Genomic DNA, 57,671 nt, shown 5'->3' with positions numbered 1-57,671 from the left:
AAACATTAAAAGCAAAACCAATATTGCCGTAAAATTCTTCTTCATATTAAACCGTGATAAGCGTTTTCCCTTTCTTATTCAATACAACATTCATGCCTTTTATACCTTGCAAACCGCCTGTATGAATCATTAAAATTTTTGATTTTGGTTTGAAATAACCCTGCTCTAACAGTTCCATAACGCCATAAACCAACTTTCCTGTATAAATAGGGTCTAGCGAAATATTCATTTTTAATTTGAATTGATTTATAAAATCCACCAAACCATCCGAAACTCTCGCATAACCACCAAAGTGAAAATCGGTGTTTAAATGCCATTTATTTTTCGATGCGAATTTACGAATATCTTCCCTTAAAAAATCGCCTTTTAAGGCTGAAAATCCGATGACTGTTTGATGGTCTAAACTTGCATTGATGATACCAGAAATTGTTCCTGCCGTCCCCACCGAACAGCAGATATAATCGAAATCAGCGTCGCCAGCATTCAGTAGTTCCGAACAGCCTTTAACAGCCAGGTGATTTGTGCCACCTTCGGGAATGAGATAAAAGTTTCCGAATTTTAATTTTAGAGTTTTAATAAAACCTTGCTCTTCCTTCTTCCGATAGTCCTCACGCGAGACAAAATGAAATTGCATTCCACAATCTTGAGCAAATCTCAACGTAGGATTGGATTCTATTTTAGTTTGAAGTTCCTCTCCACGAATGACTCCAATAGTTTTGAAGCCCTGTTCTTTTCCGGCAAAAGCAACGGCTGAAATGTGGTTTGAAAATGCACCGCCAAACGTCAATAAGGTATCATGGTTTTCGCGCTTGGCTTGGATAAGATTATACTTTAACTTTCGGTATTTGTTACCCGAGATAAATGGATGGATTTCGTCTTCGCGCTTAATGAAAAGTCGCGCATCGGTATCCAATCCATGATGGATTTCTTCAATCCGAGAAATAATCTGTTCATCCATATGCGCTTCAAAAATAATGGATAAAATTCCAAAATGGCCGACGCTTTAAATAGTCGAGATTATTGTCATTACTGTAGGCTTCGCGTTCAAACGAAATGGCACGATACGCCAAATGCCAGTTCTTCAATTTTATAAGTCGAATCAAAAATTCTATACCATAAATGAGGTAAAATGGAGCGATGAGCAATTCAAGCTGTTGTCTAAGGTGGATGCGTTCGTGATTTATAAATCGTTTATCGGTCTTCAAACGCCGTTCCTTCAAAAGAATAAAAGGAAAAAGCGTCAGCCCGGAATAGCCTTTGGGCACTAAATATTTTGAAACTAAAATCACAAATTCATCGCTTAAACTATCATTGCAAATTACATTATCTTTGCTATTATCACGAATTGTTTTTATTCAAATCAATGATAAAAGATAATTCTTAATAGAAGAAAAAACGTGTTCTCTTTCCTTCGGAAAGGGCTAGGGAAAGGAATGAAAAAATATGTCCCCATTGAAGACGGCGATTATTATTTAACGCCGGAAGGCTACCGCTGTTTTACCGAGCAATACCACTTAAAACGTGGCTATTGTTGTGAGAGTGGTTGCAGACATTGCCCCTATGGATACGATAAAAAGACCAATACAGTTAAAAAATAATATGGCCGTTGCACTACTCGATTTTAAAACAGAAATAGCTCAAGGCATTCCAGATGTTTTACCACAAATAAAGTCTTACGACCATTCGGTAAACCATGCACCTAAACGAAAGGCCATACTCAATACAGAGGAGCAAAAACTCGCACTAAGAAATGCGTTACGGTATTTTGATAAAAAGCATCATGAAACCTTATTGCCAGAATTTAAGGCTGAGTTAGAAACCTACGGTCGTATCTACATGTATCGCTTTCGACCTGAATACGAGATGTACGCCAGACCCATTGACGAGTATCCTGCAAAAACTAAACAAGCTTCGGGGATAATGTTGATGATTCAGAATAATCTGGACCCTGCAGTGGCACAACACCCACATGAGTTGATTACATACGGTGGTAATGGGGCCGTGTTTCAAAATTGGGCGCAGTATCTGCTAACCATGCAATATCTCAGCGAAATGACTGAAGAGCAAACCCTGGTGATGTATTCTGGCCATCCAATGGGGCTATTCCCTTCTCACAAAAATGCCCCGCGAGTCGTAGTGACCAATGGTATGATGATTCCCAACTATTCACAACCCGATGATTGGGAGAAATTTAATGCGCTAGGCGTGACACAATATGGGCAGATGACGGCAGGAAGCTATATGTATATTGGCCCCCAAGGTATCGTTCATGGCACAACTATTACGGTATTAAATGGTTTTCGAAAAATTAAGAAATCACCAAAAGGCGGGCTATTTGTGACTTCTGGCTTGGGTGGTATGAGTGGCGCTCAACCCAAAGCAGGAAATATTGCTGGTTGTATAACGGTTTGTGCGGAAGTCAATCCTAAGATTACCCAAATACGTCTGGACCAAGGCTGGATTAACGAAAAGATTTCAGATTTAGATACATTGGTGACTCGTGTTAAAAAGGCACAATCAAACTCCGAAACCGTTTCCATTGCCTATTTAGGAAACGTGGTTGATGTCTGGGAAAAGTTTGATGAGGCCAATATTCATATCGATTTAGGCAGTGACCAGACGTCGCTTCACAATCCTTGGGCAGGTGGCTATTATCCTGTTGGATTGTCGTTTGAAGAAAGCAACGAACTCATGAGTTCTAATCCTGAAGCCTTCAAAAAAGAAGTTCAGAAAACACTGAGACGACATGCGGAAGCTATCAATAACCATACGGCGAAAGGCACCTACTTTTTTGATTACGGCAATGCTTTTCTACTAGAGGCTTCACGAGCAGGAGCAAACATCATGGCGGACAACGGTGTCGATTTTAAGTATGCGAGTTACGTCCAGGATATTATGGGCCCTATGTGTTTTGATTACGGATTTGGACCTTTCCGATGGGTTTGTGCTTCAGGGAAAACTGAAGATTTAGAAAAAACCGACCAGATAGCTTGTGACGTTCTTGAAGATATGATGCAACATGCACCAGAAGAGATTCAGCAACAAATGGCGGATAACATTCAATGGATTAAAGGTGCTCGAGAGAACAAACTTGTTGTTGGTTCTCAAGCCAGAATTCTCTACGCTGATGCGGAAGGACGCCTAAAAATTGCAAAAGCGTTCAACGATGCTATCAAAAATGGCGATATTGGACATGTGATATTAGGTCGGGACCATCACGATGTTTCCGGTACCGATTCACCTTACCGAGAAACTAGTAATATTTACGACGGTTCACGTTTTACAGCAGATATGGCCATCCATAACGTGATTGGAGACAGTTTTAGAGGAGCAACCTGGGTTAGTATTCATAATGGTGGTGGCGTCGGTTGGGGCGAAGTGATTAATGGTGGTTTCGGCATGATTCTTGATGGTACTATTGAAGCAGAAAAGCGCTTAAAATCAATGCTTTTTTGGGATGTCAACAACGGAATTTCTAGACGTAGTTGGGCGAGAAACGAAGGTGCTGTTTTTGCCATAAAACGCGCCATGGAAGCAGAGCCAAACTTAAAAGTAACATTACCGAATTTAGTTGACGATAAATTATTGGACTAACTTTATAAATAATACGCTATGAAAAGAATTTTAAACTATCTACCGATTGCATTGGTTTTGGTGACTTTAGTGTCTTGTAGCTCTGTTCGCGTTGCGTCCGACTATGACAAAGAAACCAACTTCAATGAATACAAAACATTTGCCTTCTTTAAACCAGGCATTGACAAAGCAGAAATTAACGACATCGATAAACGTCGTATCCTAAGAGCTATAGAATCTGAAATGATGGCTAAAGGCTTTACAAAATCTGAAAATCCAGATATGCTCGTAAGCATTTTCACCAAGTCTAATCAGCGTGTAGATATCTACAACAACGCTTGGGGCGTTGGCGGTTGGGGCTGGGGTGGTTTCGGTCCTTGGGGCTGGGGCGGTTTTGGACCAGGCTGGGGTGGTGGAAATCAAGTCTCCACAAGAACAGAAGGCGTTTTATTCATCGATTTAATCGATGCCAAGAAGAAAGAATTGATTTGGCAAGGTAGTGGTACTGGTTACTTGGTGACTAGAAACATGGAAAAGAAAGAAGCTCGAATTAATGAATTTGTTTCTGAAATGATGACGCAATATCCGCCAGAAGTGACAAAATAAGTTCTGTTTATAACATAAAAAAAAGACATCCTAAGTGATGTCTTTTTTTTATGAGCAGTATTTAAAAGCCTTAACTGTAAAAGTTTATCTTTGCCGCCTTTTAAAGCCATAGACTCATGATATTAGGACAAACGACTAGAAAAAACTTTACACAGAATCCAAAAAACGACATCCTTTCAGGATTAACCGTTGCGTTGGCTTTAGTTCCTGAGGCTGTTGCCTTTGCTTTTGTTGCGGGGATTGACCCGCTGGTTGGTCTTTACGGTGCGTTTATGATGGGTATCATCACTGCGCTTTTTGGTGGTCGACCTGGAATGATTTCTGGAGCAACCGGTGCAATGGCTGTAGTCATGGTGCATTTAATTAGCAAGGGAAATGAAGTCGGTGCAACATTAGATGCTCCTATTGAAAATTTAGGCTTACAATGGTTATTTATTACGCTTTTGTTTGTTGGTGGTATCCAGATATTAGCTGGCGTTTTTAAACTGGGAAAATTCGTCCGATTGATCCCTCATCCAGTAATGATGGGCTTTGTCAATGGTTTAGCGATTGTAATTTTCTTATCTCAACTAGGTCTTTTTAAGGAAAACGTCAATGGTGAAAATGTGTACATGACAGGCACTGCACTTTGGACGATGCTAGGACTAATCGGACTAACCATGGCCATTATGTTTGGACTCCCAAAATTGACCAAGAAAATCCCAGCGGCACTAACGGCAATTATTGTTGTTGCGGCCATTACTATACTCGGAAAATTAGACGTGAGCACCGTCGGTTCTTTTATTAAAGATGGTGGTGGCGAAGGACTGCAAGGTAGCCTCCCTACATTTCAAGATCAGATCTTTGGGTTGTTTGGAACGCTCCAAGGCCATTGGGACACCATTCTTTCTACAGCGTTCATTTTAGCGGCGGTAGGTCTTATTGAATCCTTGATGACCCTCAACCTTGTAGACGAAATTACCGAAACCAGAGGTAACGGAAACCGTGAATGCATCGCCCAAGGTGGCGCAAATATTGTCAACGGTCTTTTCGGCGGTATGGGTGGGTGTGCCATGATTGGTCAATCCATCATCAACGTCGATTCTGGCGGTCGTGGTCGTTTGTCTGGCGCAGTAGCAGCAATTGCTTTACTATGTTTTGTATTATTTGGTGCGCCCTTAATTGAACAAATCCCAATTGCGGCCTTAGTCGGCGTGATGTTTATGGTAGTTATAGGGACGTTCGCCTGGTCTAGTTTCAGGATTATTAGAAAGATTCCATTATCAGACGCGATCGTTTTAATTGCCGTTTCTGCCATTACCGTTTGGAAGGATTTAGCAGTTGCAGTAATAGCTGGCGTGATTATTTCCGCTTTAGTATTCGCTTGGAAGAATGCTACTATGATTCGCGCTAGAAAACGCATTCAACTAGACGGAACTAAAACTTACGAAATTTGGGGGCCATTGTTCTTTGGCTCTATTCAGAATTTCAATTCGAAATTTGATGTAAAGAATGATCCGGATAAGGTTGAAATCGACTTTGTGGAATCTCGTGTCAGTGATCATTCTGCCCTTGAAGCTATATTTAATTTGGTGAATAAGTACGAAGAAGCTGGAAAATCCATCAAATTAAAACACCTTAGCACAGACTGCAAAATTTTACTGAGAAAAGCAAGTCCGAAGTTTGAAGAAGTCATTGTTGAAGATATCGATGACCCTCGCTATCATTTAGCGGCAAATCCTGAAAAGTTTACCAAACCACTTTCTGAGTATACACTCGATTAGGATAATTTACATCTGTACGTGTTTCTCTTCAGGAAACTGGCTCGGAATAATAGATTCATCTTCATCCAGCATTTGACGCATATCAATTTCTATACCTCTCGAAATGGTTGAGATAGGAACATCATTAGAGGTGCCCTCAAACGGATTCTCTCCTACTCTGGCCATTCGCTCCATGGTATGAAATGCCCAAGACACAACCGCACAAAAAGGCACGGCCACCCAAATAAAATACTTTCCAATAAGGAAAAAGCTATCCGTCATCGATTGACCAATATCCGCAAATTCTGGAATAAGGCCGAAGGGCAACAACAACGCAAATACACGCGTGAGGTACAAACTCAAACTGGCGTATTGTCTAGGATAGGGGAAATTCTTAATACGTTCTGATTTTCCTTGGTGTGTAAACAGTTCTTCAAGCACATTTTCAAGTTCCAAAAACGCAAATTCCCAGATTAAACCAACGTCTTTTAGTTTTCTTATATGTGCAGATTGTAAGTACAACAAAGCGGTTTGTTTGTTAGGTTTGCTCATAACGTAGTGGCGTTCTTCATCCGATAAATACAGTTTAAGATTGTCGTCTAGACTAGATACTTCTTCAGGTATATGAATCATATCTCTCCATTCCCTGTTAGTTTGCGACGTATGTTGGGTTTCCCAGGATTTTCTCGTCCGCATGGCATAGCGCAAAGCGGTCATCCAAGCCACATGGCGATAGACTAAAATTCGTTTTTCTTCTTTTATAACGGATTCACTGACTGGATTCGGCGCATGGGCATTGGAAACCATATCCTGCACTTTCATGCCCCAAGTCCTTGAGGTATTTACAATGGCGCCCCAGATCTTTCGCGCTTCCCAAATACGTCCATAAGCCGAGTTATTCTGAAACCCAATCATAAAGGCCACAGCTGTACCAATTAATGCTACAGGTGTCCATGGTACATTTAAAAAGGTAAAGCCGAATACTTTATACAAGACGGTAATTACTCCCGCATAAAAGAGGTAGAAAAAAGTTTCTTTTCTCGTCCAAAGTACCATGTCCTTGACCGAGTAGCGTTTTTTTGTAAGCATTTAGTTGGTATTTCTGATTTCTAATATACGTAAAATCAAAAGGGTTACCATATCTTAAATCTTGGGCATAAAAAAACAGCATCCTTAAGTTAAGAATGCTGTCTAAATTTTTGTGAAATTGGAAAATCTTAGTTGTCCGTTTCGGTTTTGATATTCGTCTCACCGTCTTCGGTTTTGATTTTAACTTCTTTATCCTCTGTTTCCATCTTTATTTTGGTCTCGTCACCATCTCGCTTCACTTTTACTTCAGCTCCTGCTGCTTCCATTTCTTCGATTGTTTTTTCGGTTTCCGTTTTTTCCTGATCTCTACATGAGGTTACAGAGAATGAAATAGCCAGCGCTAAAAACGATACAAATAAAACTTTTTTCATGATTGTTGATTTTTAATTATGCTCACAAAATAACAATCAAGTATGCTTGGAGTTTATCCCGTTTCCCGCATTTATTAACTCACTTCAGAAGAAAATCAGTAGCCCAACAACTCTTCAATTTTAACTTTCACCTTTTCAGCGGAAGGAATCATAGTCTGCTCCAAGGTGGAATTTAATGGAATGGCCGGCATGTTTTCACTTCCAATAGTCATCACTGGAGCATCTAAATATTTAAAACAATCTTCCTGAATTTTTCCAGCTAAAGCCCTCGCAAAACTATTGTTTGAAGGTTCTTCGGTCACCACCAAGCACTTTCCTGTTTTCTTAACAGAGTTCATGATAGTGTCTTCATCTAGCGGATACAATGTACGTAAATCGATAATTTCAATCTGGTTACGCATATCTAGTTCACCCGACGCATTATAGGCCCAATGAACGCCCATACCATAGGTCACAATTGTTAAGGTTTCCACAGCCTCTTGCTTCCAAATTTCCTGAAGTACCCAAGCTTTCCCGAAAGGTAATATATAATCTTCGCTTGGTTCTACCGAAGTGGCGCCTTGCGTCCCAGGCACCTTAGACCAGTATAACCCTTTATGCTCTAAAATCACAACCGGATTAGGGTCATGGTATGCTGCCTTCATTAAGCCTTTAAGGTCGGCTCCGTTACTTGGGTAGGCAATTTTAATACCGCGGATGTTGGTTACGATACTCTCAACAGAAGAAGAATGATATGGCCCTCCACTCCCGTAAGCTCCAATTGGTACTCTAAGTATCATACTCACTGGCCATTTACCGTTAGAGAGGTAACAACTACGACTCACTTCGGTAAATAGTTGATTCAGTCCTGGCCAGATGTAATCGGCAAATTGCACCTCAACGATAGGCTTAAGACCAACAGCTGACATACCAACAGTCGACCCAACAATAAATGCTTCCTGGATTGGTGTATTGAACACACGGTCGTCTCCAAATTTTTGAGCCAAGGTTGCTGCTTCTCTAAACACGCCACCTAATCGCCCGCCAACATCTTGTCCGTATAACAGGCACTCTTTATGCTCTCGCATTAATTCTTCAACAGCAAACAGAGCACAGTCTACCATTACCACTTTTTCTGCACCTTCGGGCGCGCGTGTGCCTTTTTCTTCGGTTATTGGGGTTGGTGCAAAGTCATGGGTAAATAAATCTTCAGGCTTAGGGTCTTCCTCTTTTAACGCGCGTTGAAAATCAGACGCAACTTTGTTTTTAACATCGTTTTCAATTTTTTCGATTTCGTTTGAAGAAATTCCAGCGTCAGCTAATTGCTGTTTCAATACGGGATATGGATCTCGACTTCTAGCTTCTTCCAAATCATCTCTATACCATTCCATCCGAACACCAGATGTATGGTGATTCAGTAAAGGCACTTTAGCGTGAACCAAAAATGGTCGACGCTCAGCTCTTATCGTTGCAATAACCTTTTCTAAAGTCTCGTAACTCTCTGTAAAGTTTGCACCATCAATTGAAACGGCCTCTAATCCATGGAATCCTTGTGCGTATTCATAAGCATTTTGGGCCCTTGTTTCTGCTTCATTGGCTGAAATATCCCAACCGTTGTCTTGTACCAAATACAAAATAGGCATTTGCTTCAGCGCAGCCATTTGAAAAGCTTCTGCGATTTCACCTTCGGTGACTGAGGCGTCGCCTAAAGAACAGACTGAAATCCCCCTAGCCCCCAGAGGGGGAACATCAAATGCGGGATTCTTTCCTTCGGAAAGTAATTCTTTGTATTTCAAGCCCATCGCAACTCCGGTTGCGGGTATGGCTTGCATACCTGTGGCCGAGGATTGATGTGGGATTTTAGGCTTATCGTCATCCTTAAGACTTGGATGCGAATAGTATGTTCTTCCGCCCGAAAACGGATCGGATTTTTTGGCTAAGAGTTGTAACATTAAGTCATAGGGCTCTAAACCAAAAGACAATAACATAGCATCATCCCTGTAGTATGGAAATGCGTAGTCTTGAGGCAGCAACTGCAATCCTAATGCCACTTGAATCGCTTCATGGCCGCGCGATGTGGCATGAACGTATTTTGAAACTTGTTTGAAATTTTCCTCGTACAGCTCCGTCATCGCTTTGGCCGTACACAATTTTGAAAATCCCTTTTTTAGTATGTCTTTGTTCATTATGCTAATTCTCGTTCTACACGCGTCATCCAATTAAACTGGTCTTCTAACTGGCCGGTTTTAATGGCATTCAATGTATCGTTGACTTCCAATCCTACCGGGGACTCGTCGGACACATGTATGGTTTCTTCTTCCAAACCTATCTCTTTAATATAAGCTATACCAACAGCTGTTCCTGTTCCAAATGCTTCTTCTAAAGTTCCGTTTTCTGAGGCTTCTTTAATTTCATCAATAGTAATTTTTCGTTCTGTAACTATATAATTCATAGCTCCAAGCATTTGAATAACGCTTGCCCTTGTAATACCATGAAGCACCGAGCCATCCAATTCTGGGGTAATAAATTCCCCATTAATTTTGAAGAAAATATTCATCGTGCCAACTTCTTGAATATACTTATGTTCTGCTGCATCTAACCACAACACCTGATCGTAGCCTTTGGCTTTTGCCAGTTCCGTAGGACGAATTGCCGCCGCGTAATTCCCCGCGGCTTTTGCTTCTCCAGTACCGCCTTCGGCCGCTCTAATGAATTGCTTCTCCGCCCATAATTTAATGCGCTTGCTAAAAAATGGACCAGCCGGAGACGCCATGATGATAAACTTATAGTGCGTTGCAGCGCGCATACCTATAAAAGGTTCATCAGCATACATAAAAGGTCTTAGATACAAAGCACTGCCTTGTTGTGGTGGAATCCAGTTTTGTTCTAACGCCACTAATTCTTTTAAACCTTCTACAAACAAATCTTCAGGAACATGAGGCATACCCATTCTATCTGCACTCTTATTTAGGCGCTTGGCGTTTTCTTCAGGACGAAATAACATTGGCGTGCTATCCATATCCTTGTAGGCTTTCATGCCTTCAAAAATTGCCTGGCCGTAGTGTAATGCCATTGATGCAGGATGTGTTGGTATAGGCGTTAATGGTTCAATTCTAGGATTTGTCCATTTGCCGTTTTCATAATCGCAGATAAACATGTGGTCCGTGAATGTGGTTCCCAATGGGATATTATTGAAGTCCAAATCTTTGACTTTAGACTCTTTTACTTTTGAAATCTGAATCGTATAACTCATAGCTTAATATTTTTTGTCATTGCGAGCATCCCGAAGTTTCGGGAGACGTGGCAATCTCATCTAAAAGATTCCCACACTTCGTTCGTAATGACTTATCATTTTACACTTCTTTAAGTTCGAATACACGCTCCTAAAGCCTCCGTAAGGGGACAATTTTTATTTTTAAATCTCCCGGTCTTTATCAAACTGCTCAAAATAGTCAGCGACGCGACGCACAAAACTGCCTCCTAAAAAACCATCTACGACGCGATGGTCAAAAGACAGCGACAAGTACATCATACTTCGGATGGCAATTTCATCACCAGTTTCTGTTTCTATAACCTCAGCACGTTTCTTGATAATTCCTAAGGCGAGGATAGCGACTTCGGGTTGATTGATGATTGGTGTGCCCATAACACTTCCAAACGTTCCAACATTAGAAATGGTGAATGTACTTCCTTTAATGTCATCACCGTCTAATTTGTTTTCTCTCGCCTTTGCGGCTAAGGCATTAACATCAGAAGCTAATGTGTTCAAATCTTTAGTATCCGCGTTTTTCACAACAGGAACAATGAGATTTCCACTAGGTAATGCGGTCGCCATTCCTATGTTAATATCTTCTTTTATGATGATGTTATTGCCGTCAACAGAGGCATTGATATTTGGAAAATCCTTAACGGCTTTTGCCACGGCTTCGACAAATAAGGGTGTAAACGTTAAGCGCTCACCATATTTTTCCTGAAACGCTTTTTTATTGGCGTTTCTCCAGTTCACCATATTGGTCATATCGGCTTCAACATAAGCAGTAACGTGTGGCGAGGTATGCTTGGAATAGACCATATGGTCTGCAATCATTTGACGCATACGGTCCATCTCCACGATTTTCCCCTTGCCTTTATCAAACGTTAATTGTGGAATTCTATAGGCTGTTGGGTCTTGCTGAACGGGTTGCGCGAATTTGTAAGGTCGACCATCTTCTATATATTGAAAAAGGTCACTTTTGCGCAATCGACCTTCGTTTCCGGTAGCTGGAATTCGAGCTAATTCTTCAAAACTGATGTGGTGTTTTTTAGCTATTTCGACGACCAATGGTGAAAAGAATAAAGCCCCATCTGACTTCCCCAAGGGGGAAGAAACACTGGGCACTGTAAAAGTTCCTGTAGGCTTCTTGATTTGTGGCTTCCTTTTTGACGCTTCTCTTTTAGCGAATTCTTTTGAAGCTGAAGATTGATTTGATGCGCCCCCTGTTGTCTTATCAGAAATCTTTTCTTCTGAAACCTCTAAAATGGCCAAAACTTCTCCAACAGGTACGACATCCTTAGCTTGAAAAAACGTCTTTACCAATTTTCCCGATGCTGGAGCTGGTACTTCATTATCTACCTTGTCGGTAGCTACTTCCAAAATAATATCACCTTCATCAAACGAATCACCTTCATTCACCAACCAATTGATGATGGTGCCTTCGGTGATACTCTCTCCCATTTTGGGCATTTTTAATTCAAACTGGTTCAATTTCAAATCATTTAATCGACAAATACAAAAATAAACTATAAGTCCACTTTTTATTGTTAAAGCCTTCTTATTAATTATAATTAAGAATATTATTCTTTAAAATATTTATTATAAAGTTTTTTATACTTTTGAAGAGGAAGAAATTCTTTTAATAGCAACTAATTTTCTGATGGCCGTACAATTAGATCAAATCGACACTAAAATTCTCAGTATTCTTCAAACCGATAGTAGCAGGACTACAAAGAGCATTGCCGAGGAACTTGGCATGACGACTTCGCCTGTTTTTGAGCGTATAAAGAAGCTGGAAAAGGAAGGCTATATCAAAAAATATGTCGCCATTCTAGATAACAAAAAGATAGGACTAAAACTGACGGTGTTCATTGGCATCACACTTCAAGGGCATACCAGAAGTTACCTTGAAAAATTTGTGAAGGAAATCAATAATTTCCCTGAAATTGTTGAGTGTCATCGTGTGAGTGGCAACTTTGACTATCTACTAAAGCTGGTTGTAGAAGATATTGAAGCCTACGAGACGTTTATTATTTCAAAATTGACACTGCTTCCGTACTTAGGGAATGTTCAGAGTTTGATAACGCTTTCAACAGGAAAACAGACGAATGAGTTGGATTTGAGTAGGATATAGGTTGGCTGCTGGCTGTTGGCTGTTGGCTGTTGGCTATAACCTTAATTTTTAAAAGTTTCTCTTAATGTTTTATAGGCTTCTTCTTGCGTTGGTAAATCTTCCGGCACCTCTCGAAGTGGCTCTACTTCTTTAAGTGTTTTATGGCAATCTGCTGGGAGTTGTTGATAGAGTTCCGTGCCTTTAGTTTTCCAAGCGATCATTTCATCAGATACTTGTTTTATGATTTTAGCAGGATTACCGACGACCAAGCTTCGCTTTGGAATGATGGTTTCGGCTTTTACAAATGCCATTGCGCCAACGATACATTCATCACCTATTTCAGCATCGTCCATGATGACTGTATTCATTCCAATCAGACAGTTACGTCCCAAATTAGCACCATGAATTATGGCACCATGCCCCACATGAGCACTTTCTTTTAGGGTAATGGACTTTCCCGGAAACATGTGAACCGTACAATTTTCTTGTACGTTGACACCATCTTCCAAAATGATCTGCCCCCAATCTCCCCGTATTGCGGCGCCGGGCCCAATGTAACAGTTTCTTCCAATAATGACATTGCCGGTTACGGCTGCCAATGGATGGACGAAACTACTTTCGTGAACGACTGGTATAAAGCCTTGGAATTCGTATATCATATTTTCATTGTCGTTGCGAGGACGAAGGACGTGGCAATCTTATGAAGAGATTCCCACGCTGCGCTCGGAATGACATATTTATTTATAAGTCTTCAACTTCTCCTTAGTAAACTCACTCAAAACCAATCGACCACTCGTCTGCGCACGTTCTGCTAAAAGCTCATCCCAATCGTCTGTCCCTTTCCAGAATATTTTCTTCATTTCGAGCATTGCTTCGACGTTGTACGTACATAAATGTTCGGCTGTAGATTTAACAGCATCATCTAACTCTTCTGTAGTTTCAAACACCTTAGTATATAAGCCTTTTTGTTTTGCCCAATCAGCTGGATAAAATGAATTGGCATCAATAGCAATTTGAGACATCGCACTCAAACCCATTTTTCGTTCTATAACTGGTCCTACAACAAAAGGTCCAATACCAATATTAAGTTCACTCAACTTTATAGCTGCAAACTTTGTAGCCATGCAGTAATCTGTTGAAGCTGCTAAACCAACGCCACCGCCAACAGTTTTTCCTTGAATACGACCAATGATGAATTTAGGACACTTTCGCATAGCGTTAATCACATTGGCAAAGCCAGAAAAAAAGACTTTCCCAGTCGCAGCATCATTGATATTTATCAGTTCGGTAAAACTTGCTCCTGCGCAAAATGTACGTTCACCACCACTTTTTAAAACGATGACTTTAATAGCCTCGTTGGTTCCTGCTTTGGTAATGGTGTTCGCTAGTTTTGCCAACAAATCTCCTGGCAATGAATTGTGAGCTGGATGGAAAAATTCTATGTAGCCAACTTCGTTTTCTATGGTTTGTTTTACGTATGGGTCTGACATTTATTATTTATTTACTTTTCTGCGCAAGCAGGAAATTTTTAATTATTTATCATATCTGAGATTCCTGCTTTCGCAGGAATGACATATTTATATTAGTCCGAATTGCTCAAAATGGTGATTCAAATGTTTTCTTTCCAACAAATACCATTCATATCGGTTCAATTCCCCAAATACCATGTTTTGTAATGTAGCATCAGGGTGTTCTTTAAAATAGTCTAGATATTTTGCGCGTTGTTCTTTGAATTTAAAAATTGCCGTAGCTAAATCTTCGTGTTTCAACTTATCCAACGTATCCTTTTCTAATAGCGGAAACTGAGAGTTCCTTGGGAATTTATTATAATTCCAAAGGCTATTTTTTACTTTTTCCAAAATCTTTTCAGGGGTTGAAATTTCAAAATCCTGAATCTCACCCGATGCAATTTTATAAGTGTATTCCAGATGTTCAATCATGTGTTGCGGTGTCATGATGCCCCATTTGGGTTTCATATCTTCAGAAAGCTTGGACAAAAGTTCATCGATTTTTTCATCAGTCATCTCCACAAACGTTTCCTGCTTTTTCTCAACCATCGTTAAAATGGTCGCCACTGCAACTAGAGGTGAATCTTTCTCGGTTTTTTGGTTTTCTGGACGGTTTTCAAAATTGGCATCAAAAACCTCAACATGCCATTTAACAATACCGCTTGGATGCTCTGCCGATGCCACATCTCTATCCACTTTCTCCTTGCACGTCAATCTCACATAAATGGTATCGTTATGGTACAACGGCCGTAAAAATCGGATACTATCCAATCCGTAATTGGCCGCAACAGGCCCTTTATTTGGATACACAAACAATCCCGCTGCCGCTGAAATGATAAAATAGCCGTGGGCGGTTCGTTTTTCAAAAATACTACCATCTAAGGATGTAATGTCTGTATGGGCATAAAAGTGATCCCAGGTAAGATTGGCGAAATTCTGTATGTCGGTATCTGTAATCGTGCGATTATGCGTCTTAAGAGACATGCCTGGTTGAATGTCTTCCCAATGGTATTTAAATGGATGATTTTCGGCTTCGGTATATTTTGCGTTTTGCTGATAAATACCCGTAATCGCTGTAATTGTTGTTGGCGAACCTTGAATCGCAGTGCGTTGTAAATAGTGTTTTATGCCACGCATGCCGCCCATTTCTTCACCACCTCCTGCACGTCCAGGACCACCGTGAACCAAATACGGCAACGGAGAACCATGTCCCGTACTTTGCTTAGCGCTTTCTCTATTTAAGACTAAAATGCGACCGTGATGACTAGCTGCGTTTATCACATAATCTTTAGCGATATTATCATCATTTGTTGCTATAGAAGACACCAAAGACCCTTTACCCATTTGCGCCAAGGTAATGGCTTCATCTAGATTTTTATAAGCCATAATAGTACTTACAGGACCAAAAGCCTCACGCTCATGAATAACTGCATTTTGAAACGGATGGTCTGCTCTCAATACAATTGGACTAATAAACGCACCTTTTTCAGGATCGGCTCCAATGGTTTCAATTTTGTCTAAATCTCCATAAACAATCTGTGCTTCTTTGGCCAAGTCTTTTACCGAATCTCTCACAGCTTCTACTTGTTGTTTACTAACAAGTGACCCCATACGCACTTCTTTCAGTCGCGGATCACCGATAGTCATTTTATCCAAAGCTTTTCCTAATTGAATTTGGACATCTTCGACCAAGTTTTCAGGGACAATGATTCGACGGATTGCCGTACATTTTTGTCCAGCTTTCACCGTCATCTCCTTTCGGACTTCTTTGATAAACAAGTCGAATTCTGGCGTTCCCGGCACAGCATCTTCACCTAAAATAGAAGCGTTTAAAGAATCAGCCTCCATGGTAAAAGGCACGGATTCTTGAATTAGTCTAGGATGTGCTTTTAATAATCGTCCGGTTTGCGCTGAGCCAGTAAAGGTCACCACATCTTGGGATTCCACAGTATCTAAAATCGTTTTTACAGTACCGTTTATGATTTGAAGAGCCCCTTCTGGTAAAATACCTGAATGGATAATACTTCTAGCCACAGCTTCCGCTAGATAGGATGACGATGGCGCTGGTAAAACAACAGCCGGAACACCTGCCATCCAATTCACTGCACATTTTTCTAACATGCCCCAAACCGGAAAATTAAAAGCATTGATATGAACCGCTACACCTTTTTTCGGCACCATGATATGATGTGCCATAAAACGCCCTCCACGTGACAAATCGATGGCATCACCTTCAACATGGTAAGGTTGGTTTGGAAATAACTTACGTAGCGATGCGTTGGCAAATAAGTTTCCGAAGCCTCCTTCAATATCTATCCAACTATCGACTCTGGTTGCGCCTGTTCTATAACTTAAATCGTAAAAATCTTCTTTTCTCTTAGTGAGATATAATGCCAATTTTTTGAGCATGTTCCCGCGCTCTTGAAAGGTCATTTTTCGAAGTTGTTCACCACCTTTAGTTCTTCCATATTGAAGAATTTCAGGAATATCCAATCCTTCTATGGCAACGCTAGTAAAGACTTCACCTGTCACAGCGTCTAAGATTGGTGTGCCTTCTTCTTTACCAGTTGTCCATTCTCCTTGGACGTAGTGTTGAATTTTGTTCATAATTAATGCCTGCGCAGGCAGGTATCTTATTGTTTACTATTACTTAATCTCCTCGCATCTAAATTCCAATTGATACTCAAATCAGACCAACTTGGATTCATTTCTTCTATCAATCTAATTTTCCACTCTCGCTTCCATTTTTTAAATTGTCTTTCTCTTTTTGAAGCTTCCTTTCCGCTTTCAAACTCTTCAAAATAAACAAGAGTTTCGCAATTATATTTCGCGGTAAATGACTTTGGATAAACCTTCATTTTATGCTCTTTTACTCTTTCATCAATGTTATCTGTTGCGCCAATATAAATTACTCCATTAGGTTTATTTGCCATTATATAGACGTACCAATAGTTCATAATTATTTATTATGAGATTCCTGCCTACGCAGGAATTCTTTCTATTATCGCCGCATACCCTTGACCCACACCTACACACATAGTAATAAGTGCATAACGTTTCTTCTGTTCTTGTAATTCTAAAGCTGCGGAATATGCAATTCGTACTCCAGTAACGCCCAATGGATGACCAATAGCAATTGAACCACCGTTTGGATTTAACCTAGGATCGTCGTCAGCTAGACCCCACTCTCTTGTGCATGCCAAGGCTTGTGCCGCAAACGCTTCATTCAATTCGATGACATCCATATCGTCCATTGTTAACCCAGCTTTTTCAAGTGCTTTATTAGAGGCTTGAACAGGACCAATACCCATTATCCTTGGCTCTACGCCAACTACGGCTGAGCTTACGATTCTAGCCAAAGGTTTCAGATTATATTTTTTGACAGCATCTTCTGAAGCTATAATGGTTGTCGCCGCGCCATCATTTAATCCTGATGCATTTCCGGCTGTAACACTACCTCCTTCTTTTTTGAATGCTGGTCTTAATTTAGCCAAGACGTCTAAGGATGTATTAGGCTTTACAAATTCATCTTTTGAAAATTGTATAGTGTCTTTTTTACGTTGTGGAATTGTAACAGTTACAATTTCTTTGGCAAGTCTTCCATTTTCTTGCGCTTTTGAGGCTTTCATTTGACTCCAGTATGCGAATTTATCTTGATCTTCCCGAGAAATATGATACTTGGCTACTAAATTTTCGGCAGTTACACCCATACCGTCTGTGCCGTACATCTCGTGCATTTTTGGGTTAACAAATCTCCATCCGAATGTAGAATCATATAGTTGAGAATCTCCTCCGTAAGCTGAAGACGGTTTTGACATCACGTAAGGCCCGCGTGTCATGTTCTCCACACCACCTGAAATAAACACATCGCCATCTCCTGCTTTTATAGCACGATTGGCATGAATGATTGCCGATAATCCTGAGCTACACAAACGGTTTACAGTTTCGCCAGGGACTGTAAATGGTAATCCAGCTAACAACGAAGACATACGTGCAACATTTCTATTGTCTTCACCTGCTTGATTGGCGCAACCCATAATCACATCGTCGTAAGCTTCTTTTGGAATACTTGGATTTCGTTTTACGATTTCTTTGATGACGATGGCTCCTAAATCATCTGTTCTGACGGCAGATAAAGTGCCTTTATAGTTTCCTATTGGTGTGCGGATTCCGTCTATGATGTATGCTTCTTTCATGTTACTGCCCACGAAAGTGGGTATCTGTTTTATTTTACTTTATTCTTTATTGTGGATTCCTGCCTTCGCAGGAAGTAGTTAGTTCAACAAAGCAGAAAACGTATCGCCCTGACGCATGTCGCCCGTTCTATAACCTTTCATAAACCATTGCATACGTTGCTCTGAGCTACCATGCGTAAAACTGTCTGAGTTTACCCTACCACGTGTTCTTTTTTGAATGGCATCATCACCGACAGCATTGGCGGCGCTGAGTGCTTCTTCAATATCGCCCTCTTCTAGATACTTTCTATTATGATGTGCCCATACCCCAGCGTAGAAATCCGCCTGTAGTTCTTGAGCCACAGATAAACGATTAGCCTCGGTTTTGCTGGCACGACTTTGTAATTGTCGTACTTTACTAGATGTACCGAGAATAGTTTGTATATGATGCCCAACTTCATGTGCCGTGACATAAGCGATTGCAAAGTCGCCACCTTTGGCGCCAAAGCGGGTTTTTAATTCGTTAAAAAATCGAAGATCCATGTAAATCTTTTGGTCGCCCGGACAATAAAACGGTCCTGAAGCTGTAGTAGCGTTTCCACAACGTGTAGACACGGCATCAGTAAAGAGGACCATATTGGGTTCTTTATAATCGCCTAGATTGTTTTCTCGGAATAATCTGTTCCAGATATCTTCGGTATCAGCCAAAACTGTACCCATAAAATCACCCATGGCTTTTTCTTGTTGGGTCAATTCCCGTTGTTCGACTTGCTGTGTGTTTTGCGCTCCGCCGACTTGTTCTAAAATGGGTGCTAATTGTTGACCAGTCTCACCACCAAATAGTTGAAGTAAAATTACGACTACAGCTATAGCACCACCGCCCGCTGCTACTTTTCCGCCACGGCTCATCCCGCGTCGGTCTTCGAGATTCCCACTTTTACGTCTACCTTGCCATTTCATGATATAATTAATTTTGGTTAGTTATTTTTCCATTGCTTTTGTGTTCTATACACAACGCCTTTAAACAAAGCTACTAATTCTTCGCCTCGTTTTACCTCTACAATATTAAAACCTAGTTTGTTATTAACTTTTTCGATAACGGATTCCGCTGTGATGTAATCACCTTCTTCCAACGCCTCAATATGGTTTATACTCGTTTCAATCGATACGGCATAGCGTCCATGAGAATTCGCAGCAAAGCCAAATGCTGTATCTGCCAATGCATAGCTTATGCCTCCGTGGGCTTTGTTCATACTGTTAAGCATGTCTTTCCGAATCGTCAACCCTACTTTACAACGTCCGATTGCATTCTGTAAAATCTCGATACCGAGCCAAGAACTATAGGCATCTTGGCTTAACATTTTATGTGGGATTTCTTCGCCCTTCATTAAAAGAATGTTTTATTGTCTCGCTTCATACGCCTCAATAACGGACTGCAACGGTAACGATCTTCATGATATTCGTTGTACAATTTATCGAGAGTATTAACGCAATTATCAATGCCTATTTCGTCTGCCCATGCCAACAAACCTTTTGGATAGTTGACGCCTTTGGTCATGGCATTATCAATATCTTCGGCCGAAGCAATGTTTAGGAATAATGCGTCGGCCGCTTCGTTAATTAGCATGATTAATATTCGGTCAAAAATTTGTTCTGCGTGCGACCTCTCGACTGCGCTCGAGGTGACATCTAACATATCTATTGGCCTTCTATTTTTATCATAATTGTAGAACCCTTTCCCTGATTTACGGCCTAAATACCCGGCTTCTGCATATCGTTTTTGGGTGAATGCTGGTTTGTATCGTGGGTCGAAATAGAATGCTGTAAATACTGACTCTGTAACGGTGTAGTTGACATCGTTTCCTATAAAATCCATCAACTCAAAAGGCCCCATTCTAAAGCCACCTATGTTTTTCATGCTCCAGTCGATTGTGGCAAAATCTGCGATTCCTTCTTCATAAATACGAAGGGCCTCACCATAAAAGGGACGCGCTACTCGGTTAACAATAAAACCAGGGGTGTCTTTGGCTACGGCAACAATTTTCTTCCAATCTGAAATGATCTCGACTGATTTTTGAAGAACAGCTTCAGAGGTTTGGACCGCAGGAATTACCTCAACTAATTTCATTAACGGTGCAGGATTAAAAAAATGAATCCCAATACAACGTTCAGGTTTTTTAAGGGATGAGGCAATAGATGCAATAGAAAGACTCGATGTATTTGAAGCGATTATACAATCATCGCACACGTAACTTTCCAATTCGGAAAACACCTGTTTCTTTATGTCTATGTTTTCAACAATTGCTTCAATGGTAAGGTCCGCACCCGCCATATCTTTTAAGCGATTGACATAGGAAATATTGGATTGAATTCTTTCTTTTTCCTGCTGGTCAATCCGTCCTTTTTCAATTAATCGTGATAATACTTTCTCTAATGATGCTTCCGCCTTGCTCAATGCCCCTTGGCTGGTATCGAACAAATTGACGTCACAACCAGCGGTTGCAGCAACTTGTGCTATACCTGCACCCATAGTTCCTGCGCCTATAATTCCTACGTTTAATCTTTTTCCCATCTTCTGTCTTCCCAAAGGAAAGAAACTGTTTAGTTAGTTAATCATAATTTGTATCAGCTATGATTTGAGCTAATTATATTCTATCCCTTCGACTGCGCTCAGGGTGACATTATCTAAAAAGGCAAATTTTCAACATCGATATTTCCACCCGACAAGATAATCCCTGTTTTTTTGTTTTTAAAGTCTTCTTTGTTTTTAAGCACAGCCGCAAACGGAACTGCACAAGAAGGTTCAATAATTATTTTCATGCGTTCCCAAATGATACGCATGGCATTTATGATTTCGTGTTCTTCAACGCGAATGATTTTTTCGACATGTTTTTGAATGATTGGGAAATTTCGATCTCCCAAATGTGTTCTAAGTCCATCTGCTACGGTATGAAAGCTTTCATTGGTTTCTATTTTACCCGAAATCAAAGATCGGTAAGCATCATCGGCTTCCATCGGTTCGCCTCCAATTACCTTGCAGTTATCCGAAAAATAATGAGATGCGAGAGCCGTACCTGCAATGAGGCCTCCTCCACCAACAGGTGTTAAGATAATATCTAAATCTGGATGCTCTTCCAATAATTCCATAGCCGCAGTACTGTTGCCATAAATGACCTCATCTTGATTGGAAGGATGTAAAAACGATGCTCCTTTTTCTTCTTTAATCCGTTTCGCTGTCGCTTCTCTAGCCTGGGGTGTCGATTCACATTCAATGATATCACCACCGTAAGTTTTCACACCTTCTTTTTTGACTTTCGGTGCATTCTCGGGCATAACGATATAGGCTTTTACACCCAATTTCTTAGCTGCCAATGACACTGCCTGGGCAAAATTACCTGAAGAATGTGTGACTACACCTCGTTCACGTTCTTCTTCACTAAGTGATAAAATGGCATTAGCCGCGCCTCTCATTTTAAATGCACCCATTTTTTGAAAGTTCTCACATTTGAAAACGATGTTGGTACCTACCATTTCGTTTATAAGAGATGAACTTAATACTGGGGTTCTATGAATAAAAGGTTTTATTCGGTTGTGGGCTTCTATAAGTACATTTTTTGAAACTTTGGCAAATACAGCAATATGTGGATTGTCCCCTTGAGGGGACTTTAGGGGTGTTATCATAGATTTTACTTTGTCTTCAAGCGTTAATGACACACTAAACAAATTATTTTTAATTTCTGAATCAGAAAATCGAATAAATTCAACACCATATGCTTCAAGCTTATCTTGCCGGCTTACATCTTCAAAATATCTGTAATCATGAGAATTCCCATCTATTTCGATAGCCAGCATTAACTCATGGCAATAAAAATCGACTATATAATTCAGCATTGGCACCTGTCGGTGAAACTGAACTCCCAATGCTTTATTTTTAATATTCTTCCATAATAACACTTCTGCTAATGTGCTGTTTTTTCTCAGCTCTCTTGCAAAATCTTTTAGTTTTGGATTGTATGGAATTATTTTGTTTCTCACACTTCGCTTGACACCCCTAAAGTCCCCTCAAGGGGACAATCTTTGAATTTAGACTTTTAGTTATTTTTATTTTCCTTTAAAAATTGGCTTACGCTTTTCAATAAACGCCGCAACCCCCTCTGCATAGTCATCTGTGCTAGCAGCATCAATCTGCAATTTGGATTCTAGAGCCAATTGGTCTTCTAAAGTATTGGTCATGGACGAATTGAATAACTCTTTTATATACCCCAAAGCTTTTGTGGGCATATTGGCTAATTTTAGCGCCAATTGATTGATAGTTTCTTCAAATTCATCCAAATTAACCACTTTATAGATCATTCCCATTTTCTCAGCTTCCCCAGCTGAAATCTTGTCCCCTAACATTGCCAATGCTTGTGCTTTTTGAAACCCAATGAGACGTGGCAGAAAAAAAGTGCCCCCACTATCGGGCACTAAACCAATTAAACTAAAAGCCTGAATAAAACTCACCTTATTATGAGCCACAACAATATCACATGCCAAGGCTATGTTGGCTCCAGCTCCTGCCGCAACACCATTTATGGCGCCAATGATTGGCTTCTTAATAGATCTTAGTCTTGTAATGATGGGATTGTAGTGTTCTTCGAGAATTTTTTTGAATCCTGGATTTAATTCTGGATTAGTCACTTCTTTTAAATCCTGACCTGCACAGAATGCCTTTCCATTGCCAGTTAAGACGATAGCTCTGACCTCAGGATTTGTCTCGCAATCATCCAAGACTTTTTGAAGACGCAAAGCCATTTCGCGATTAAAACTATTAAACACCTCTCGTCGGTTTAGGGTGATAGTAGCAATTTTATTTTTTATTTCTAAAAGGATTGATTGATTCATGGTTAAATATTGTTTCTAAAACACCCCTAAAGTCCCCTCAAGGGGACAATCCAAGAATTAACATTATGCGTAAAATACGATGGTAGGCATTTCTTTTTAAATTTAGTTGTCATTTCAAACATTTAAAATAGTCAAACGGTTCTTGGCAATCGTCACATTGAAATTGCGCTTTGCAGGCTGTTGAACCAAATTGACTTACCATTTTAGTGTTTTGGGAACCGCAATTGGTGCATTTTACAATTCGCTTTCCATTCAATAAAACATCCTTATCTGCTTCAGCATCCAAAGGCGCTGCTATACCATAATCTTCCAAAGCTTTTCTGCCTCTTGGCGTTATCCAATCGGTAGTCCATGCTGGATGCAAAATCAAGTCTATTTCTGATTCATATCCAGCGTCTTTTAGTGCTTTGTTAATATCATCACCGATGACATCCATAGCAGGACAACCGCTGTAGGTTGGGGTAATCTCTACCTTGACAATACCATCGATAATTACTGCAGAACGAACCACACCCATGTCCATTATTGAAAGTACAGGGATTTCTGGGTCGGAGACTTGTGAAAGAATTCCCTCCAGTTTTTTGTCGATATTCTGTTCTGTTGTTATCATAACTTAAAGATGCGATGCTGAAACAAGTTCAGCACAACACATCAAAGATTCATCACCATTCCATATTGGGATAAGCGCGTTGCATGTATTGCAAGTCACTAAGCAAATAACCTAAATGCTCAGTATGAATGCCTTCTTTACCTCCTTTTTGAAAGTATTTTGATTCTGGAATTTTAAGCGTTGCCTCCTCTAAAAGCTCATTGACATTTTTATAGTAATTCTCTTTTAGCTTTGTGACATCTACGCCAATACCTGCTTCAACCATAGCTTTGTCGGCTTCGGTTTGGTGAAATAATTCATCTGTGTATGTCCATAAATCGTCAATCGCTTCTTGCATTTTTTCATGACTTTCTTCCGTACCGTCACCCAATCGCTTAACCCAATCTGAAGAGAACCGTTCATGATAACTGACTTCCTTAATACATTTATTCGCAATAGCAGAAAGCGTTAGATCTGTACTTTTTTGCAATTCTGAAAGAAAAGCTAAATGATAAACATCAAACAAAAATTGACGCCCTAAGGTGTACGCAAAATTGGCGTTTGGCTGCTCCATCAATAATACATTTTTATAGTCACGCTCTTTTCGGAGCATGGCAATATCGTCTTCTGTACGCCCGTCACCAGCAATTTTTGCTGCGTATTGAAAATAGCTTCGAACTTGCCCGAATAAATCCAGTGAAATATTAGTACAAGCAATGTCAGTTTCCAAACTTGGGCCATGACCGCAAAGTTCGCCCATGCGTTGACCTAGAATTAGACTATTATCTGCAATACCGAGTATGTAATTATATAAAAGCCCCTTCTGCCCTTTGGGCATCTTCCCCGAAGGGGAAGAAATTGCTGCGTCTTTAGTTTGTTCTTTCATGATTCCTTTTTTAAGTCTCTCCTCAAAATAAAATATTTTGGTTCGAATAATGGGATTCCTGCCTAAGCAGGAATTCTACATATGTTTTACGTCATCTGGTAAATCGTAAAATGTGGGATGGCGGTAGACCTTGTCTTGTGCAGGTTCAAACAATTCGCCATTGTTTTCAGGATTAGATGCTGTGATGTGTTTGGATTCTACAACCCAAATGCTTACACCTTCATTTCGTCTGGTGTACACATCTCTTGCATTTTCTAGGGCCATATCCGAATCGGCGGCATGTAAACTACCACAATGCCTATGTTCTAGTCCGTTTTTACTTCTAACGAAGATTTCCCAAAGGGGCCAGTTCTTACTCATTTTAATAAATTTTGAAGACGAAGCAGAAGAAGAAACCGAAGACGAAACTTAATAGCGTTTCAAAATGGTTACAATAATTCTTATTAATTCGTCATTTTCCTTTTTTAATGATTGTAAATCTGATTTACTGAATATTTCAGCTTTTATTTGAATATTAATATTTCTTAATGACTCACGTAATTCTTTTAGAGTAATTCTCAGTTTATTTGCTTTATCCTTATCGGAAGCAGCTCCTAAATATTCACCAAAGTTCAACGCTGATGAACAAGATGATCTAATGAGTTGTTTTACCAAATAATCTCCGGCATAGCTCGATAGTTTCTTATCATAAAAAACAATTATCGAAGCAGCAAAATCTTCTAATCGACCATCCAAATCATACTTTTTATCCATTATTTCGTCTTCATCTTCGATTTCAACTTCATCTTCAACTTACAGCTTTCCTTGCTTGTTTCTTCTCCGCATGTGCCATGGCGGCATCACGCACCCATTCGCCGCGCTCCCATGCGCCCACACGTGCTTTCATACGTTGTTTGTTCATTGGACCGTGACCCTTTACTACTTGCCAAAACTCGTCCCAGTTAATTTCGCCAAAGTCATAGCTACCGCGTTCCTCATTCCATTTTAAATCTGGATCTGGAATCGTCAATCCTAGAATATCAGCTTGTGGCACCGTTTGGTCAATAAATTGTTGCCGCAGGTCATCATTAGATTTACGCTTTAATTTCCATTTCATGGATTGTTCTGTATGAACTGACACGTCATCCGTTGGTCCCAACATCATTAAGCTTGGCCACCACCAACGGTTTAAGGCGTCCTGTGCCATTTCTTTTTGCTCTGGAGTTCCGTTTGCCAGTTTCAACATGATTTCAAATCCTTGTCTTTGGTGGAAACTCTCTTCCTTGCACACGCGAATCATCGCTCTTGCATAAGGCCCGTAAGAGGTATTACACAATGGTACCTGATTAATTATTGCGGCACCATCAACCAACCAGCCGATAGCACCCATATCTGCCCAAGTCAAGGTTGGATAATTGAAAATACTTGAATACTTCGCTTTTCCTGTATGGAGTTGCTCGTACATTTCTTCTCGCGAAATTCCGAGTGTTTCCGTTGCGGAATAAAGGTACAATCCGTGCCCCGCTTCATCTTGAACTTTAGCCAATAATGCTACTTTTCGTCGTAGCGACGGTGCTCTGGTTATCCAATTGCCTTCGGGCAACATCCCAACAATTTCAGAATGTGCATGTTGAGACATCTGTCTGATATGCGTTTGGCGATACTTCTCGGGCATCCAATCTTTGGGCTCAATCTTTTCATCTCGCGCAATGCGCTCTTCAAACTGTCTTTCTAAACTTCTAATCTGTTCTTCACTCATCATTTTAGCTTTTAGCTATTGGCTTAGAGCCTTTAGCGTGTTGAACTTTATTTTTCTTTTTCAATATATTTTAAACGTCAAAATCCACAACAACCTTGTTGGACGTTGGGACGGCTTGGCAACTCAATACCAAATTTTGACTCATTTCTTTCTCGTCTAGGGCGTAATTAATTTTCATCTCTACAGACCCTTCTTTTACTTCGCATTTACAAGTGCTACAGACACCTCCTTTACAAGCAAATGGTAAATCCGCACCAGCTCCGAGTGCGGCATCTAGGATATTATCATACTCTTTGGTCATAGTAAACAAAAATTCTTTACCACCATCGACAATAACCACTTCCGTTCCTTCAACATTTTGCTTGGCCAGACGCTCCGCACGCTTAATATCCTCTTCTGAAAGGCCAGTAACAAACAATTCAAAGTGGATATAGTCTTTCGGCAAACCTGCATCGATAAGATACTGACTCACGTACTTCACCATTTGTTCTGGACCACATAAAAACACGTCGTTAGTATCTGGAATATCTATAAACGTCTTGGTTAGCACTTCCATTTTTTCATCATCAAAACGACCATTAAACAATTCTATATCTCGACGTTCCTTGGTGAGGAAATAGTAAATTTCTAATCGCCCGAAATAGGTGTTTCGCAATTGCTCTAGCTCTTCCTTAAAGATAATGGATTTAGCCGTCTTATTGACATAAAATAACTTACACGTTGCGTTTGGCTCCTTGGCTAAATGTGTCTTTATCATAGACAATACCGGCGTAATACCGCTCCCAGCCGCAAAAAAGAGATAGTTTTTAGCCTCAGAAGGACTGCATTCCACTCCAAAAGCACCATTTGGCGCCATAACTTCTAAAGTTTGCCCTTTAACAACCTCGTTATTGATGTAGGTTGAAAATTTACCACCAGGAATTTGTTTTACCGCAACTTGCCATTTACTATCAATTGGACTTGAACATAAAGAATATGAACGCCTCACGTCTTCTCCGTCAATCTCAGTTTTGAGTGTTAGATGCTGCCCTTGTCGAAACGAAAAATCATTTTGAAGTTCGTCTGGAACACTAAAGGTAACAACCGATGTATCTTCTGTTTCCTTGTAAATATCTTCAACTATGAGCTTATGAAAGTCTGTCATTCCTATCTCTAACCCTTTCCTCAGGAAAAGGAATTATTGTGTTATCAAGTAAACTAACACTTGTTAGTTTGTTTTACAAAGATAATAAATAGTTTCTAAAGGTTGTGTTAATATCCGACGTTCAAATTACGAGGAAGGTTTGGTTATTAACCGAATCATAATATTGAAAACTCAACTCGCGAGCCCTTTAAGTAAAAGTGTTTGTAATTCTTCAGAAAATGTATCGAGCTTGAGATCTGATTTTTTAGGAATCCATAAGTATAATGAGCGAAGCGTAGACAGCATAGAAAAAACCACCGTATCAGGGTTTATATGTTTTAACTCCCCATTTTCCATTCCTTTTTCCAGAATAGATTTAAAATTAGCTTCATATTCCTGGCGAAGCTTAAGGTAATAATCCAATCGATTTTCAAGATGCATCCAATCGGTATTTAAGGCAGCCAGCCCGTTCGCATTCTCGGTTGCAATTTTAATATGAAGCTGTATAACACGTTTTAAACGTTCAATAGTAGATCCTTCAGAAGTCATAATAGCTTTCATCCCAGAGGTGAAATCTTCCGCAATTTCTATAATTATGGCTTCGAGAATGTCTTGCTTTGAGGAAATATGATTGTATAGACTGGCAGCTTTTATACCAAGTTCCGATGCTAAATCACGCATAGTCACAGCACTATACCCCTTTTGCTTAAAAAGGATAGCGGCAACACTTAAAATCTCTTTTTTCCGAGCCTTTGTTTTCATCGTGGTTGAAGATAAACAATGTTTTGCTTTGTTAGGTTCAAATTAAATACCCGACCATTTAATTGTAAATTTACGTAGCTAACTTAATTTATTGATAAAGGGTCTTTAATGAAGTTTGCTCAACAAAATGAAATAATACTTTAAGATATGGGATTGCTTGACTTTTTATTTGGAAATAAATCCAACGCCATTCAAACCTACCTTGAAAAGGACGCAGAAATCATTGATGTACGAACAGCGCAGGAATGGAATGCAGGTCATCTTTCAAAAGCTAAACATATTCCCCTATCGGAATTGTCTTCGAACATTGAAAACCTAAAAGCATTAAACAAACCAATCATAGTGCATTGCCAAAGCGGTATTCGCTCAGAAAAGGGTGCTCGCTTATTAAAATCTCATGGTATTGACGCGATTAACGGTGGTAGTATCGCAAAGATGAACGCTCTCTTAAAGGAGTAGCCGTTCCAAATCTTGGGACGTACTAATAGTTTCCTTTTTATAGGTCAAAGTCCAGCCCAAACTGCGCGTCACAATCAAAAATTTTCCCAACTCACTAATCAGTCGGTTTTCGGCATTGCTGACCAATGAGGAATTTTCAACTTTTTTGAGCAAAGAAGCTTTGACCGTATTTTTAATGGCATTGTAGTCTTCAGCTTCAAACGGATTTAGAAAATCAGCCTGAATATCGTAATATTCAAAATCTGGTGCTACATTGATTTCTGGCTTTGGAAGTTTTGTCAATCGAACGGTTTTTGTGGCTTCATCAACTTCGTACTCTACCTGATTTAAATCGTAAGAAATGGTTGCTTTCGAATTAACGATAACCAGTGCTTTTTTATCGGCTCGGAGAAAATCGCCAAAGATTTCCTTGGAGTTTTTGTAGTTAAAGACTTCGGAATACTGGCCTTCCGTAACTACCAGCTTACTTATGTTTTTCAATTGTTCTTGTATCAGCCCGGAGCTATTTAAAACAATAGCATCATCATCGTTGCCCCCACAATATTTAAAGGTGAGCATAATGAGTACACCAACTACAAATCCGAGAATCGTTCTTTTCATTCTATAAAACTACAAAAACGTTAGCCATTCCGTTGACCGAAACCCACTAACGCTTTCAATATTGATTTAGTTACTTTTTAAGTTCCAGCTTTTCCGCAAAATAGTCACAGAAATCCTTCATGGTTGCTGTCATTTTTTCGTCTTGCGTAGCGCGATGAAATGTATCGCTCATAGTGACCAATGTTTGATGAAAAAAGAGTTTCATCTCATCTACTGGCATATCTTTTGTCCACAAATCTATCTTTAGCGTTTCTTGGGCTTTGCTATCCCAGACAGACAACATTATAGCCTTGGCCTCTTCGTTATTTACGCCTCCATCTTCTGCCGACCAGTGTAATTTCTCCGGCACGCGGTTGGCATCTAACTCTACATTCAACTCTATCTTAGAGGTAATTTTATCTGACATTATTTCTTCGGTTTATATTTTGATTTATTGAAAATTTCTTCGGCATCCGTCTGCATCAGCGTCTGCAAATCAGCATCGGTTTTATCGGCGTAAGCACGTACAATTTGCCAGCCAATATATTGTCCCAAGCGCGGTGGCGATTCATTATCTAATTGTAAATTGAATTTTGAATACGGCGCATCGGCCAAGAATCTTGAGACCAATTTATTGTCGTTTTTATAGAAGACCTCATTTTCGACGAAGTAGGTCCAAATCATGGATTCGTTGACTTTTGCCCATTCCATATTGTTTTCAGAATAGTTGATTTTTTCAGCATCGGTCTTAAACGGAATCATCACATCCTTATAATAGAGTTGCTTTCCGAAGTAAATCATTTCGTCTAAAAAGGTCTTTCGGTTTGGTTGGTAAATTGCTTTTTCCGCGTAATCGGTGGCGAGGTCGACCGTGATTTGTTCGGGCGTCATGCCTTTGGTGATGTAACGCTGAAAATTAACGTAAAATGGATGCTGACTTCCGAGGTAATTATCCAAAGCTATCAAGGCTATTGAATCCGCCAAGTAGGTTTTGTTTCGGTAATCTACATCGTTAGTCAAGGTAATTATTCTTGGTATTTCAGTATCTGGATTGTAAAATTTTAAATGCTGAAAGAACTTTTTCAATTCCGCCTTTTGTTTTTCAAAATTCCCAAACGTTTTGTCTACTTCATTCAATAATTCAATTTGAAGGGAATCTTGAATCTTGGCCGTCCATATAGAATCTGGAATTCGTTTTGAAAACAAAAACGGATAATCAGCTTTAAGTTTCGGGAGGTCGTCGAAATTAGAGTTTGCAAAAATTCTATCGAAGCGTTCAATATTTATATCGATTTCAATTTTTTCAATTTCCTTTTCGAGCGCGGATTCGTCATCACAGGCGACTAAAATGAGCGCCAAAGCCACAAAAAGGTGCTTTATATATTTGATTTTGCTAAACATTTTTATATCGGATGGCTTTGAATTATTTTTGCAGAACAAAGGTACATTTCTTTGGTAAAAATCTATGGAGTTATGCAAACAGAAAAAGTTACGGAATATATTGTAAACTGGTTGAAAGACTATGCTACTAACGCAAGAGTCAACGGATTTGTTGTTGGGATTTCGGGCGGGATAGACTCAGCCGTTACCTCAACCTTATGTGCCGAAACGGGTTTAAAGGTCTTGTGTATTGAGATGCCCATTCACCAACCAGCAAGCCACGTGTCTCGCGGACAAGAACACATAAAACAACTCAAGGAACGCTATCCAAATGTGGATGACGAACTGGTAGATTTAACGCCTGTTTTTGAAGAATTTAAAACCGAAGTTAGCTTAGACGGTAAACAAGCCACTGTTGATATGGCCTTGGCCAATACTAGAGCACGACTGAGAATGACGACCTTATACTATCACGCAGGGCTTTTAGGGCTTCTCGTTGCAGGTACCGGAAACAAGGTAGAAGACTTTGGTGTAGGATTTTACACCAAATACGGTGATGGTGGTGTGGACCTCAGCCCAATCGCCGATTTAATGAAGTCTGAAGTCTATGCGATTGGGGAATATCTAAAAGTACCAAAAAGTATTATGAAAGCGGCCCCAAGCGATGGCCTTTTTGGAGATGCTAGAAGCGATGAAGACCAGATTGGGGCGAGTTACGACGAATTGGAATGGGCCATGAATATGCAAGATGAAGGCAAAAAATCAGACGATTTTACAGGGCGACAGAAAGAAGCTTTCGACATTTACTTAAGCTTCAACAGAAGGAACCAACATAAGATGATTCCGATACCAATTTGCGAAATTCCTAAAAATTTAAAATAATTATTGTTATTTACGCAACTTTTGACCCGATAGTACTAAATTTTCATTATTTTTGTTTAACTAAATCTATTGTTTCGCTAATCAATTAGTTATGGTGTTTTAACTAAACAAAACTCAATTAATTCCCTTTGTAATGGTACAAGTTCTTGTTGTTGACAGCCACCCTATTGTACGAAAAGGCTTAGAATTATACCTCAACAGTCATCCCAATTTAAAGGTTGTTGGATGCTTAAATAGCGGTATTGAAATTTTTGAATTCGTAAGACGGAATAATGTCGATATGATTGTTTCAGAAATTGACCTTCCCGAGCTTAACGGTATTACTGCTCTTAGAGCCATAAAAAAAGAAAACAAGGATATTAAAATATTGATGTTCAGTCATCAACCCGAAGAAATCTATGCGATTTCCACTCTAAAAGCTGGTGCTTCTGGCTACTTGAATAAATCTGCAGGTCTCGATAAAATTTCTGATGCTATAGAAGCTATTACCAACGGCAAAGTCTATCTTAGTGAAAAAATGGATAAGCACTATAAGTTTGAAGATGCCAAACGAAGCCGAACACGCCTCTTTAAACGCTTGTCTACACGCGAAGTTGAAGTTTTAAAACTTTTATCTATCGGCAAAAAGAATAAAGAAATTGCCCAGGAATTAGACATTAATGAAAAAACGGTAAGTACCTATAAAGCCAGGTTATTTAAAAAACTAAATGTCAACAACGTTGTGGATTTGATACACCAGGCGCGTCATCACGATTTAACGTAATTTCCCCTTTTCGCTTATTTTACCCTATTACTTTCCCAAGCTTTCTAGATAAGAGCATTTTTAACCCCACATAGTCTTTTACGTCTTCCATAATACTTTTTGAATATGAATTCTCATTCAATGTTTCTTGTTGAAAAGACAATACTTTTTGGTCAATTAAATAACAACGTAAACTAAGTATCGTCTGATTAACAAGTTGTGCAATACTGTGGTTTTTCTCTTTTGGGGTAATTTGATTACGCTCCCAGTCATGAAGATTGTATTTTTCATCCTCCATTAAAATATTGGTTACCACAGTTGCCATATCTTGGTCGAGTTGATTGATAAAATGACGTGTTGAAAAATCGTCGTCTTGATTCAATTTGTCAATTATACTGTAGTAAAGCGTTTTAAATTGCTCATCCGAAAACTGCATTTCGTCTTCTTGTAGGTCGAGGTAGATTTTTTCGAATACACGTGCCTCCTGTATTACCGGCTCTAAAACCAATTCGCCCGAGTTTTCATCTTCTTTTAATACCAAGTCTTCAAATTGCTCGGTGGTGGCACCATAAAGTAGTAGTATTTCGATGATTTTACGTTCCAATTCATACTGCACGTTAATCTTTGCGGTAGGTTTTGGCTCCGATTTCACGACCTGAAATGCCTTTTGCTCCTGTTTATAGGATTTGTTGGCATCGGCCATTTCCTTTTTACTGATTTGCGCCAAGGTGCTGAACAATACCTCTTCGCTAATATCCATAATGCGAGCACACTCTTGGATGTAGACTTCTCGCTTAATCTGGTCTGGAATTTTGGCGATGCTATTAACGATATCCCGAATGGTTTCTGCCTTTTTTATCGGGTCGTTTTTGGCTTCATCCACTAAAACCGAAGCTTTAAACTGTATGAAGTCTTTAGCATTTTCGGTAAGATATTCTCTTAACTCTGCCTCTGTATTGGACTTTGCAAAACTGTCTGGGTCTTCTCCGTCTGGAAAGGTACAGACGCGCACATTCATGCCCTGCTCCAAAATTAAATCTATACCTCGGAGCGAGGCTCGCATCCCGGCCGCATCACCATCAAACAATACCGTAATGTTGTTGGTTAATCGGTTGATGAGTCTTATTTGTTCGGAAGTCAGGGCCGTACCAGATGAAGAAACCACATTCTGAATACCCGTTTGGTAAAACTGAATAACATCCGTATATCCTTCAACTAGATAACAATTATCTTCTTTGGCAATACTTTGCTTTGCAAAATAAAGACCATAAAGCACCTTGCTTTTATGGTAGATTTCGCTTTCGGGGGAATTGAGATATTTGGCCGCTTTCTTTTCGTTACCCAAAATGCGACCGCCAAAACCTAGCACACGACCAGACATACTATGTATGGGAAACATGACTCGACCTTTAAACCGGTCGAAATGCTTATCGGGTTTTACAATGGTTAATCCTGTGCTTTCTAAAAACTCGATATTATAACCGTTTTTTAGAGCCTCGTCCGAAAAAGCTTGCCACTCATCCAAAGCATATCCCAACTGAAACTTTTTAATGGTTTCTTCCGTAAAACCTCGTTCTTTAAAATAACTGAGACCAATTGCTTTTCCTTTATCAGTTTTATGGAGGACATTCTGAAAGTACGTATTGGCATATTCAGAGACCAAATACATACTTTCTCGTGTGTTGGCCGCTTCCTTTTGCTCATCGGTACGCTCGGTTTCCTCTATTTCAATATTGTACTTTTTGGCGAGGTATTTTATGGCTTCTGGATAGGTAAAATGTTCGTGTTCCATAAGAAATGTCACGGCATTTCCCCCTTTTCCTGTTGAGAAATCTTTCCAAATCTGCTTAACAGGCGACACCATAAAACTTGGCGTACGCTCGTCACTAAATGGACTGAGCCCTTTAAAGTTGCTCCCTGCTTTTTTCAATTGCACAAAATCGCCAATGACCTCCTCTACTCGGGCGGTTTCAAATACTTGCGCTATGGAATTTTGTGAAATCAAATTAGAACAACTTGCAAAGCGTAAATTTAAGAAACAATATGAATCCCTTGTTTTTAAAATCAAAAAACCTCAATCCGAAAAGATTGAGGTTTTTAATTAATTGGGACGGTTGATTAGTCCAAGTCCCATCGCAATCCCAAAGAAATATTGTTCTGGTCAAAAGCCTGGTCTTTAAATAGGCTATTTAAGTCATACTTAGCATATAGACTAAAATCACCAACACCGACGTAACCGCTTAATCCATAAACAAAATTTGAGGCATTATAATTACGCTTTATTTTTTGTTTAACTCGGTCATTATTCTCATCAAAACGTAATTTTTGTTGTGTTCCTAACCTAACACCTCCGTATCCTCCAAGTCCTACCTTAAACTGTCCGTCAGTGGTATAACGAATGCGGTTTGTGTAGTCTCTCTTTTTGGACGGTCCAAATTCAAAATGAATTGGAACAACCAAATTTGTGATTCTAAATTCAGCCTCTTTAAGATTGGTCGGGAATTCCTCTAAAGTGGTGGTATTTCCATCTTGAACAAAATACTGATTGTTTTTAATGCTCAACTTATTCCACTGAAATGAAAACCCGTACTTGAAGCGCAGAAAGTTTGAATTTTTAAACACTCTTGTCTTCCAGTTCCAACCGAGTTCTACAAATCCCGAACCTGCTAATTCGTAAGGCGAGTCATCAATACTCCAGTCATCTGAAATAGTATTATTGAATCCTATTGCAAATAGTAAATCATTGGTGGTACGAATGTCATATTTTGGTGGCTTTTTATTTGGTCTTAGGTCAAAAACAACGCCTCCCGTACCTAATCCTATCTCCAAACGACCATTGTCATAATCTTCGAGAATCTCTTTATAAGGGTTTCTTTTTATAAGTTCAATTTTAGTATCAATTATAGCAAGACGGTCTTCTATATTTTTTGCTCGCTTAATAGCAACTTCTTTTTTGAGTTTTTCTGCCTCTTCGGCAGAAATTTCACCTAAATCTAAGCGCTTATTAATTGACTCTACTTCGACTTTTAAAAAATCTCTTTCTTGACCTTTTATTCGGTCTTTAGCTTCTATGAGCTTGCTAATTTGTTCTTGTTTAAAAACATTAACATTTATTGTATCTGTCTTTTTTTCCTGCGCAATCAACCCGTTTACACAAAAGCATAAGAGGATTGCTACGATGTATTTACTTATCGTTGTCATTGTTCGTTTTGTTTGATGTTTGTTTTAAGTATTTTTAGAATTCTGCTTTCGCAGGAACTTGCTTAGTTGTTCCGATTGGCCACTGCAGTTTTGGCTTTTTCGTAACCGTCTTTTAAGGCTTCATAAACCTTGGTTCTAAATGACAGCCCCAAGTCATCTTCAACGTCTTGAAGGAGCGCGTCCGCATCCACAACATTGTTGCTGTTTTTAAAAATTCGGTCTTTGAATAATTCGCGCTGTGCGCTTTTTAATAACGAATCTATTTGTTGGTCCGTTACTGTATTTTTGTCTTCTTTAAATTTTAGGACTTCAGCAACTGCCTTATCCACTTCGGACTTGTCGAAATTCAGCTTTTCTTTGTTTAAGATTGGTGCTTGTTGCGACTTATCAACTTGTGCCACAGCGTCTTTTGACTTTATTGGTGTCGTCGTAATTTCCTTTTGTAATTGGTTTTGTCTTTCGGACTTGTCCTTTTTTGATGAAACAACAACCTCTTTTTCAATCTTTGGGCTTTCAAGGTTTTCTCCGGCCAAGGCTTTGTCTTCAATCAGTTCTACTGGATTCAAAGTTTCCTTAATACGTTCTTGTTTTGGCACTTCTTCCTCAACCAAGACATCAATTATTTCTTCAGTATTTGAATTGAAAAACCCTATGGATAGCATTATCAGTACAGCAACACTCGCGGCAATACCCAACCACCAATACACTGGTTTTCTGTTCTTTTTTTCGTCTTCGTCTAAACGGTCTGCTAGTTTAGACCAAAGCTCTGGAGAAGGTGACATTGTTCGCTTCTCGAGCGTCTCTTTCATATTTTCTTCAAACTTAATTGGTGCCATAACCTTCTTTGTTAAAGTTTTTAATTTGTTCTTGTAAAAGCTGTCTTGCTTTAAATAACTGGGATTTTGAAGTCCCTTCAGAAATCTTAAGCATCTCAGCAATTTCTGCGTGTTTGTAGCCTTCTATCGCATACATGACAAAGACCATTCTGTAGCCTTCCGGAAGTCTATCAATCAACTGTTGAATTTCATTGACTTCCATTTTACTATTGACTGGGTCCGTATAATTATCGGAAACCTCAATATCGTCCGAGGCAAACTCTATATTCTTCTTAACCCTTAGGTATGAAATTGCTTCTCGTACCATAATGCGTCGTATCCAACCTTCAAAACTTCCTTCACTTTTAAAGGTTGTGATGTATTTGAAAACCTTAAAAAAACCATTCAACAATACCTCCTCAGCCTGATGCACATCCTTTATATAGTATCTACAGACACTTAGCATTTTTGGGGCATGCAACTCATAAAGCACATGTTGCGCTTCCCTGTTTTGCTTCGCCGCCCTCTCTATGAGTTTAGCTTCGTTTTTATGAAGTTGAATGACTTTCATTCTGATTTGATGAGTGATGGTTTGCTCTTCTATTTATAAAGACGCTAAGGTATTGGAAATGGTTGCTTGGGTTTTGATTTATTTTGAATAAAATTTTTAATATTTTGATTTTCAGGTATTTAAATCTAAATTTTTTGATACGGATTTTACGGATTATCGCCAATAATTACGAGAAAGGATTAATGTATCCTGAAGCATTGGGAGATAAATTCGTGTCTCGCATATTAAGCACTTCTCCCGATGTTTCAGGAGCGCCCAGTATTACATACTTTTAAAAATTAAAATCACTTTTTCCGCTCAATGACATAATTGACCATTAGTTCCAAAGACGCTTTAAATTCTGAATTTGGGAATTGTGATAATAATGACAAGGCTTCAGTTTGAAAGGCTTTCATCTTTTCTTCCGCATAGTCTAAACCTCCTTTATCAATCACGAAGGCGATGACCTCTTTTACGCGTTTTTTATCCTTGTTGTGATTCTTAACAGAATTGATAAGCCAGGATTTTTCTTTTTTGTTGGAATTATTCAACGCATAAATCAAAGGAAGGGTCATTTTTTGTTCCTTGATATCAATACCGACAGGTTTTCCGATTTTCGCTTCGCCATAATCGAACAAATCATCTTTAATCTGAAAGGCCATCCCAATAAGTTCTCCAAACTTTCGCATAGTTTCTACCTCAGGAGAATTTGGTTTTACAGATGCCGCACCCAGGCTACAGCAAGCCGCAATAAGAGTAGCCGTTTTTTGCCGAATGATGTCGTAGTAGATATCTTCTGTTATGTCTAAGCGTCTGGCTTTTTCAATTTGAAGTAGTTCTCCTTCGCTCATTTCGCGAACAGCGACTGATATGATTTTCAGTAAATCAAAATCATTATTATCTATGGAGAGCAGTAATCCTTTAGATAATAAATAATCACCGATAAGTACAGCGATTTTATTTTTCCAGAGGGCATTAATGGAGAAGAAACCTCGTCTACGGTTACTGTCGTCCACGACATCGTCGTGCACCAAAGTTGCAGTGTGAATTAATTCTATAACCGAAGCACCGCGATAAGTCCTCTCACTAACCTCACCATTATTCAGCATTTTTGCGACCAGAAACACAAACATGGGTCGCATTTGCTTTCCTTTACGGTTGACAATATAATGGGTGATTCTGTTGAGAAGCGCAACTTTGCTCGACATGGAGAGTTGAAACTTTTGTTCAAAAAGTTCCATCTCATAAGCAATAGGTTGTTTTATCTGTTCGGTTATTTTCACGACTTACACAAAGATACGATTCACGGTTGAGTCTTTTATTATTTTAACCTTTATTAGCCAATTGCCCACAGGCAGCGTCAATGTCCTTACCACGAGAGCGCCTTACTGTTACGGTGATTCGATTTCGTTCTAATTTTTCTATATAGCGATTCACGGCCGCAGTACCTGCTTGTTGAAACATCCCGTCGTCAATAGGATTGTATTCAATAAGATTGACCTTGCTCGGCGCGAATTTACAGAACTGAATCAAGGCATCGATATCTTCTTCTCTGTCATTAATACCGTCCCAGACTACATATTCGTAAGTGATTCTTTTTCCTGTTTTGCTGTACCAATATTCTAAAGCCTCACGTAAATCTTTCAATGGGAAAGTGGCGTTAAAAGGCATAATGCTCGTCCGGACCTCGTCTATGGCCGAGTGTAAGGACACCGCTAGATTAAATTTGACTTCGTCATCCGCCATCTTCCTAATCATTTTAGGAACACCAGACGTGGATAAGGTAATTCGCTTTGGAGACATCCCTAGCCCTTCATCCGAGGTGATTTTATCAATGGCTTTTAGAACATTATTGTAATTCATCAAGGGTTCGCCCATGCCCATAAACACAATATTACTTAACGGGCGGTTATGGTACAGTCGGCTTTCATTATCTATGGCAACCACTTGGTCGTAAATCTCATCTGGGTTGAGATTCCGCATGCGTTTGAGTCTTGCTGTTGCGCAAAATTTACAATCAAGACTACAACCAACTTGAGAAGAGACACAGGCTGTTGTACGGGTTGCGGTTGGAATTAAGACGGATTCCACAATTAAATCATCGTGAAGCCGAACCGCATTCTTTATAGTCCCATCGGAACTCCGTTGCATCTGGTCCACACGGATATGATTAATCACAAAATTATCTTCGAGCATTTGTCGGGTTTGCAATGAGATATTGGTCATATCCTCAAAACTGTGTGCTCCCTTTTGCCAGAGCCATTCGTAGACTTGATTACCACGAAATGCTTTATCGCCCTGCTGTACAAAAAACTCCCTAAGCTGTTCCTTGGTTAATGCTCTAACGTCTTTCTTTTTGCTTTCCATCGGTGGCAAAGTTAATTAATTGGATTTAAGACTTCTTCAAAATGAATTAAAAGAAAAAATCCTCTCAAAACAAAGTCTAGAGAGGATTCAAAATATCTTATTACTCTTATTAGATGATTAACATCGCATCTCCGTAAGAATAGAATCTATACTTTTCTTTTACCGCTTCATCATAGGCGCGCTTTGCAAAATCGTGTCCAGCAAAGGCAGACACCATCATCAACAAGGTTGATTTAGGCGTATGGAAGTTCGTAATCATACAATTGGCTATGCTGAACTCGTATGGTGGAAAGATGAACTTATTAGTCCAACCTTCAAACGGATTCAATGTACCGCTAGAGGACACAGAACTTTCAATAGTTCGCATTGAGGTCGTCCCAACCGCACAAACACGCTTTTTGTTGGCTATACCTTTGTTTACTATGTCAGCCGCATGTTGGTTGATAATAATCTCTTCACTATCCATCTTATGCTTCGATAAATCTTCAACCTCTACTGGGTTAAACGTTCCTAGGCCAACATGCAAGGTCACTTCAGCACTTTCAACACCTTTAATTTCTAAACGCTTTAATAAGTGTCTAGAAAAATGAAGTCCTGCAGTTGGTGCCGCAACAGCACCTTCATTCTTTGCATATATCGTTTGGTAACGTTCTCTATCTATCTCATCGACATCACGCTTTATGTATTTTGGCAATGGTGTTTCTCCAAGCTCCGTCAATTTTGTTCTGAAGTCTGAATAAGACCCATCATACAAAAAACGTAAAGTTCGCCCTCTTGATGTGGTATTATCAATAACCTCAGCCACTAAAGTTTCATCTTCACCAAAGTATAATTTGTTTCCGATTCTTATTTTACGGGCAGGGTCTACCAAAACATCCCATAAGCGTTGGTCTTGATTTAGTTCTCGTAGTAAAAATACTTCAATACGTGCACCAGTCTTTTCTTTATTACCGTACAAACGGGCAGGGAACACTTTAGTATTATTAAAAATCATGACGTCACCTTCATCAAAATAATCAATGACGTCTTTAAACAATTTGTGTTCAATAGTTTGCTCAGCGCGATTAAGCACCATTAAACGCGACTCATCTCTTAAATCTGCTGGGTATTCTGCTAATAATTCTTCTGGTAAATCAAAATTGAAGTGTGATAATTTCATATAAATCTATCTGTGTTTTTTACGAAGTGGCAAATATACAATCTCAACATAGGGGTTGTCAAGTAAACCGCCGTTTATTTCACGATAATCCCTAAAGTTTCAAGGTCTTCCCAAAATGTAGGGTAAGATTTTGAAACGACCTCAGCCTCATTGATGCTTATATCGCGTACCAATGCCAAGGGTGCAAAGGCCATAGCCATTCGGTGGTCCTTATAAGTATCTATAGCGACATTGGGTACTTCTGAATTTGATTTCCCCAGCCTTAGCGAGTTTTCATCAATTGTTATCGCAGCACCGAGTTTTTCCAATTCAGTCTTTAAAGCCACTAAACGGTCAGTTTCTTTAATTTTTAAAGTATGAAGGCCTGTCAATTCACATTGCAGACCCAATCCAAAGGCTGTAACAGCTATGGTTTGAGCGATATCTGGCGAATTGATTAAATTGAATTTTACCATTTCATCTAGACGTGCTTCCGAAGTCTTTTGAAGCTCAATGTTATGATTTGAAAATGTGGTTACAACCCCAAAAACTTTATAAAGTTCTGAGAGAACTGAATCACCCTGAAGTGAATCTTTTTTATAAGACGACAGTTTAAGCTGCGTACCTACAGGACTTAATGCTATGATGCTATAATAGTATGACGCCGAAGACCAGTCGGACTCCACGACCATGGTTTTTGATTGTCCAATATCATTAAGATGGTCAATCCAAATCTCATTGCCTTCAAACTTTGTTTGTACGCCTATGTCTTCCAAGAGACGGAGGGTCATTTTAATATATGGGACGGAGGTGAGTTGACCTTTCAAGCTTAAATGCAATCCATTTTTTAGACTTGGTGCGATAAGTAACAATGCCGAAATGTATTGACTACTCACATTGGCTGTTAGTTCTACTTCAGATTTTGAAAATGTAGTTCCGTTAATCCTAAGGGGCGGAAAGCCTTCGTTTTCTTTATAAGTTATGTCAGCGCCAAGGCTTTTTAACGCCTCGACCAAAACTTCAATCGGACGTTCTTTCATTCTTGAAGAGCCAGTCAATTCGATTTGTCTACCTTCTTGAATGGAATAATACGCCGTTAAAAAACGCATAGCCGTACCTGCATGATGAATATCAATGATGTCTGAGTCACCAGCCAAAGCCTTCTGCATCAATTGAGAATCATCGGAATTTGAAAGGTTTTCAATAGTAATATTCGGATACAAGGCTTGAAGCAAGAGCAAACGATTAGATTCACTTTTAGAACCCGTGATTTTAAGGCTTTTGCCTGAAGTGATTTCCGATTTTAAAAGATGTTTTGTCATAATGACAAACCTAGAAATTTAAGCGGATAGTACCTATTTTAATTTTGAATTATTGTGATGACGGTCATGGTCTCGCTTGGTTTTTTTATCCATTTTCTTATCGAAAGCGTCTTGGAGATTTATACCCGTTTGGTTAGCCAAACAGAGAACCACAAAAACCACATCGGCAAGCTCTTCACCCAAATCTTTGTCCTTATCACTTTCTTTTTCGCTTTGCTCACCGTAGCGTCTGGCAATTATTCTCGCCACTTCACCAACTTCTTCAGTCAGTTGGGCCATGTTGGTCAATTCATTAAAGTAACGCACGCCGTGCTCCTTAATCCAATCATCTACTAGTTTTTGTGCGTTTTTTATGTCCATGATTAAGCTTTTGTTAAAACAATTTGTTGGTTTTGCTTTTCTACTATCTTCTCGAAGAAATTCTTAAATACTGGATATTCACTTGGAGCAATTAATGACTCCGAAAGTTCAAAACTAATACTCATCTGAAGATACCTGCCATTGACCTTGCCAACGTATGTAAATTGAGCCGCACCATCCTTAAATTGTAATATTTCATTTTCTGGCATGGATTCTACTTTGTACCCTTCGGGTAACATAATGTTGACTAAATATTTATCTTCAAAGGGCATTATAAAATCTATAGGATAATCCCTCTTATCAAGCTTAAATGGACTCTCATTCATAGTTAAGAACACCAAAGGTGAGAAATACAAGTTACCTCCGATATTATCAATTGCGTCTGAGGAATTATATTCATATGTCAACATTACTGGCTTAGAGGTATCCTTACTATTCTCAAAATTTAATGTACTAATCACTAAATCTCCTTTATCTTTTTCAATTTGTTTGATATGGTCTTCGCTTGTGACCCCAGTGTATCTATCTCGATATCTTAATGCCAAATGTGATGTTAGACTTTTTCGGACTTTACCTTCGATTGTAAAGTCGTCGTTAACCTTTATATTAAGGCTAGTGGTTTCAACAGACTTTTCAGAAGGTCTAAGATCTATCCATCCTGATGTTCCATCATCTTTTATAAGACGCCCTTGCCAGTTTAATGCTCTTTGTGGCAGGATATTTACTTCACTATAAGTTTCTGTGGCATCCAATAATATATACTTCCCTGCATCTTCTACCAATGTAATCACATAATTAAATCCCTTTCGCGTAGGGAACAAAGGAATGCCATTATTACGCGTACTTATTAAAACCGGAAAAGCATTTACACCTTGCGATTTCAGCATTGCAATCATCAGTAAATTAATGTCTCCCACATTACCTACTCCATCTTTATAAGCATCTCTAATACCATTATGTGATGTAAAGCCATAATTACCGTTCCACTTTACTTTTGATTTTACAAAAGAATGAATTACGCTAGCTTTATCAAACGGTGCTTCAACTCCGCTGAGAATATTAGCCAAATCGTCTTTAAAAAAATTAGAACGCTTTAACTGCCCACCAAAACTACTATACTCATATATAGTTTTACTTACTTTATCCCATGTTGTTGACAAAGATTTTTCAATTGCTCCAAATTGATTTAAAATTGCAGACAGTTCCATGCTCATTTTAGAAATGTAATTATCTAAGTTTCCTGAGTAAGATTCCTCCACGAGACCAGGTATATTTTCTTCGCTTATTTCTAAAACATTGTCAAAATATTCTGAAGTTGATCGGGTAAAATTAGTTTTAGATATATATGCTCCACTACGTGAGCTACTTGTACTATTGTACTTCTTATTTTCCTTATGCTCTTTTATATTTGGGTAATAAGACGCTTTAAGATTTGTTAGTTTATCATACCTATAAAACTGAGGGGTAGAAATTTTTACATCGAGTCTATTCATAGGTATTAGAGATTGAAAATAAATATCATCAATCTCCAAAAACGGGGAAACAATTTTATATGTAAATTCTACAACAGAACCGTCCTGTACATTGGGCATAGTGATGGTATTTATTTTAGTATACTCATTAAATTCTTCTTCAAAAACACCATCTTTCTTCAGCTTATCCTTTTCAATTTCACCATTAATTTTATTAAAAGTGTATCCTTTGACATTCCTGAGTTTTTCTGTCTTGTTTCCCCCACCATTATATAGGTATACTCTTTTTGTTGCCCAATCATAGCCTTCTTTATTGTAAATCTTTATACGTTGATGAACCACTCGTTCTTGCATAAAACCATCTGACTGAGAAAAATAAAATGATATATCCTCGTTCTTATATAATATAGCAGCATTTGTATCCGGATCTTGCGGATGTACATTTTCGTTCAACTCATCTATTGAGACTTCTCCAAACTTATAGTCTTGGGCTTGTATAAAAGTTGTTATTAATGTTAGTGCCCAAAGGCTAAGTAGTTTTTTCATTTTTAGATTTAGTATTAATTTATTTTTTAACCAAAACAATCTTTGTTTTGTCATGCTTTAGTACTTGCTTTCTAAAATCCCGGAAGGCATCATAATCCGATTTTTCATAATCGCCTTTAAATACCTTGTACCTTCGGGAATATTTAATGGTGTTATTTTCTAGTTTTTCAATTTTAAAACTGTAACTCCCAAATTTTGTGTCGATTGATTCGCCATCAGTCATTGCCTCAATTTCCATGTCATTTGGCAACTCTATAAGATATTCATCCACATCTGTATAACCGCGCTCTATCTTAAAATCTAAATGTCTTTGATTATAACGAGATGGGAGGCTTGTTAAATTATTGAAGACATTAGGTTGAAAAATAAGCCGATTACCACTTTTTGACGCATAATTGGACGCCTTAACCTTAAGTGTTTCACTGAATACAATAGCATCTTTATCATCATTTAAAGCCATATCGACTATTTCTAAATTATTGAGATTATCTAAATAGTTTTTGTAGTAGATTTTTTGATCTCTGGGCGATTGATTTTGAATCCCTTCACGTAAAGCATACTGGTAGCCTTGGGACTTTATCTCTAATTGGGCACTAAACGTTCCTGAAGCGTCCAACACAACCTTTGCCTTGGAATCTTGAAGGCTTTCCTCAGAAGAATACCGATTTGTATGCACAATTTTACCTCCTTCAGGAGTTACCAGCAACACATCTCTATCATCTGTAAAACCTGCAGAAAATCCGAATGGTGCTGTTTGGCTTGTACATTCCAGAAACACATATTCATCATTTTCAGGGATACCTAAAATCACGTGATTACCTTCAGTTACGGAAAATTCGCTATCTAAATCTTTTAAATCCTCATCTCCCCAAACTACCGTATAATAGGAAGGGACGTCCACAGCTTCAAGTAATGCCTTAGTGTAATTAGTTAAACCCTTACAATCTGAATACCCTAGCTTATCGACGTCATTAGCCAGCATAGGTTTCCAACCTCCAATACCAACTTGCACACTTATATACCTTGTTTTATCCTGCATGTATTTATAGACAATTTTAGCTCGCTCCATTTTGTCGTCTACTCCTACAGTCAGAGCTTTTACATCATCAATTGCAGATTGAGGTAACTCATCGGTACCTGTCAATAACTTGTTATACATCCATGTGCCAAAATCCTCCCAAGTATTATTGACACCTTCAACGCCTTCCATATCAAAACGGGTTAAGGCTAATTTATAGCGTGGTGTAATTTCGCTTAGAGCCGGACTAAATGCTTCGGGTTTTATGCCTGATAAATTTGTGGCTTTAACATGAAAATCACCCAGCGTCTCAACTTTATACGCTTCAAAATTTTGAGCTTTAGTTTTAATTTCAACATCAGATGTATTGATCAATTGGTATTCTGAATCTTCCACACTTAAATGATAATCATCAATGGGCATCCATTGTGGCACAAATGCGGTGCTTCGGAATTCAACTTCAGAATTATATTCAAGGGTATAGGGATACTTAAGAGGCGTATAATTTAAAAACTTAACCCTATTGTCCGAATACAAAGTTCCACCTGATACCGCACTCATATCGGAAAAATCCCGTTCTTTAATTTTTTTTATTTCTTTACCAGAAGCATCATAGATTTTCGCTTCAAGCTCCTTTATTTTGGTGTTGCCATCATAGTGTTCATAGGCATTGAGGTGCCGATCACCATATTCATTTAAAACGGTGACGATCCTTCTGGTTGTCACTAGCATTTTATTATAGGCAGAGACTTCAACCTTAATTCGCTCATAACGGACAACTGCGTTGGCTTTTTGAGTTAACTCACTGAGCGTTAACAAAGCAATATAACTAGTTTCAGATTGAGAATTTAAGCTATTGAAGAGTAGGAAAAAACAAAGCAACGGTAGCTTCTTAAAAATATGCATAGAAAAAGTTTAGCATCAAAAGGAAGCTGAAATATAGTAAATCTTTAAGAAATCTGAAATTTTAAGCTATTCCCTATGTTTAGAATCCATAGAAATAGTTACAGGCCCATCGTTCACTAAAGCCACTTTCATATCCGCACCAAATTCTCCGGTTTGGACTGGGCGACCAAGTTCTATTTCTAATTTTTGAATAAATGCCTTGTAGAGCGGTATGGCCACATCTGGCTTTGCAGCTTTTATAAAACTCGGGCGATTTCCTTTTTTAATACTAGCATGCAAGGTAAACTGACTTACGACTATAATATCGCCATTGAAAGAGGTGATATTTTCATTCATTAATCCATTGGCGTCGGAAAAAACTCGCATACCTACTATTTTTTTGCACAACCAGTCGATATCCTCTTGGCTATCTTCATTCTCAATACCCAATAAAACCAAAAAACCATTGCCAATATTGGCCACTTTATTTGAATCGATGGTCACGGACGCTTCAGAAACACGCTGTAAAACAACTCTCATATTATTTTCTATAATAATGCAGTATCATTAAATCATACTTGTTCATCCCAATTATCGGTTCTGTAATGCTCGTCTTCGCCATCCAAAATTTGAAGATAACTACGATATCTTGAATACGACACCTCATCATTCTCCAAGGCGGCCTTTACCGCACATTTTGGTTCTTTAACATGCAGGCAATTATTGAATTTACAATCTTGTTTTAGTGCGAAAAACTCAGGGAAATAATCGCCCACTTCCTCCTTATCCATATCTACAATACCAAAGCCTTTAATGCCTGGTGTATCTATGATTTTGGCGTCAAAACTTAAATCGAACATCTCTGCAAAGGTCGTAGTATGTTGTCCTTGCATATGCTGCTCAGAAATGGCTTTTGTTTTTAAGTCTAAATTCGGTTCTATGGCATTCACTAAAGTTGATTTACCAACTCCAGAATGGCCAGCAAACATGCTCACTTTTCCCAGCATAAGGTCTTTGACCTTATCAATATTCTTTCCTGTTTCTGCAGATATGCCAACACATTCATATCCAATACTTCTGTACAAAGCGGCTAGGTATTTCACCTCCAACAAGGTCTCCTCATCATAGGTATCAATTTTATTGAACAGCAAAACTGTCTTTATGGAATAAGCTTCTGCAGTCACCAGAAATCGATCTATAAAGCTGGTAAATGTTGGCGGATTATCAATGGTTATCAAAAGGAAAACCTGATCGATATTAGATGCAATAATATGCGTTTGTTTAGAAAGATTTACCGACTTACGGACGATATAATTTTCACGCGCTTCAATACGATTGATGACGCCGGTTTCTGTGTCGTTCTTTGCTTCCAGTTTAAAGTGAACACGGTCACCCACCGCAATAGGATTGGTGCTTTTAATGCCTTCTAACCGAAATTTCCCTTTAATACGGCACTCGTAAAACCTACCGCCATCTGTCTTTACGGTATACCAACTTCCTGTAGATTTATAAACGGTGCCTGTCATCTAAAACAAAGATGACCAATATTAGTTAAGAAAGCAATTTCCCTAATCAATATTTAGTTTTTCTAGATGAATGTCTAGCGTCTTCTTTTTTTTGTTGTATTCCATTAGTAATACGTGCCCTAATTTACCCGGCAAAACTCTATACTTTGTTTTAGAGTCATTGTTTTCTAGGTAAATTTTATCTTCAGAAAGTTGTCCGTCATTATAAATTATTGACTTAAAAGCTAATTTGTTTTTCTCCCCTTTTAGGCGTTCATAATCAATAAACATAGCATAAAATCTATCCCTACTACTATGCCTTTGCGTAAACCCGTAATCGAAAGCTCCAAAGGATTTTAAGGCATGTGCGTTCAGCTGAGGGCTTCCAAAGTCCGTTATCGAAGGAGCCCTTGATTTTCCTTTAGGGAAATTGTCAATTGCCTGTAACTCAAAATTATCATTAAATTTAAAGATCACTGCGTCCGTAATCGTCAATTGCGTCACATTAGAGTTTCCTCTACTCAATACCGCAAGAGCAATACCTCCCGCACTTGCTGTTTTTCTATAACGTTCGCCAATACAATAATAACCCGTATCTGTTTTCTGAATATCATGAAAATAGACATAGCCACGTGCCCGTTTCTTACCCTCAGAATCTGGTGGCATCATAGCATCTATTTGATTTTCCCAATCTACCTTGCTATCCGAAAGTTTTTTCCCTTCATAATCTAAGGTTTGTGAAAATAAACCTAAACTCTTTGATGTCATGATATTATCTCCAGAATCAAAATACTCTCCCAGTAACACCACTTTTTTATCTTTAGTTAAAAATGCATTTGTTATTAATCTCGGATCATCGGACTTATCATAAGAACGTTCAAACAACTTTTTTCCAGAATTAATATCAATTACAAGAACTTTCATATCAATTGACTTACTCAAAACTGATTTTTTACTCGACTCTAACGCCACAATGACATCTTCATTAGCTTGAATGGGGTTAAATGTTAATATTTCTTTTGCCTCACTGGGAGAATTAAAATCCCAAGACTTACCGCCGTCTGTTGAGATATACTTTAAACCATACCCGAGTTTTTTATTATCTCTAACATAATTGAATAAAAAACCCTTATTGTCTACAGGGTATAATAGGTTAAAATTTCCTGATTGCATCATAGCGCTCAACCATCTTATTTCTTTTTTAGATACAGGAATAATTTGCTCATCACTTTGATTGCCCTGCTTGTCAAACTGCACCAATTTATACTGGCGCTCTTTCAAGTTAACCATAGCAAACATTAAGGCGTCATTATTAAAATTACTTTGGGCTAAGTAGGTATTCTTATCATCAACATAAGATTTCGTAGCTAACTCGTTTAGATTATTATCCAACATTTTAATGGCGTATTCTCGTTTACCCTTTTTTAACTTGTCAACCTCATAATAGAAATAATACCCATCGACATCATTATTTGAATCCAAAAAAGACCCTGAGTTCTTTATTTTAAATGTAGTGATGTCATTAAGTGTTTTTTGCTGAGCAAAGCTTATTACAAATGAACAAGTGAGCAATAGTGTGAATAATTTATTAGTCATAATCTTTGAGATAATTGGTTAGTCTACGAATATTCTAAATTGATTAATAGTTTCTTCGGGTAATTCAACCCCGCAATTTGTATAAAAATACTTGCCAAGATTTACAATTTCCCTATATTCTAAATTGTGAAGAAATATCCTAATTTTATTTAATTCTTTCTCTTTTGAAAATTTGTTCTTTGGCTGAACATACTTGCCAAGTTCATGCTTTTGCCTTGCGAGATAGGTCTGTTTTAAAATGAGGAGCATCTTCTCAATGTAGCTTTCTTTATCAATATTCTTTTCTTGAAATTTCTTTACCAGTTGATAGAGTGCTAAATCTAATTGCTTTATGTCTATAAAAGCTTGAATGGAACGATTGTGAATCAACTGCTCTATCTTTTTTTTCTCTGAACCGATTGGGACATTACTAGTGGTATCAATCGCATTTTCCCTAATTAACTTACCAATTCTAAACGGAATTTCAGGGTGTGTCTTGAGCGTGTCTGAGCTTATTTGGTAATCATTTATTTTCTCAGAGGTATTGAAAATCGAAACTTCTTCTTCTAGCCAATAGTCTTTGAATGGATACTCTGGGAAATTAAATATATCTTCTATGTTTACCGGATGACTTAAAAGAATGTCATCTTTTAAATCCAATCCTTTTAAGGCACTGATAGCACTCGCTTGGTTGTATTTCGTGTTCTTAAAAAGAATAAAACCTAATGAGTCTGCTTGGGATTCGACGGCTCTTGAATAGGCTAAAAAATCGATATTCAACTCATCAATGACCGATAAAGCGGACCTCGTTTGACCGTATTTTTGACGCTTAATTGTTTTTAATTGAGCCTTTGTTTCATCAGAATTTAGTCGTGAAATAGCATTTGTAACATTGTTAAGCGGATGTTCTAAAATTTTATGAGCAATCTCGTGACAAAGTACAAAAGCAAATTCGTCATCAGATTTTAGTGTATCGAATAATCCTAGATGAATATCGAACATTCCATCTCCATAACAAGATGCATTAGGCGCTATGGAATTCCTGAGAAAGAACTTAAAATCCGAAGTATCTACTGAAGGATTATTAGAGTAAATTTCGTCGAGAACATGATTTACGTACTTATCAAATTCGGTATTAAAAAAGAAAGCACTATCATTAATCTGTTTAAAAACCAACTCATCCCTTCCTTTAAATACGTCCCTAACTTTAGAGGCATGCCTCCCATTGATACGCTTTAAATGCTTCTTATTTATAGCTTCCAAATAAGCTTCAACTTCCTCAATATTTTCTGGGATATAATAAGTTTCCCCTTGAGCATCAATAGATGAGAAAATTGAAGAGAGAAAACAAAAGACAGTTATGTAAGTAAATCTTTTCAGGCTTCTAAAATATATGTTTTAAAACTAAACTCCAACAATTCAACTATTAACAATCTGCTCCTGATGGTTAATCGATTCTTGGTGAATCGCCTTGAACACCTTGAGGATAAATTCTTCGCTTAAATTTTTCTCTTCGCCTTGAAGAATCATTTTGCCTAAAATCTCATTCCAACGCTTGGTTTGAAGGATGGCAACATTATATTCTTTTTTCAAATGTCCGATGTCATCGGCAATATTCATACGTTTCCCCATCATTTCAATCAGTTGGTGGTCAATTACGTCAATCTGTGTACGTAAGGTGTTTATTTTGTTTTTGAATTCTGCCGCTTCCCCTACTTCTTTTCTAATTCGAAGGTCTTCTGTAAATTGTTTTAAAGTCGATGGTGTAATTTGTTGCGCTGCATCACTCCACGCGTTATCAGGGTCGTGATGGGTTTCTATCATGAGGCCATCATAATTAAGGTCAAGAGCAGTTTGGCTCAAATCAAAAATAATATCACGACGACCAGCAATATGCGATGGGTCTAAAATCAATGGTAAATCTGGAAAACGATTCTGTAAATCCACCGCTATCTGCCACTCCGGATTATTTCTGTAACGCGTTTTTTCATAGGTTGAAAAACCTCTATGAATCACACCCAAATTATTAATATCATTGGTATAGAAGCGTTCTACAGCGCCTAACCACAATGACAAATCGGGATTTACTGGATTCTTTATCAAAACAGGTTTGTCCGTGCCTTTCAACGCATCCGCAATATCTTGAACAATAAACGGACTCACTGTAGTACGTGCTCCAATCCAAAGAATATCTACATCGTGTTTTAAGGCTAACTCCACATGGTTGGCGTTGGCCACTTCCGTAGTAATCATCATGCCCGTTTCCTCTTTGGCTTTTTGTAACCATTTTAAACCAAGGGCGCCGACACCTTCAAAATTTCCTGGGCGTGTTCTCGGTTTCCAAATACCGGCTCTGAATACCGTTGCATCGCTATCTTTTAACTCATGAGCAATTTTTAATACCTGTGCTTCCGTTTCAGCGCTGCAAGGTCCTGCAATCACTAGTGGATGATTTAATTCAAAAGCATCCAACCAGTTTCTCAATTCTTTTTTATTCTCCATAATCGTCTATTTCATTCAAATTTATTGCATCCCGTTCAAAATGTCCTTAATTCTGTTGGTGGCTTTCATTTCATGATGCACCGCTTCAAAATTATCAGATTCCATAAGGGATTTAAAGTGTTTTAAGTTTAAAATATATTCGTTTAGCGTCTCAATGACGTTGATTTTATTCTGTTCAAAAATGGGTGTCCACATCTCGGGCGAACTCTTGGCAAGTCTTACAGTGCTTTCAAATCCACTGCCCGCCATGTCAAAAATATCGCGTTCGTTTTGTTCTTTGTCAATGACCGTTTTACCGAGCATAAAAGAGCTAATGTGGCTTAAGTGCGACATGTACGCAATATGTTTATCGTGCGCCTGCGGATTCATATACCGAATACGCATACCCATGTCATTAAAGAGTTTCAAGGCTTTCTCCTGAAGTTTAAACGCCGTTTCCTCAACTTCACAAATAATGTTTGTTTTATTCTGAAAAAGCGTGGACAACGCGGACTTAGGTCCTGAAAATTCCGTCCCAGCAATTGGGTGCGATGCTAAGAAATGGCGACGGTTTTTATGATGTTTTACCGCCTCACAAATATCTTCTTTGGTAGAACCTGCATCGACAACCACAGTGTTTTCAGACACATGATTCAAAACTTCAGGCAAAATCGTTAAACTGTGATTTACCGGAATGGCAACAAACACCAAATCGGCGCTTCCGATGTCTGAAATAGCGCCAGTAGCATCAATTATACCCAACGTTTTCGCTTCTTCAAGATGTTCGGGATTTGAATCTATACCGACAATCTTGCAATTGGGATGCACGTTCTTCACCCCGAGCGCAAAGCTTCCGCCAATTAATCCTACACCGATGATATGTATCTCCTTCATTCCCATCTGTCCTCCTTAGTCGGACATCTTCCCCAAGGGAAGACTACCGTTATTTAAATTAGTTTTCGTTTTCAAAATCATCATTTTATTCGTGCTATAGCCTCTTTAATTAATGCCTGTTCCACACATAACGAAAAGCGTATATAACCCTCGCCCTGACTGCCAAAAACAGTTCCTGGCGCCATAAAAAGGCTGTATTCCTTCAGAATTGAATCTGCAAAAGCTTCCGAAGTTTCATTTTCGGGAATCTTGGCCCAAACAAACAATCCTGACGCATGTTCATCATAGGTGCACTTCAACTTTTCGGCCAACTCCCAAACCAACGCTCTTCGTTGTTGGTAAACACTATTTAAACTTACAAACCAGAGGTCAGAACTTTGTAGCGCTTCCACAGCGCCTTTTTGCAGACCGTAAAACATACCAGAGTCCATGTTGCTCTTTACCTTCAACACGGCATTAAGATGCTCGTAACTCCCGGCTACCATTCCAATACGCCAACCTGCCATATTAAAGGTTTTGCTAATGGTATTCAGCTCCAAACAAACATCCTTGGCACCGTTGTATCTTAAAATGCTCTTAGGTTGCTCGTTGAGAATAAAGCTATACGGATTGTCATTGACAATTAAAATATTGTGGCGCTTTCCGAAGGCGATGACGTCTTCAAAAAACTTATTAGGAGCGTTGGCGCCCGTAGGCATGTGCGGATAATTAATCCACATAATTTTCACCTTGCTCAAATCCATACGCTCCAAAGCGATGAAGTCGGGCATCCAATGGTTATCATCGGTTAAATCGTATAAAATTGTCTCAGCTTCCACCAATTTTGCCACCGAAGCATAGGTTGGATAACCAGGATTGGGAACCAAGACTTTATCACCCGGATTTAAAAATGCCATGGAAATATGCATGATACCTTCCTTGCTTCCCATCAACGGAAGAATTTCTGTGCTCGCGCTGAGATTAACCTTGTAATGCTTTTTATAAAAATCGGCAAAAGCCTCACGAAGCTCGGGAAGACCCTGATAACTCTGGTATTTGTGTGCACCCTCATCATACAGACTTTCCTCAAGCGCGGTCGTTGCTTTTTGCGGTGGCGATAAATCTGGACTTCCAATGCCGAGGTTGATAATCGGTTTACCTTGCGACTTTAAAAAGGCAACTTCCTTTAATTTTCTAGAAAAGTAGTACTCTTCCACATGTTTTAAGCGGTTGGCAACTTCTATCATAATCGTGCGTTTTTATAGACACCCAATACTTTAAAATTTTCGGCCATAAGGTTGAGTAGGGATTTGGCTTTTTCAAAATCGGAGTAGGCTTCAAAGGTGACATCCACAAAAAAGCTGTATTTCCATGGTGTAGCGATTATGGGCAAAGACTGAATTTTGGTTAGGTTCAATCTACAATCGCTCATCACGTTGAGCACCGTTGCCAAACTGCCTCGTTTGGAGCTTAGTTCAAATTTTAGGGAGGCTTTGTTTTTGGATTCGTCTTCGGATTTTTCAGGATTTATTTTCTGAATAATCACAAAGCGTGTTTCGTTATGTTTTATGGTTTGAATGCTTTCTGCAACAATCGGAAGCCCAAATAAACCCGATGCCTTTTCGCTAGCAATAGCACCAATGCCTGTAATGTTTTCTTCTGAAATCTTTCGAGCGACATCAGCTGTATCCCTTGCTTCGACCAGTTTGATGTGTGGATGCATTTTGAAAAATTCCTTACACTGCAACAGTGCCATAGGATGCGAATGCACTTCTTTTATATCTGAAATGGATTGCCCTTCCAACGCCATTAAATGATGCTGAATATCTAAATAATATTCGCCAACAATTTGAAGGTCGTTCGTGTCAATCAACGCGTAATTGGGAATAATAGAACCGGCAATACTGTTTTCAATAGCCATTACAGCGATATCGGTCTTACCTTCCAAAAGTTGGCTTACTAAAGCATCAAAGGTTTCGCAAGGCAAAACCTCTAAACTATTGGCAAAATAATTATCGGCCACAATGTGGTGGAACGACCCTTGAATTCCTTGTATGGCGACGGTATTTTTCATCATAAAAAAAGTCCCGATGATATCGAGACTTTAAATTTTATAGTAATTGACTATAACATACTAAGCCTCGTTTCTTTTGCTAAAAAAGAAATAAAACCAGTTATAATATGTTACAGAAATGTTCATTCGGTGTATTTATAGTGCTAAAGTAAGGATTAAACCGAATAAACAAAATGAAAGTAAAACTTTTTTAAACTCTTTTTGGCCGTAGGGCTTAATCTGAAGTTTATGTATTTTTGACTAAAATTGAATTTATGTCTATCTCCGTTTCAGAAATCACGAAAATTTATGGCGAACAGCATGCGCTAGATTCGGTATCGTTTCATGTGAAATCGGGAGAGATTGTCGGCTTCCTTGGGCCTAATGGTGCCGGGAAATCGACCATGATGAAAATTTTAACGACCTATCTTGAAGCAAGCTCGGGCGAAGCACAGGTCAGTGGCCACGATGTTACTGAGGCGAAGAAAGCCGTTCAGAAATCCGTGGGCTATCTGCCGGAGCACAATCCCTTGTATTTAGAATTGTATGTGCGCGAGTACTTAAAATTCAATGCGGATGTTTACGGTGTTTCCAAATCCAGAATCGAAGAGGTTATAGAACTCACAGGCCTTAAGCCCGAAGCCCACAAAACCATTGGGCAACTCTCTAAAGGCTATCGCCAGCGTGTGGGCTTAGCCAATGCTTTACTGCATAACCCTGATGTTTTGATTTTGGACGAGCCGACGACAGGATTGGACCCCAATCAGCTTGTAGATATTCGGCAACTGATTACCTCACTCGGGCAAGACAAAACCGTATTTTTATCGACGCACATTATGCAAGAAGTTGAAGCCATGTGTGACCGCGTTATCATCATCAATAACGGAAAAATCGTTGCCGATAAATATTTGAATGATTTGCGCAAAGGCCAAGAACAGATTGTTGTGGTAGAGTTTGATTACCGTGTTGAAGAGGCTTTTCTTTTAAAACTACCCAACGTAAAAACCGTAAAAAACACACACGATTTCATCTACGAAATCACTTTCGCCACGCAAAACGATATGCGCTCGCACGTCTTTGATTTTGCGCACGATAATCAATTAAAGATTCTGCAGTTGCACCAAAAGAACACGAGTTTGGAGAGTATGTTTAGGGAATTGACGGCTTAAAATAGAAACCTTAGCGAATTTTCAAAGTATTGTATTTATTTGGTTGCTTTTGCCTACGCACTCGCCTGGAGAAAACGTGTCGTTATTTAAATCTTCAAGGTATTCGTATTTTGTATATCATTTTGATGTAAAAACACATGTTTTATTACCGAGATATACAAAATGCGCATTGCGCAATTTTGATTATTGCAGTAATAGCGGTAGATTTGACGTACACATTAAAAAAACGGAAAACACATAGGTATTGCGTATATATATGTGTTGGCTGTAATTTAAAAGTCCGTTCACTAAACAAGAATTAGTGTTTACTCATTCAGACTTTTACAGAAAAACAAACTGAATTAAATTGGAATCGAATTTTAAATATTAAGCTTTGAAAAAAACAATACTTCTGATTTTCTTACTCAATTGCGGAATCGGAATCTCGCAAAATGAATTTCCAAGTGGCCAAAAAAATGAGACTTTTAGTTCTTACGATGAAAATTGGGAATTTTTCGAATTAGGTAAGCCAATCGAAGTCCGAATATTAATGCATTTACCATCTACAGGATTATGCGGAACTTTAGCATTTGCCTCGGTTTCAATAGTGCAAACTAAAGATAAAAAAACTTTTAGAATATTAGATTTGTGTAACACCACAGAAATTCTCGAAAACAAAATCGTGAAAATTGTTCCGACCAAAAAACCTGAATTTTCTGTAATGTTGCCTTCTCGTACTTTTATAAACCCTGAAACTGGAAAGGTTGAACAATATGAGTTGGATAAATACACTCTGAAAACAACTTATGTACATATCGAAGAATAAAAAAACTACAGCCAACAATGTGTATAATTCATTGCTAGTTATAGTCTACTTACGAAAGTCCTCGCGGACTTTCTATCTGTGATTTATTTGCTAACTTTAGTACTTAAAACACGCAACAAAATCATACACTAGACCGTTGTGCACAATGTCAGAAAAACGACGCAACCAAATCAATATTCATGCATCTATCAAATAAAAAGTATATTATGGATAAGATATTAAAAACAAGTCTTCTAATATCAATTTTACTCATTTTTGGATGTAATAATTCTGATGAACAGAATGAAATTCAGCAACTAGACTGCTTACCAACTGGATTGCAAAATGGAGTTGTTGCTTTCTATCCATTTAATAGTGGGTCGATAAATGACGAATCCGGAAACAATAATAATTTAGCCAACACAACAACAGCAAGTGCGACAATAGACAGAAATGGAAATACTAATTGTGCTTATCAATTTAATTCTAATAACAATGAGTTTCTAACCTTATCTAATCCTACCTTTCTAAATGGCATACAAAGCGGAGGGTTTTCTATTTCCATGTGGTATTTATCAGAAAATGAAGGAGCAGGTTTAATGTCTCGTGGTAATGATTTTGGTAATTGTGCAGGTGGTATTGGTGAATGGAATCTAAGCTTATGGGATAATAATTGGCCAGTCTTTTTTATAAATAGCTATCGATCTATTGGTGTTACGCCAAACCCAGAGATTGTTCAATTAAATGAATGGCATCATTTGGTAGTTACTAGTGATATTACAGATTTAAAGATTTATCAAGATGGTATTTTAATTGAGGATAACGAAAATGTTATCTGTAATAGTGGTCCAACACCATCTTTAAATATGGGTGACTTATTTATAGGAGAATTCCTTAGTGGAAAACTAGATGACATAATAATCTATAATATTTTATTAACTCAAACAGAAATTACAGAATTATATAACCTAACACCTTGTTGTAGTTAAAACACTATGCACAACAAAGTACTGTGGTAGAAAACAAGTAAAATCCCATTAATTTTTCACTAAAGTACTTCTGTAACTATCGTCGTATATCAGTCCTGATTTTGCTATGGCAAAGGCCTGTTTTAACAACTTATT

The 57,671-nt window shown here is 38.7% G+C and carries 59 protein-coding genes and 1 pseudogene (1 of these 60 running past the window's edge); 12 read left to right on the top strand and 48 right to left on the bottom strand.

Features of this window, described 5'->3' with window-relative positions; genetic code table 11:
• The 3 genes in view from ACFOSX_RS11790 to ACFOSX_RS11780 are tightly spaced (at most 7 nt apart) and all read right to left on the bottom strand, a layout consistent with a single transcriptional unit that may run on beyond the window.
• Positions 1–45, bottom strand: the 5' end (the start) of a protein-coding gene (locus ACFOSX_RS11790) for a glucosaminidase domain-containing protein (RefSeq protein WP_386101229.1). 768 nt of this gene lie to the left of the window's left edge; 45 of the gene's 813 nt are visible here — the first part of the coding sequence; the start codon lies at positions 43–45; its stop codon lies off the left edge, out of view.
• A 1-nt stretch (position 46) separates the two neighbouring features.
• Complete coding sequence (locus tag ACFOSX_RS11785) at positions 47–958, bottom strand: 1-aminocyclopropane-1-carboxylate deaminase/D-cysteine desulfhydrase (RefSeq protein ID WP_386101226.1); 912 nt, start codon at positions 956–958, stop codon at positions 47–49.
• 7 nt (positions 959–965) lie between these two features.
• Entirely contained in the window at positions 966–1,289 is a 324-nt protein-coding gene (locus tag ACFOSX_RS11780) for a hypothetical protein (RefSeq protein WP_386101223.1), read from the bottom strand.
• A gap of 144 nt (positions 1,290–1,433) precedes the next feature.
• Between ACFOSX_RS11780 and ACFOSX_RS11775 the strand changes: the two genes are divergently transcribed.
• The 4 genes from ACFOSX_RS11775 (at position 1,434) to ACFOSX_RS11760 (ending at position 5,942) form a co-directional block, all read left to right on the top strand.
• On the top strand, positions 1,434–1,598 hold the full coding sequence (locus ACFOSX_RS11775; protein ID WP_386101220.1) for a DUF5522 domain-containing protein: 165 nt from the start codon (positions 1,434–1,436) through the stop codon (positions 1,596–1,598).
• Between the two features lies 1 nt (position 1,599).
• Positions 1,600–3,594 carry a urocanate hydratase gene (locus ACFOSX_RS11770; protein ID WP_386101319.1) on the top strand — a complete coding sequence of 665 codons (1,995 nt, stop codon included), beginning with the start codon at positions 1,600–1,602 and terminating at the stop codon, positions 3,592–3,594.
• Positions 3,595–3,612: 18 nt separating this feature from the next.
• The gene (locus ACFOSX_RS11765) at positions 3,613–4,179 is read left to right on the top strand and encodes a DUF4136 domain-containing protein (RefSeq protein WP_386101217.1); all 567 of its coding nucleotides are present in this window, start codon (positions 3,613–3,615) and stop codon (positions 4,177–4,179) included.
• Positions 4,180–4,295: 116 nt separating this feature from the next.
• Positions 4,296–5,942, top strand: coding sequence for a SulP family inorganic anion transporter (locus ACFOSX_RS11760; protein WP_386101214.1), 1,647 nt, complete (start codon positions 4,296–4,298; stop codon positions 5,940–5,942).
• Positions 5,943–5,948: 6 nt separating this feature from the next.
• On the opposite strand, the gene ACFOSX_RS11755 is transcribed toward ACFOSX_RS11760, so the two are convergent.
• The 5 genes from ACFOSX_RS11755 to ACFOSX_RS11735 form a co-directional block, all read right to left on the bottom strand.
• Complete coding sequence (locus ACFOSX_RS11755; protein ID WP_386101211.1) at positions 5,949–7,010, bottom strand: bestrophin family protein; 1,062 nt, start codon at positions 7,008–7,010, stop codon at positions 5,949–5,951.
• A gap of 128 nt (positions 7,011–7,138) precedes the next feature.
• On the bottom strand, positions 7,139–7,381 hold the full coding sequence (locus ACFOSX_RS11750) for a hypothetical protein (RefSeq protein WP_386101208.1): 243 nt from the start codon (positions 7,379–7,381) through the stop codon (positions 7,139–7,141).
• Positions 7,382–7,476: 95 nt separating this feature from the next.
• Entirely contained in the window at positions 7,477–9,546 is a 2,070-nt protein-coding gene (locus ACFOSX_RS11745) for an alpha-ketoacid dehydrogenase subunit alpha/beta (RefSeq protein ID WP_386101205.1), read from the bottom strand.
• Complete coding sequence (locus ACFOSX_RS11740) at positions 9,546–10,613, bottom strand: branched-chain amino acid aminotransferase (protein ID WP_386101202.1); 1,068 nt, start codon at positions 10,611–10,613, stop codon at positions 9,546–9,548. The genes ACFOSX_RS11745 and ACFOSX_RS11740 overlap by 1 nt, the downstream gene beginning before the upstream one ends.
• Before the next feature lie 162 nt (positions 10,614–10,775).
• Complete coding sequence (locus ACFOSX_RS11735) at positions 10,776–12,074, bottom strand: dihydrolipoamide acetyltransferase family protein (protein WP_386101199.1); 1,299 nt, start codon at positions 12,072–12,074, stop codon at positions 10,776–10,778.
• Positions 12,075–12,273: 199 nt separating this feature from the next.
• Here ACFOSX_RS11735 and ACFOSX_RS11730 point away from each other — a divergent pair, with 199 nt between their 5' ends.
• On the top strand, positions 12,274–12,747 hold the full coding sequence (locus ACFOSX_RS11730; protein ID WP_386101196.1) for an Lrp/AsnC family transcriptional regulator: 474 nt from the start codon (positions 12,274–12,276) through the stop codon (positions 12,745–12,747).
• 41 nt (positions 12,748–12,788) lie between these two features.
• Here the strand turns inward: ACFOSX_RS11730 and ACFOSX_RS11725 are convergent, their stop codons facing one another.
• The 18 genes and pseudogenes from ACFOSX_RS11725 to ACFOSX_RS11640 form a co-directional block, all read right to left on the bottom strand.
• Positions 12,789–13,385 (bottom strand): acyltransferase, encoded by a 597-nt coding sequence (locus ACFOSX_RS11725; protein WP_386101193.1) that lies wholly within the window; start codon positions 13,383–13,385, stop codon positions 12,789–12,791.
• A gap of 78 nt (positions 13,386–13,463) precedes the next feature.
• Positions 13,464–14,216: an enoyl-CoA hydratase/isomerase family protein gene (locus ACFOSX_RS11720; protein WP_386101191.1), complete on the bottom strand. Its 753-nt coding sequence runs from the start codon at positions 14,214–14,216 to the stop codon at positions 13,464–13,466.
• Positions 14,217–14,303: 87 nt separating this feature from the next.
• A complete protein-coding gene (paaZ, locus tag ACFOSX_RS11715; RefSeq protein WP_386101188.1) occupies positions 14,304–16,841 on the bottom strand; it encodes a phenylacetic acid degradation bifunctional protein PaaZ in 2,538 nt (845 codons plus the stop codon).
• A gap of 26 nt (positions 16,842–16,867) precedes the next feature.
• Positions 16,868–17,191: a GIY-YIG nuclease family protein gene (locus ACFOSX_RS11710; protein WP_386101185.1), complete on the bottom strand. Its 324-nt coding sequence runs from the start codon at positions 17,189–17,191 to the stop codon at positions 16,868–16,870.
• A 24-nt stretch (positions 17,192–17,215) separates the two neighbouring features.
• Positions 17,216–18,430, bottom strand: a complete 1,215-nt coding sequence (gene pcaF / locus ACFOSX_RS11705) for a 3-oxoadipyl-CoA thiolase (RefSeq protein ID WP_386101182.1) — start codon at positions 18,428–18,430, stop codon at positions 17,216–17,218.
• A 78-nt stretch (positions 18,431–18,508) separates the two neighbouring features.
• Positions 18,509–19,369 carry a KPN_02809 family neutral zinc metallopeptidase gene (ypfJ, locus tag ACFOSX_RS11700; RefSeq protein ID WP_386101179.1) on the bottom strand — a complete coding sequence of 287 codons (861 nt, stop codon included), beginning with the start codon at positions 19,367–19,369 and terminating at the stop codon, positions 18,509–18,511.
• 17 nt (positions 19,370–19,386) lie between these two features.
• Positions 19,387–19,797, bottom strand: a complete 411-nt coding sequence (locus ACFOSX_RS11695) for a PaaI family thioesterase (protein WP_386101176.1) — start codon at positions 19,795–19,797, stop codon at positions 19,387–19,389.
• On the bottom strand, positions 19,797–20,981 hold the full coding sequence (locus tag ACFOSX_RS11690; protein WP_386101173.1) for a 3-hydroxyacyl-CoA dehydrogenase NAD-binding domain-containing protein: 1,185 nt from the start codon (positions 20,979–20,981) through the stop codon (positions 19,797–19,799). The genes ACFOSX_RS11695 and ACFOSX_RS11690 overlap by 1 nt, the downstream gene beginning before the upstream one ends.
• Before the next feature lie 113 nt (positions 20,982–21,094).
• Positions 21,095–22,090 carry a threonine ammonia-lyase gene (locus tag ACFOSX_RS11685; protein WP_386101316.1) on the bottom strand — a complete coding sequence of 332 codons (996 nt, stop codon included), beginning with the start codon at positions 22,088–22,090 and terminating at the stop codon, positions 21,095–21,097.
• A 42-nt stretch (positions 22,091–22,132) separates the two neighbouring features.
• A pseudogene (locus tag ACFOSX_RS11680) lies at positions 22,133–22,444 on the bottom strand (endonuclease domain-containing protein); the annotation flags it as partial.
• Between the two features lie 66 nt (positions 22,445–22,510).
• Positions 22,511–23,293, bottom strand: a complete 783-nt coding sequence (locus ACFOSX_RS11675) for an enoyl-CoA hydratase-related protein (RefSeq protein ID WP_386101170.1) — start codon at positions 23,291–23,293, stop codon at positions 22,511–22,513.
• A 109-nt stretch (positions 23,294–23,402) separates the two neighbouring features.
• Positions 23,403–23,903, bottom strand: a complete 501-nt coding sequence (gene paaD / locus ACFOSX_RS11670) for a 1,2-phenylacetyl-CoA epoxidase subunit PaaD (RefSeq protein WP_386101167.1) — start codon at positions 23,901–23,903, stop codon at positions 23,403–23,405.
• 52 nt (positions 23,904–23,955) lie between these two features.
• On the bottom strand, positions 23,956–24,720 hold the full coding sequence (paaC, locus tag ACFOSX_RS11665) for a 1,2-phenylacetyl-CoA epoxidase subunit PaaC (protein ID WP_386101313.1): 765 nt from the start codon (positions 24,718–24,720) through the stop codon (positions 23,956–23,958).
• A 123-nt stretch (positions 24,721–24,843) separates the two neighbouring features.
• Complete coding sequence (gene paaB / locus ACFOSX_RS11660) at positions 24,844–25,128, bottom strand: 1,2-phenylacetyl-CoA epoxidase subunit PaaB (protein WP_386101164.1); 285 nt, start codon at positions 25,126–25,128, stop codon at positions 24,844–24,846.
• 48 nt (positions 25,129–25,176) lie between these two features.
• Positions 25,177–25,521, bottom strand: a complete 345-nt coding sequence (locus ACFOSX_RS11655) for a four helix bundle protein (RefSeq protein ID WP_386101161.1) — start codon at positions 25,519–25,521, stop codon at positions 25,177–25,179.
• A gap of 34 nt (positions 25,522–25,555) precedes the next feature.
• Complete coding sequence (gene paaA, locus ACFOSX_RS11650; protein ID WP_386101158.1) at positions 25,556–26,506, bottom strand: 1,2-phenylacetyl-CoA epoxidase subunit PaaA; 951 nt, start codon at positions 26,504–26,506, stop codon at positions 25,556–25,558.
• Between the two features lie 70 nt (positions 26,507–26,576).
• Complete coding sequence (locus ACFOSX_RS11645; protein ID WP_386101155.1) at positions 26,577–27,650, bottom strand: 2Fe-2S iron-sulfur cluster-binding protein; 1,074 nt, start codon at positions 27,648–27,650, stop codon at positions 26,577–26,579.
• Positions 27,651–27,821: 171 nt separating this feature from the next.
• Positions 27,822–28,391: a TetR/AcrR family transcriptional regulator gene (locus ACFOSX_RS11640; RefSeq protein ID WP_386101152.1), complete on the bottom strand. Its 570-nt coding sequence runs from the start codon at positions 28,389–28,391 to the stop codon at positions 27,822–27,824.
• A gap of 147 nt (positions 28,392–28,538) precedes the next feature.
• On the opposite strand from ACFOSX_RS11640, the gene ACFOSX_RS11635 reads away from it, so the two are divergent.
• Positions 28,539–28,850 (top strand): rhodanese-like domain-containing protein, encoded by a 312-nt coding sequence (locus ACFOSX_RS11635; protein WP_386101149.1) that lies wholly within the window; start codon positions 28,539–28,541, stop codon positions 28,848–28,850.
• Here ACFOSX_RS11635 and ACFOSX_RS11630 read toward each other — a convergent pair.
• From ACFOSX_RS11630 to gldB, 3 genes are all read right to left on the bottom strand, one after another.
• Positions 28,839–29,450, bottom strand: coding sequence for a DUF4230 domain-containing protein (locus tag ACFOSX_RS11630; protein WP_386101146.1), 612 nt, complete (start codon positions 29,448–29,450; stop codon positions 28,839–28,841). The two genes, ACFOSX_RS11635 and ACFOSX_RS11630, sit on opposite strands and share 12 nt — an antisense overlap.
• A 70-nt stretch (positions 29,451–29,520) precedes the next feature.
• Positions 29,521–29,856, bottom strand: coding sequence for a gliding motility protein GldC (gene gldC / locus ACFOSX_RS11625; RefSeq protein WP_386101143.1), 336 nt, complete (start codon positions 29,854–29,856; stop codon positions 29,521–29,523).
• Positions 29,856–30,830 carry a gliding motility lipoprotein GldB gene (gene gldB, locus ACFOSX_RS11620; protein WP_386101140.1) on the bottom strand — a complete coding sequence of 325 codons (975 nt, stop codon included), beginning with the start codon at positions 30,828–30,830 and terminating at the stop codon, positions 29,856–29,858. Before gldB ends, gldC begins: the two co-directional genes overlap by 1 nt.
• 72 nt (positions 30,831–30,902) lie before the next feature.
• Here gldB and nadE point away from each other — a divergent pair, with 72 nt between their 5' ends.
• Positions 30,903–31,691, top strand: coding sequence for an NAD(+) synthase (gene nadE / locus ACFOSX_RS11615; RefSeq protein ID WP_386101137.1), 789 nt, complete (start codon positions 30,903–30,905; stop codon positions 31,689–31,691).
• 133 nt (positions 31,692–31,824) lie between these two features.
• Positions 31,825–32,454 carry a response regulator gene (locus tag ACFOSX_RS11610; protein ID WP_386101134.1) on the top strand — a complete coding sequence of 210 codons (630 nt, stop codon included), beginning with the start codon at positions 31,825–31,827 and terminating at the stop codon, positions 32,452–32,454.
• Positions 32,455–32,473: 19 nt separating this feature from the next.
• On the opposite strand, the gene dnaG is transcribed toward ACFOSX_RS11610, so the two are convergent.
• The 4 genes from dnaG to ACFOSX_RS11590 form a co-directional block, all read right to left on the bottom strand.
• Positions 32,474–34,438 carry a DNA primase gene (gene dnaG, locus ACFOSX_RS11605; RefSeq protein WP_386101131.1) on the bottom strand — a complete coding sequence of 655 codons (1,965 nt, stop codon included), beginning with the start codon at positions 34,436–34,438 and terminating at the stop codon, positions 32,474–32,476.
• Positions 34,439–34,551: 113 nt separating this feature from the next.
• Positions 34,552–35,634 (bottom strand): hypothetical protein, encoded by a 1,083-nt coding sequence (locus ACFOSX_RS11600; protein ID WP_386101128.1) that lies wholly within the window; start codon positions 35,632–35,634, stop codon positions 34,552–34,554.
• Between the two features lie 62 nt (positions 35,635–35,696).
• Complete coding sequence (locus ACFOSX_RS11595; RefSeq protein ID WP_386101125.1) at positions 35,697–36,470, bottom strand: hypothetical protein; 774 nt, start codon at positions 36,468–36,470, stop codon at positions 35,697–35,699.
• Positions 36,457–37,020, bottom strand: a complete 564-nt coding sequence (locus ACFOSX_RS11590; RefSeq protein WP_386101122.1) for an RNA polymerase sigma factor — start codon at positions 37,018–37,020, stop codon at positions 36,457–36,459. The genes ACFOSX_RS11595 and ACFOSX_RS11590 overlap by 14 nt, the downstream gene beginning before the upstream one ends.
• 134 nt (positions 37,021–37,154) lie before the next feature.
• Between ACFOSX_RS11590 and ACFOSX_RS11585 the strand changes: the two genes are divergently transcribed.
• Complete coding sequence (locus ACFOSX_RS11585; protein ID WP_386101119.1) at positions 37,155–37,295, top strand: hypothetical protein; 141 nt, start codon at positions 37,155–37,157, stop codon at positions 37,293–37,295.
• Between the two features lie 9 nt (positions 37,296–37,304).
• Here the strand turns inward: ACFOSX_RS11585 and ACFOSX_RS11580 are convergent, their stop codons facing one another.
• The 15 genes from ACFOSX_RS11580 to ACFOSX_RS11510 form a co-directional block, all read right to left on the bottom strand.
• Positions 37,305–38,282 carry a polyprenyl synthetase family protein gene (locus tag ACFOSX_RS11580; protein WP_386101116.1) on the bottom strand — a complete coding sequence of 326 codons (978 nt, stop codon included), beginning with the start codon at positions 38,280–38,282 and terminating at the stop codon, positions 37,305–37,307.
• A gap of 43 nt (positions 38,283–38,325) precedes the next feature.
• Positions 38,326–39,366 (bottom strand): 23S rRNA (adenine(2503)-C(2))-methyltransferase RlmN, encoded by a 1,041-nt coding sequence (gene rlmN / locus ACFOSX_RS11575; RefSeq protein ID WP_386101111.1) that lies wholly within the window; start codon positions 39,364–39,366, stop codon positions 38,326–38,328.
• A 109-nt stretch (positions 39,367–39,475) separates the two neighbouring features.
• Positions 39,476–40,525: a tRNA preQ1(34) S-adenosylmethionine ribosyltransferase-isomerase QueA gene (gene queA, locus ACFOSX_RS11570; RefSeq protein ID WP_386101108.1), complete on the bottom strand. Its 1,050-nt coding sequence runs from the start codon at positions 40,523–40,525 to the stop codon at positions 39,476–39,478.
• A gap of 74 nt (positions 40,526–40,599) precedes the next feature.
• A complete protein-coding gene (locus tag ACFOSX_RS11565) occupies positions 40,600–41,826 on the bottom strand; it encodes a 3-phosphoshikimate 1-carboxyvinyltransferase (protein WP_386101105.1) in 1,227 nt (408 codons plus the stop codon).
• A 33-nt stretch (positions 41,827–41,859) separates the two neighbouring features.
• Complete coding sequence (locus ACFOSX_RS11560) at positions 41,860–42,186, bottom strand: nucleotide pyrophosphohydrolase (protein WP_386101102.1); 327 nt, start codon at positions 42,184–42,186, stop codon at positions 41,860–41,862.
• 2 nt (positions 42,187–42,188) lie between these two features.
• Positions 42,189–44,258, bottom strand: coding sequence for a transglutaminase domain-containing protein (locus tag ACFOSX_RS11555; RefSeq protein WP_386101099.1), 2,070 nt, complete (start codon positions 44,256–44,258; stop codon positions 42,189–42,191).
• Positions 44,224–46,128, bottom strand: coding sequence for a DUF3857 domain-containing protein (locus ACFOSX_RS11550; RefSeq protein ID WP_386101096.1), 1,905 nt, complete (start codon positions 46,126–46,128; stop codon positions 44,224–44,226). The genes ACFOSX_RS11555 and ACFOSX_RS11550 overlap by 35 nt, the downstream gene beginning before the upstream one ends.
• Before the next feature lie 66 nt (positions 46,129–46,194).
• Positions 46,195–46,647: a D-aminoacyl-tRNA deacylase gene (gene dtd / locus ACFOSX_RS11545; protein ID WP_386101091.1), complete on the bottom strand. Its 453-nt coding sequence runs from the start codon at positions 46,645–46,647 to the stop codon at positions 46,195–46,197.
• 32 nt (positions 46,648–46,679) lie between these two features.
• The gene (gene rsgA / locus ACFOSX_RS11540; protein WP_386101088.1) at positions 46,680–47,633 is read right to left on the bottom strand and encodes a ribosome small subunit-dependent GTPase A; all 954 of its coding nucleotides are present in this window, start codon (positions 47,631–47,633) and stop codon (positions 46,680–46,682) included.
• A 42-nt stretch (positions 47,634–47,675) separates the two neighbouring features.
• Positions 47,676–49,208, bottom strand: a complete 1,533-nt coding sequence (locus tag ACFOSX_RS11535; protein WP_386101085.1) for a DUF6770 family protein — start codon at positions 49,206–49,208, stop codon at positions 47,676–47,678.
• A gap of 18 nt (positions 49,209–49,226) precedes the next feature.
• Positions 49,227–50,450: a M48 family metalloprotease gene (locus tag ACFOSX_RS11530; RefSeq protein ID WP_386101082.1), complete on the bottom strand. Its 1,224-nt coding sequence runs from the start codon at positions 50,448–50,450 to the stop codon at positions 49,227–49,229.
• Positions 50,451–50,606: 156 nt separating this feature from the next.
• Positions 50,607–51,689 (bottom strand): chorismate mutase, encoded by a 1,083-nt coding sequence (locus ACFOSX_RS11525; RefSeq protein WP_386101079.1) that lies wholly within the window; start codon positions 51,687–51,689, stop codon positions 50,607–50,609.
• Positions 51,690–51,710: 21 nt separating this feature from the next.
• Positions 51,711–52,562, bottom strand: coding sequence for a prephenate dehydrogenase (locus tag ACFOSX_RS11520; protein ID WP_386101076.1), 852 nt, complete (start codon positions 52,560–52,562; stop codon positions 51,711–51,713).
• Positions 52,563–52,642: 80 nt separating this feature from the next.
• Positions 52,643–53,788 (bottom strand): pyridoxal phosphate-dependent aminotransferase, encoded by a 1,146-nt coding sequence (locus ACFOSX_RS11515; protein WP_386101073.1) that lies wholly within the window; start codon positions 53,786–53,788, stop codon positions 52,643–52,645.
• Entirely contained in the window at positions 53,785–54,615 is an 831-nt protein-coding gene (locus ACFOSX_RS11510; RefSeq protein WP_386101310.1) for a prephenate dehydratase, read from the bottom strand. Before ACFOSX_RS11510 ends, ACFOSX_RS11515 begins: the two co-directional genes overlap by 4 nt.
• A gap of 254 nt (positions 54,616–54,869) precedes the next feature.
• Between ACFOSX_RS11510 and gldA the strand changes: the two genes are divergently transcribed.
• The 3 genes from gldA (at position 54,870) to ACFOSX_RS11495 (ending at position 57,536) form a co-directional block, all read left to right on the top strand.
• A complete protein-coding gene (gene gldA, locus ACFOSX_RS11505; protein WP_386101070.1) occupies positions 54,870–55,763 on the top strand; it encodes a gliding motility-associated ABC transporter ATP-binding subunit GldA in 894 nt (297 codons plus the stop codon).
• A 373-nt stretch (positions 55,764–56,136) separates the two neighbouring features.
• Positions 56,137–56,568 carry a hypothetical protein gene (locus tag ACFOSX_RS11500; RefSeq protein ID WP_386101067.1) on the top strand — a complete coding sequence of 144 codons (432 nt, stop codon included), beginning with the start codon at positions 56,137–56,139 and terminating at the stop codon, positions 56,566–56,568.
• Between the two features lie 206 nt (positions 56,569–56,774).
• Positions 56,775–57,536 carry a LamG domain-containing protein gene (locus ACFOSX_RS11495; protein ID WP_386101064.1) on the top strand — a complete coding sequence of 254 codons (762 nt, stop codon included), beginning with the start codon at positions 56,775–56,777 and terminating at the stop codon, positions 57,534–57,536.
• Positions 57,537–57,671: the final 135 nt, after the last annotated feature.

This window comes from Winogradskyella maritima (assembly GCF_042650215.1).
GTDB lineage: Bacteria > Bacteroidota > Bacteroidia > Flavobacteriales > Flavobacteriaceae > Winogradskyella > Winogradskyella maritima.
This window is presented reverse-complemented; position numbering and strand designations above follow the sequence as displayed.

Coding starts and splice junctions, on each gene's coding strand:
- ACFOSX_RS11785 (WP_386101226.1), bottom strand. CDS start 958: ATGGATGAACAGATTATTTCTCGGATTGAAGAAATCCATCATGGATTG.
- ACFOSX_RS11775 (WP_386101220.1), top strand. CDS start 1,434: ATGAAAAAATATGTCCCCATTGAAGACGGCGATTATTATTTAACGCCG.
- ACFOSX_RS11770 (WP_386101319.1), top strand. CDS start 1,600: ATGGCCGTTGCACTACTCGATTTTAAAACAGAAATAGCTCAAGGCATT.
- ACFOSX_RS11765 (WP_386101217.1), top strand. CDS start 3,613: ATGAAAAGAATTTTAAACTATCTACCGATTGCATTGGTTTTGGTGACT.
- ACFOSX_RS11760 (WP_386101214.1), top strand. CDS start 4,296: ATGATATTAGGACAAACGACTAGAAAAAACTTTACACAGAATCCAAAA.
- ACFOSX_RS11755 (WP_386101211.1), bottom strand. CDS start 7,010: ATGCTTACAAAAAAACGCTACTCGGTCAAGGACATGGTACTTTGGACG.
- ACFOSX_RS11750 (WP_386101208.1), bottom strand. CDS start 7,381: ATGAAAAAAGTTTTATTTGTATCGTTTTTAGCGCTGGCTATTTCATTC.
- ACFOSX_RS11745 (WP_386101205.1), bottom strand. CDS start 9,546: ATGAACAAAGACATACTAAAAAAGGGATTTTCAAAATTGTGTACGGCC.
- ACFOSX_RS11740 (WP_386101202.1), bottom strand. CDS start 10,613: ATGAGTTATACGATTCAGATTTCAAAAGTAAAAGAGTCTAAAGTCAAA.
- ACFOSX_RS11735 (WP_386101199.1), bottom strand. CDS start 12,074: ATGGGAGAGAGTATCACCGAAGGCACCATCATCAATTGGTTGGTGAAT.
- ACFOSX_RS11730 (WP_386101196.1), top strand. CDS start 12,274: ATGGCCGTACAATTAGATCAAATCGACACTAAAATTCTCAGTATTCTT.
- ACFOSX_RS11725 (WP_386101193.1), bottom strand. CDS start 13,385: ATGATATACGAATTCCAAGGCTTTATACCAGTCGTTCACGAAAGTAGT.
- ACFOSX_RS11720 (WP_386101191.1), bottom strand. CDS start 14,216: ATGTCAGACCCATACGTAAAACAAACCATAGAAAACGAAGTTGGCTAC.
- paaZ (WP_386101188.1), bottom strand. CDS start 16,841: ATGAACAAAATTCAACACTACGTCCAAGGAGAATGGACAACTGGTAAA.
- ACFOSX_RS11710 (WP_386101185.1), bottom strand. CDS start 17,191: ATGAACTATTGGTACGTCTATATAATGGCAAATAAACCTAATGGAGTA.
- pcaF (WP_386101182.1), bottom strand. CDS start 18,430: ATGAAAGAAGCATACATCATAGACGGAATCCGCACACCAATAGGAAAC.
- ypfJ (WP_386101179.1), bottom strand. CDS start 19,369: ATGAAATGGCAAGGTAGACGTAAAAGTGGGAATCTCGAAGACCGACGC.
- ACFOSX_RS11695 (WP_386101176.1), bottom strand. CDS start 19,797: ATGAAGGGCGAAGAAATCCCACATAAAATGTTAAGCCAAGATGCCTAT.
- ACFOSX_RS11690 (WP_386101173.1), bottom strand. CDS start 20,981: ATGGGAAAAAGATTAAACGTAGGAATTATAGGCGCAGGAACTATGGGT.
- ACFOSX_RS11685 (WP_386101316.1), bottom strand. CDS start 22,090: ATGATAACACCCCTAAAGTCCCCTCAAGGGGACAATCCACATATTGCT.
- ACFOSX_RS11675 (WP_386101170.1), bottom strand. CDS start 23,293: ATGAATCAATCAATCCTTTTAGAAATAAAAAATAAAATTGCTACTATC.
- paaD (WP_386101167.1), bottom strand. CDS start 23,903: ATGATAACAACAGAACAGAATATCGACAAAAAACTGGAGGGAATTCTT.
- paaC (WP_386101313.1), bottom strand. CDS start 24,720: ATGCCCAAAGGGCAGAAGGGGCTTTTATATAATTACATACTCGGTATT.
- paaB (WP_386101164.1), bottom strand. CDS start 25,128: ATGAGTAAGAACTGGCCCCTTTGGGAAATCTTCGTTAGAAGTAAAAAC.
- ACFOSX_RS11655 (WP_386101161.1), bottom strand. CDS start 25,521: ATGGATAAAAAGTATGATTTGGATGGTCGATTAGAAGATTTTGCTGCT.
- paaA (WP_386101158.1), bottom strand. CDS start 26,506: ATGAGTGAAGAACAGATTAGAAGTTTAGAAAGACAGTTTGAAGAGCGC.
- ACFOSX_RS11645 (WP_386101155.1), bottom strand. CDS start 27,650: ATGACAGACTTTCATAAGCTCATAGTTGAAGATATTTACAAGGAAACA.
- ACFOSX_RS11640 (WP_386101152.1), bottom strand. CDS start 28,391: ATGAAAACAAAGGCTCGGAAAAAAGAGATTTTAAGTGTTGCCGCTATC.
- ACFOSX_RS11635 (WP_386101149.1), top strand. CDS start 28,539: ATGGGATTGCTTGACTTTTTATTTGGAAATAAATCCAACGCCATTCAA.
- ACFOSX_RS11630 (WP_386101146.1), bottom strand. CDS start 29,450: ATGAAAAGAACGATTCTCGGATTTGTAGTTGGTGTACTCATTATGCTC.
- gldC (WP_386101143.1), bottom strand. CDS start 29,856: ATGTCAGATAAAATTACCTCTAAGATAGAGTTGAATGTAGAGTTAGAT.
- gldB (WP_386101140.1), bottom strand. CDS start 30,830: ATGTTTAGCAAAATCAAATATATAAAGCACCTTTTTGTGGCTTTGGCG.
- nadE (WP_386101137.1), top strand. CDS start 30,903: ATGCAAACAGAAAAAGTTACGGAATATATTGTAAACTGGTTGAAAGAC.
- ACFOSX_RS11610 (WP_386101134.1), top strand. CDS start 31,825: ATGGTACAAGTTCTTGTTGTTGACAGCCACCCTATTGTACGAAAAGGC.
- ACFOSX_RS11600 (WP_386101128.1), bottom strand. CDS start 35,634: ATGACAACGATAAGTAAATACATCGTAGCAATCCTCTTATGCTTTTGT.
- ACFOSX_RS11595 (WP_386101125.1), bottom strand. CDS start 36,470: ATGGCACCAATTAAGTTTGAAGAAAATATGAAAGAGACGCTCGAGAAG.
- ACFOSX_RS11590 (WP_386101122.1), bottom strand. CDS start 37,020: ATGAAAGTCATTCAACTTCATAAAAACGAAGCTAAACTCATAGAGAGG.
- rlmN (WP_386101111.1), bottom strand. CDS start 39,366: ATGGAAAGCAAAAAGAAAGACGTTAGAGCATTAACCAAGGAACAGCTT.
- queA (WP_386101108.1), bottom strand. CDS start 40,525: ATGAAATTATCACACTTCAATTTTGATTTACCAGAAGAATTATTAGCA.
- ACFOSX_RS11565 (WP_386101105.1), bottom strand. CDS start 41,826: ATGACAAAACATCTTTTAAAATCGGAAATCACTTCAGGCAAAAGCCTT.
- ACFOSX_RS11560 (WP_386101102.1), bottom strand. CDS start 42,186: ATGGACATAAAAAACGCACAAAAACTAGTAGATGATTGGATTAAGGAG.
- ACFOSX_RS11555 (WP_386101099.1), bottom strand. CDS start 44,258: ATGACAAAACAAAGATTGTTTTGGTTAAAAAATAAATTAATACTAAAT.
- ACFOSX_RS11550 (WP_386101096.1), bottom strand. CDS start 46,128: ATGCATATTTTTAAGAAGCTACCGTTGCTTTGTTTTTTCCTACTCTTC.
- dtd (WP_386101091.1), bottom strand. CDS start 46,647: ATGAGAGTTGTTTTACAGCGTGTTTCTGAAGCGTCCGTGACCATCGAT.
- rsgA (WP_386101088.1), bottom strand. CDS start 47,633: ATGACAGGCACCGTTTATAAATCTACAGGAAGTTGGTATACCGTAAAG.
- ACFOSX_RS11535 (WP_386101085.1), bottom strand. CDS start 49,208: ATGACTAATAAATTATTCACACTATTGCTCACTTGTTCATTTGTAATA.
- ACFOSX_RS11525 (WP_386101079.1), bottom strand. CDS start 51,689: ATGGAGAATAAAAAAGAATTGAGAAACTGGTTGGATGCTTTTGAATTA.
- ACFOSX_RS11520 (WP_386101076.1), bottom strand. CDS start 52,562: ATGAAGGAGATACATATCATCGGTGTAGGATTAATTGGCGGAAGCTTT.
- ACFOSX_RS11515 (WP_386101073.1), bottom strand. CDS start 53,788: ATGATAGAAGTTGCCAACCGCTTAAAACATGTGGAAGAGTACTACTTT.
- ACFOSX_RS11510 (WP_386101310.1), bottom strand. CDS start 54,615: ATGAAAAATACCGTCGCCATACAAGGAATTCAAGGGTCGTTCCACCAC.
- gldA (WP_386101070.1), top strand. CDS start 54,870: ATGTCTATCTCCGTTTCAGAAATCACGAAAATTTATGGCGAACAGCAT.
- ACFOSX_RS11495 (WP_386101064.1), top strand. CDS start 56,775: ATGGATAAGATATTAAAAACAAGTCTTCTAATATCAATTTTACTCATT.